This window comes from Streptomyces sp. STR69, from assembly GCF_024519455.1.
Lineage (GTDB): Bacteria > Actinomycetota > Actinomycetes > Streptomycetales > Streptomycetaceae > Streptomyces.
This window is the reverse complement of the sequence record NZ_JALJRY010000017.1, coordinates 1-55,846: the sequence shown is the minus strand read 5'-3', so window position 1 is coordinate 55,846 and position 55,846 is coordinate 1. Positions and strand designations below refer to the sequence as shown.

Sequence of the window (55,846 nt, the reverse complement as noted above, 5' to 3'; positions counted from 1 at the left end):
AGGGCGTACGCGGAGATCGATTCGCGAAGGTCTTCGTCTGGCTGTGACAGGACGGGCACAGGTACCGCAGGTTCTCCCTCCGGTTGTCCAACCGGTCTCCGTTGATGTGGTCGATCTCCAGAACGAGCCGCTTTCCCTGCCACACGTCACCGACACCGCAGGTCTCACAGATGTGCGGGACGCCAAGGTCGTCGAGTGCCCGCCGCAGTTGCACCGTCCAGCGGCCCGTCGGGTTCGCGTTCGTGCGGGGGATCAGTGGGCCCACTCGGGTGCTCAACAGCTTCTTCGTCGTGCGCGGTGCCCGGCGGCACCCGGGCCGTTGGGAGATCGCGTTTCAGGACGCCAATCCGGGGGCCGTGGCGGTCTGGCGGCTGGTCGGGGAGGACCTTGCCCCGGGGGAGTGGAACGAGGAGGGCAGGTCGGTTCCTGGGCGGGCCGACCTGCCTCCCGATGTGTGGGCGTCGTTCAGATACCCAGGTCCTTGATGATCTTCGCCACGTGGCCCGTGGCCCGGACGTTGTACAGCGCGTGCTCGACCTTGCCGGACTCGTCCACGATGATCGTGGAGCGGATCACGCCCAGGTAGGTCTTGCCGTAGTTCTTCTTCTCGCCGAAGGCCGCGTACGCGTCGAGGACCGTCTTGTCGGTGTCCGCGAGGAGGGTGATCTTGAGGTTCTCCTTCTCGCGGAACTTGGCGAGCTTCTCCGGCTGGTCGGGGGAGATGCCGATGACGTCGTACCCGGCGCCGGCCAGCACCTCCAGGTTGTCCGTGAAGTCGCAGGCCTGCTTGGTGCAGCCGGGCGTCAGGGCCGCCGGGTAGAAGTAGACGATGACCTTGCGGCCCTTGTGGTCGGCGAGGGACACCTCGTTGCCGTCGGCGTCGGGAAGCGTGAAGGCGGGGGCAACGTCCCCGGGCTGGAGTCGTTCACTCATCGCGCTAGCGTAACCGGGGGTGCTGACAGTGCACTCCGCGCGAGAGCTGACAGACTGTCCGGCACAAGTACCAGCAGACTTCGGAGGCCGTACGGTGGCGGACACGTCGAACACGCCGGACACCAGAACCCCGGCGCAGATCGAGGCGGACATCAATCGTCGCCGCGATGTCCTGGCCGACACGCTCGACGAGATCGGGGTGCGGGTGCACCCGAAGACCATCGTGGGCGACGCGAAGGCCAAGGTCGCGTCCAGCATCGATCACACCCTCGGGAAGGCGTACGTCGGCGTCAACCGCGTCGTGAGTGACATCAAGGGTCAGTTCGTGGACGACGAGGGAGCGCCGAGGGTGGAGCGCATCGTTCCCGTTGCCCTCGTCGCCGTCGGGGTCGTGGGGCTGTTCGTCCTCGGTTCCCGGCGCGGCAAGGGTCGTAAAGGCTGATTTCGCGGGGCACCCGGGGGCGTACCGACGGGTCGGAGGCAGGTAGGTTCGTGGGTGTGAGCGCCAAGAGAGACGAGCAGAGCACCCAGCACGACAAGCTGCCCATCCGGATGCTGCACGACCGTGTGCTCGTGCGGCAGGACAAGAGCGAGGGCGAGCGGCGTTCGGGCGGCGGGATCCTGATTCCGGCGACGGCCGCGGTCGGGCGGCGGCTGGCCTGGGCGGATGTCGTCGCGGTGGGTCAGAACGTACGGACCGTCGAGCCCGGCGACCGGGTTCTCTACGACCCGGAGGACCGCGCCGAGGTCGAGGTGCGCGGGATCGCCTACGTCCTCATGCGCGAGCGCGACCTGCACGCGGTGGCCGCGGACCGTTTCGAGGGCTCCGAGGACTCGACCGGCCTGTACCTGTAGTACGAAGCCTCCAGAAGCCCCGAAGGGGCTGGTGACCGTGGTCACCAGCCCCTTCTGCCGTGCGCCCCTGTTCAGCGGGCTCCGCTCACTCCTTTTTCCGTGCCGTGCTCTGCGGTCCCGCCGTCGTCCCCCCGGTCGTCGTGCCGCCGGTGGTGCCGTCGGTCGTGGTTCCCGTCGTGCCGCCGGTCGTCGTCGTGCCGTCCGTGGTCGTGCCCGTGGTGCCGCCGGTGGTGGTCGTGGAGCCGTCGGTCGTGGTGCCGGTGGTGCCGCCGGTTGTCGTGGTGCCGCCGTCGGTGGTGGTCGTGCCTCCGGTGGTGCCGCCGTCGGTCGTGCCTCCGTCGGTGGTGCCGCCCTGGGTCTGGCCCTGGTTGCCCTGGCCGCCGGTGGTGGTCGTGCCGCCGTTGTCCTGGCCGTCGGTCGTCGCGGGCTGCGAGGGCTGGATGCTCGGGGGTGCGACCGTCTCGGCGCCGTCCTGGAGCTGGAGGTCGAAGTCGCTCGCCTCGGTGCCCTTCAGGGCCGCCTTGGTGAACTGGGCCCAGATCTCGGCGGGCGCCCCGCCGCCGTTGACGCGGGCGAGGCCCATCACGCCGTAGAGCGGCTCGTGGGCGGCGGTGGTCGGGTTCTGGCCCATGACGGAGACGACGGTGGCGAGGTCGGGGGTGTAGCCCGCGAACCAGGCCGCCGTGTCCTTCTCCGCGGTGCCGGTCTTGCCGGCCGCCGGGCGGTCGGCGCCCTGCGCGGCGGTCGCGGTGCCGTTGTCGACGACGCTCTCCAGGACGTTGGTCGTGGTGTCGGCGGACTCGCGGCTCACCGCGCGGGTGGTCTTCTGCGCGGGCAGCTTGACCTGGTCCGTGCCGTCCTTGGTGATCTTCGAGATCATCGTGTACGTGTGCCGCTCACCGTGGTTGGCGAGGGTGGCGTACGCCTCCGCCATGTCGAGGACGCTCGCGGTGGACGGGCCGAGCGCGATGGACGGGGTGGCGGTCAGGTCGGGGGTGTCGGCGGGGATGCCGAGGTCGATGGCCGTCTTCTTGATCTTGGCGGGCCCTACGTCCACTGCCATCTGCGCGTACACCGAGTTGACGGACTTGTCGGTGGCCGTACGGACGGTGATGTCGCCGTAGGAGACGCCGTCCTCGTTCTCGGGGGCGTACGAGCCGCCGCTCCAGCCTTCCACGGGGCGCTTGTCGGTGCCGTCGTAGTAGGTGTTGGGGGTGATGGTCTGGCCGTCCTGGGTCTGCGAGTCGTTCTGGATCGCGGAGGCGAGGACGAACGGCTTGAAGGTGGAGCCGACTTGGAAGTCGCCGCGGGTGGCGCCGTTCGTGTACTGCTTGACGTAGTCGATGCCGCCGTACATGGCGACGATCTGCCCGGTCTTGGGGTCGACCGAAGCGCCGCCCGCGCGCACGTAGTTGTCGACCTTGCGGCTCTTCTTGTCGAGCTTGGACATGAGTTGGTCGTTGACGGCCTTCACGAAGGCGTCCTGCTTGCTCTTCTGCAGGGTGGTGGTGATGCGGTAGCCGCCGGCTTCGAGGGTGTCCGCGTCGATGATCTTGTTGGTGGCGAGGTAGTCCTTGATCGCGGTGACGATGTAACCCCGCTGCCCGGACATGCTCGTCGACGCCGTGGCCTCCTTCGGCATCGGGAACTTCATGCCGGTGCGCGCGGACTGGGTGAGCCAGCCCTTCTTGACCATGCCGTCGAGGACGTAGTTCCAACGGGCCACCGCGGCGGCCTTGTTCTCCGGATGCGCCACGACGTCGTACTCGCTCGGCGCGTTCAGCAGCGCGGCGAGGTAGGCGCCGCGGCCGGCGTCGAGGTCGATGGCGTCCTTGCCGTAGTAGGCCTGGGCGGCGGCCTGGATGCCGTAGGCGTTGCGGCCGAAGTAGCTGGTGTTGAGGTAGCCCTCGAGGATCTGGGACTTGGACTCCGTGCGGTCCAGCTTGATCGAGATGAAGAACTCCTTCACCTTGCGGGTGACGGTCTGTTCCTGGCCCAGGTAGTAGTTCTTGACGTACTGCTGGGTGATCGTGGAACCGGACTGGGTGCCCTTGCCGGTGGCGGTGTTCCAGGCGGCGCGGACCATCGCCTTCGGGTCGACGGCGGACTCGGAGAAGAAGTCCCGGTCCTCGGCGGCCAGTACGGCGTGCTGGGCGTTGGCGGAGACCTGGTCGAGTCCGACGTTCTCGCGGTTGACCTCGCCGTCGCGGGCGAGTTGGGTGCCGTCCGCGTAGAGGTACACGTTGGACTGCTTGGTGGCGAGCGCGTTGGCGGGCGGGATCTTGACCATCGAGTAGCCGAGGTAGAACGCGCCGATCAGCAGCGCCACGAGCGTGACGACCCCGGCGAGCGTCATCCGCCAGGTGGGGATGATCCTGCGCCATCCGGTGCGCTTGGGCCGCTTGGGCTTCTTGCCCCCGGACACCTCAGGCTCGTGAGCCGCTGCTTCCGGCTCCCTGGGTGCCCAGCCCTGCTGGGGCTGTTGCGGTTGCGGCTGGTCGCTCATGTCGTGCACGGACTCCTGTTTCGCGTCGTACCGTCCCGTACGGGCCCGCATGTTCCCATACGGTCGCGTATGTTCCTGTACGGCCTTGTGCGCTTCTGCGCCCCCAGACGAAGACTCTCGCACCATGCGTTCCGTTCCCGACCATCGGCACGCACTTGCCCGGAAAATGCGTGGCGTGCGTCACCACCTGCGCACTAGGCTCCTGCGCTTCGGTGTCAAGAGGTGGTGGAGGGCGGTTTCCGGTGGGTGCTGGGCGGTTGTACGCGGCCGTCGCGGCGGGGGGTTTCAGACGGTACGCGACGTATCGGGCGGCGACGCTCGCCGGGGTGTTCACCAACACCGTCTTCGGCGTGGTGCTCGTCTACACCTATCTGGCGCTGTGGGACGAGCGTCCGCATCTCGGGGGCTACGACCAGGCGCAGGCGGTGACCTATGTGTGGCTGGGGCAGTGTCTGTACGCGACGCTGGCGATCCAGGGCGGCGGGTTCGAGAAGGACCTGATGGAGCGCATCCGTACGGGTGACATCGCCGTCGACCTGTATCGTCCGGCCGATCTCCAACTGTGGTGGCTGGCAAGCGACTTCGGGCGGGCCATGTTCCAGATGCTGGGGCGGGGCGTGATCCCGTTCGTGTTCGGCTCACTGTTCTTCCCGATGGCGCTGCCCACGGACGTCACATCCTGGGCGGCTCTCCTGGTGGCGCTGCTGCTCGCGATCCTCGTCAGTTTCGGTATCCGCTATCTGGCGGCCCTGAGCGTGTTCTGGCTGATGGACGGCACGGGCATCAACCAGGCCATGATGATCCTGGGGATCTTCTGCTCGGGCATGGTGCTCCCGCTGAACGCCTTCCCGGGCGTGCTCGGCGACGTCGTACGGGCACTGCCGTGGGCGGCACAGATCCAGGTGCCGGCGGATGTGCTGATGGGGAAGACCGACCCGCTGGGGGCGTACGCCTTTCAGGCGACCTGGGCGGTGGTGCTGCTCACGGCGGGGCGGCTGATGCAGTCGGCGGCTACGCGGAGGGTGGTGGTGCAGGGTGGTTGAGACGACCCACCGGAGTGAGTACCGGACCGGGGAACTGCCGCGCTGGCGCGAGGGGTTGCGTGCCTACGGGTTGATCGCCGGGATGTGGATCCGGTCGAGCATGACCTACCGCGCGTCCTTCGTCATCACGGTCGTCGGCAACCTGCTGGTGACCGGCCTGGACTTCGTCACGATCCTGCTGATGTTCTCGCAGGTCGACTCGCTGGGCGGCTGGTCGCTGCCCGAAGTCGCCTTCCTGTACGGCCTGTCGGCGACCGCGTTCGGGATCTCCGACCTGGTGCTCGGCTCGATGGACGTGCTGGGTGCCCGCATCCGCGACGGCTCCTTCGACACCCTGCTCGTGCGCCCGGCGCCGGTGCTGGCCCAGATCGGAGCGGACCGGTTCGCGCTGCGCCGCCTGGGCCGGATCACGCAGGGCGGCCTGGTGCTGGGGTACGCGCTGCTCCACATCGACGTCAACTGGACTGCCGGGAAGCTGCTGTTGGTGCCGGTGATGCTGATCTGCGGGGCGGCGATCTTCGGGGCGCTGTTCGTGGCGGGCGCGGCCTTCCAGATCCTGGCGCAGGACGCGGCCGAGGTGCAGAACGCGTTCACGTACGGCGGCACCACACTGTTGCAGTATCCGCCGGCCGTGTTCGGCAAGGACTTCGTACGGGGCGTGACCTTCATGCTGCCGCTCGCCTTCGTCAACTGGGTGCCCGCCTCCTATGTGTTGGGGCGGCCGTATCCGCTGGATCTGCCGCCGGGCGCGGAGTTCGCGTCGCCGCTGGTGGCGCTCGCCTTCTGTGCGCTGGCCGGTCTGGCGTGGCGGGCGGGGCTCAAGTCGTACCGAAGCACCGGGAGTTGAGGGTGACAGAGCAGGCGTTCATCGAGCTGGACCGCGTCGAGAAGGTCTTCGACGTGCGCAAGAAGACCGGGTTCATGAAACGGGAGCGGCGCCAGGTGCGGGCCGTCGACTCGATCTCCTTCGCCGTGGCGCGCGGTGAGATGGTCGGCTACATCGGGCCGAACGGCGCCGGGAAGTCGACCACCATCAAGATGCTGACCGGCATCCTCACCCCGTCCGGGGGCCGGCTGCGGGTGGCCGGCATCGACCCGTCCCGTGAGCGCACCCGGCTCGCGCACCGCATCGGCGTGGTGTTCGGGCAGCGTACGACCCTGTGGTGGGACCTCCCGCTGATCGACTCGTACAAGCTGATGCACCGCATGTACCGCATCCCGGACGCCCGTTACGCCGAGAACCTCGACCGCTGTGTCGAACTCCTCGAACTGGGCGCCCTGTTGGACGTCCCCGTACGTCAGCTCTCGCTCGGCCAGCGGATGCGCGGCGACATCGCGGCGGCGCTGCTGCACGACCCCGAGGTGCTCTACCTCGACGAGCCGACCATCGGCCTCGATGTCATCTCCAAGGCCAAAGTGCGGGAGTTCCTGCGGGAGTTGAACGCCGAGCGGGGCACCACGGTCCTGCTCACCACCCATGACCTCCAGGACATCGAGCAGTTGTGCTCGCGCGTGATGGTCATCGACCACGGCCGTCTGATGTACGACGGTCCGCTCACCGGGCTGCACGAGGCGGGAGAGAGCGAGCGGACCCTTGTGGTGGACCTGGAGCGGGAGTTGCCGCCGATCGAGGTGCCGGACGCGCGGGTGGTGAAGGTGGAGGGCCCGCGGCAGTGGCTGACGTTCCCGGCGTCGGCGTCGGCGGCTCCGCTGGTGGCGCGGATCGCGGCGGAGTACCCGATGGTGGATCTGTCGGTGCGGGAGCCGGACATCGAGGCGGTCATCGCGAAGATGTACGCGGAGCAGGCGGAGAAGGCGGTCTCGTAGTCCCTCGTTGCCCCTCGTAGCCCTCCGTCGAACGGTCTCGTAGGCTGCGCTGTATGACCGACGACGCAGTCCCGGAGCTTCGCGCATCCGATGCCGACCGTGAGCGAGTCGCCGAGGTCCTGCGCGACGCCGTCGCCGAGGGCCGGCTCGACATGGAGGAGTTCGAGGAGCGTCTTGAGGCGACGTACAAGGCGCGGACGTACGCCGAACTGACCCCCATCACCCGCGACCTGCCGGCCCCCGGGGTCACCCCGCCGCCGGTGAGCATGGTCAAGGAGCCGGTGGAGAGCGGGAGTTGGGCCGGGCGGATCGTCGGCGGCGAAGGGTCCTCGACCGCTGCCGTGGCCATCATGTCCGGGTTCCAGCGCAAGGGCCGCTGGACGGTCCCCAAGCGGTTCACCGCCGTCGCCTTCTGGGGCGGCGGCGAGATCGACCTGCGCGAGGCGAACTTCGCGGACCGCGAGGTCGAGATCAACTGCATCGCGATCATGGGCGGTGCGCAGATCATCGTGCCGCCGGGCGTCGAGGTCGTCGTGCGCGGCATCGGCATCATGGGCGGCTTCGACCACAGCCAGGAGGGCGTGCCGGGCGACCCCGGCGCCCCGCGCGTGATCATCACGGGCTTCGCCTTCTGGGGCGGGGTCGGCGTGGAACGCAAGCTCCCCCGGGCCGAGCGTCAGCGGCTCAAGGAGGAGCGGCGCCGGCAGAAACTGGAGGGCGGTTCGTCGACGAAGGAGCTCTACGGCTCCCACCGAGACGCGCTGTCCGGCCTGGACGACGCCCATCGCGAGGCCATGGAGGAGCACCGCGACGCGATGCGCCGTCGGCACGAGGAACGGCGCGAACGGCACGAGGAGCGGCGGGAGCGGCACCGGGAGCGGCGGGAGCGCAGGCACCGCGACTGGGACTGATCTGGGACTGACGGGGACTGACGGGGACTGATCCGCCGGTTCACAACCGGGCGGGGACCGCGCCCTTGAGGTCGGCCAGGTCGATGGTGTCGGCCATCTTGCGGTAGCCCCGGTCACCGGGGTGGAGGTGATCGCCCGAGTCGTACTCGGAGGCGTATCTGCGCGGGTCGTACGGGTCGCGCAGCGCCTTGTCGAAGTCGACGACGGCGTCGTACACCGTGCCGCTCCTGATCTCCGCGTTGACCCGCTGCCGTACGGCGTCCCGGGCCGCCGAGTACCGGGGGTAGCCGCCGAAGGGCATCAGGGTCGCGCCGACGACCTTGACGCCGTGGGCGTGGGCCTGGCGGACCAGGGCGCGCAGACCGGCCAGGATCGCGTCGGAGTCGGCGTCGTGCAGGGTGTCGTTGACGCCGAGGTCGACGATGACGACCTTGACGTTCGGGCGGTCGAGCACATCACGGGCGAAGCGGGTCAGGCCGTCCTGGTTCTCGGCGGGCCGGCCGGCCTGGCTGGTGAGTATCTGGTTGCCGCTGATGCCCTCGTTGACGACGCTGTAGCGCGGCACGTCCTTTCGTCCGGCTGCCACGGCCGCGCTCAGCCGCTGCGAAAAGGCGTCCGGCCAGCGGCGGTTGGCGCTCTGGGTGGAGGTGGACCCGTCGGTTATCGAGTCGCCGAACGCGACGACCGTGCCGGTCGCGTCGCGACTCAGCACGTCCAGCGCGGTCAAGTAGCGCCACACCGAGGTCCGTTGGGTGTAAGGCGCGCCGCTCGGGTTCTCGACACGGTCGCCGTCGGCCAGGTACGAGGTCTGCCGGGCGTACGGGTGGAAGGTGACCGGGCCCGAACCGGCGGGGGCGTAGGTGGTGACCAACACGTCGGCGCCCTGCGGGACTTGGAGGCGTACGGCGTCGCTCAGGGCCTGCTGCCCGGCCGGGACGGTGACGGAGGTGGCGCCGCTGAAGGTCAGCCGGCGCATGGTGCCGGGGGCCGCGGCGGAACTGTTGTGGCCGGCCGCGAGGGCGATCGAGGCGTGGGTGAGAGTCAGCGGGGACCGGCCGTAGAGGTTGGAGAGGGTGATCCGGGCGCTCGTCCCGGCGGCGCTCGTGTGGACGATGTTGCGCACCGAGCGGCCCGCCATGCCCGTCGGCCCGGTGCCGGGCTCGCCGCCCACCGGGGCGGCGGACCAGGCGCCGACCCAGATACCGGTCGAGGCGGGGGCGGCGGAGTGGGCCCCGGCGGAGGTCGTCCCGGCGTCGCGGGTTCCGTCACCGGCGGAGACACCGACGTATATGCAGGCGGAAACGGCCACGATCAGGGTGATGATCGCGGACAGCAGGGCACGCTGCTTTGTGGGGGACACCCCCACGCCCCCAGTACGACGCTTGGTCACGCGGTGCGGATCTCCTCGGGTGAGTGGCAGGGCCCTGCCATTCTGCACTTTCGGGTGACGTCGGGAACTCCTGTTCTGTCCCGGGAGTCGGTCAGGAAGGGACAATATGCACGGTACCGGCGAACGGGTGGAGCGGATGGAACGTACGGAAGTGGCCGCTGAGGGCGACGGGTCGCCCTCCCGCCGCACGATGACCACGTTCAGCGCGGCCGACGAGGAGAAGCAGCGCGGCGTACGCCGGATGAAGCTGACGGCGCTGGCCCTGCTGCTCTTCGTGGCCGTCGTGTACGTCCTCGCCAAGTGGGCGTCGAACGCGGGCGCGGGCCCCTGGGCGGGCTATGTCGCCGCGGCGGCCGAGGCCGGCATGGTCGGCGCGATGGCCGACTGGTTCGCGGTCACCGCCCTCTTCCGCCACCCGCTCGGCCTGCCCATCCCGCACACCGCGATCATCCCCACCAAGAAGGACCAACTGGGCGTCTCCCTGGGCGAGTTCGTCGGCGAGAACTTCCTCTCCGAGGAGGTCGTACGGCAGCGTCTGCGCGCCGTCGGCATCGGCAGCCGGCTCGGCGCCTGGCTGGCCGTACCGGACCACGCCGACCGGGTGACGGCGGAGCTGTCGGCCGCACTCCGAGGAGCCCTCACCGTCCTGCGCGACTCCGACGTCCAGGCGGTCGTCGGCGAGGCGATCACCCGTCGCGCCGACGCCCAGGAGATCGCGCCCGGCATCGGTAAGATGCTGGAGAAGATCGTCGCCGACGGCGGTCACAAGCGGGTCGTCGACCTGATCGTCACCCGCGCGCACGACTGGCTCGTCCTGCACGACGAGCAGGTCATGGACGCCGTCGAGGGCGGCGCGCCCGGCTGGACCCCGAGATTCGTCGACAAGCGGATCGGCGAGCGCGTCTACAAGGAGCTGCTCCGCTTCGTCACCGAGATGCGCGACATGCCCTCCCACCCGGCCCGCGGCGCCCTGGACCGCTTCCTCGGCGACTTCGCCGCCGACCTCCAGTCCGACACGGACACCCGCGCCCGCGTGGAACGCCTCAAGGGCGAGGTCCTCGGCCGCGGTGAGGTCCAGGACCTGATCGCCAGCGCCTGGACGTCCGTACGCTCGATGATCGTGTCGGCCGCCGAGGACGAACGCAGTGAGCTACGGCTGCGGGTGCGGGCCTCGCTGCTGTCGCTCGGCGCGCGGATGGCGGTCGAACCGAAGCTCCAGGAGAAGGTCGACGGCTGGGTCGAGGGTGCCGCGGTGTACGTCGTCACCACCTACCGCAAGGAGATCACCTCCCTGATCACGGACACGGTGGCGGGCTGGGACGCGGAACACACGACCCGCAAGATCGAGGCGAACATCGGCCGCGACCTGCAGTTCATCCGGATCAACGGCACGGTGGTGGGGTCGTTGGCGGGACTGCTGATCTACACGGTGTCGCGGCTGGTGGGGGTGTAGGAGCGGGAGGACCTGACGCTCCCGGATCCGAGGCTGCCGAACCCGAGTTCGCCGGATCTGAGTACGCGTACTCTGTTGCGGCCCCGGCGCACCGGGGAACCCTCGTACGTATGACCGAGAAGCTGCTGAGCCCCCTGCGGACGCGCACCTGGCCGGAACGCTGGCTGATCCGCACCCTCGGCGCCGCCCTCGCGTCGGCGGCGTACTTCGTGTGCGTCGCCTGGACGGGGGCGTCCGTGCCGGGCGCGCTGGTCCTCGCGGTGCTTCTGCTGCTCCTGGCGGGCTACCTCGGCCGCCGCGACGACCCGGCCTGGCCGGTCCTGCTGGTGGCGGTGCCCCCGGCCGGCCTGATGTACGTCACCCACCCGCGCGGGTACACCAACTGGCCCGACGAGGCCGAGTGGCCCCAGCAGTGGGCGTTCGCGACGCTCGTGATCGGTGTGGGGGTGCTGGTGGCATCGGCGGTGGGCCGACGCTTCCGGCCGTGCGAGGAGGACTCGACGGAGGGCGTGCTGTCGGCCCACGGCTGCTGAACGGCCGTAGCGGACACGCTTCTTGGTGACAACGCGTCCGGGGTCACGCCTGCCGGTCGGCGACCACCCAGGACGCGAGGGCGACGGCGCCCGCGACGCCGAGGACGGCGGGCCAGGCGCCGACCTTCTTGGCCAGCGGGTGGGACCCGGCGAACGCGGCGACATAGGCGACGGTGAGCGCGCCCGCCGCCTTTCCGCCGGCCCGCTGCCGCCACTGCTGCGCGGCGGTGGCCCCGGCAACGACCAGTACGGCCCCGCCCAGTTGACGCTTCTTCGTCCAGCGGGCCACGCCGTACCCACCGACGAGCCCGCCCGCGGCGACCGCCGCGCTGGGGATGTTCGGGACCTTGGCCATGATGTGCCTCTCCGGTAGCAGGAAACCCTATTCGCGCGACAAGCTTAACCTGTCAAATGCCTGAGTGAATTCTCTGAATTCGGGCCGCATTGCTGTGGAACCTGAAACTTATTTTATCCACGTGACGGTCCATTGAGATTTCGGTAAGAACCTCGATAATGTTGTCAACAATCGCGCGAACGGCCGGTCGGCGCTCCGCTGACGAGCGGAATCTCTGGAATTACTGGAATCAAAGGAGTCGTTCGTGAGCAGAGACAGAACCCGTCTGGTACGCACGAGACGGACCTGGCGCGGCATAGCCGGAGCCGTTACCGCAATTGTGCTGGTCGGCGGCGGTTTCGCCGTGGCGAATGCCTCGACGGACACCCGGACCGGAAAGTCGGCCGCAGGCGTCAAGCGCCCGGTCGACAAGAAGGCGACCGGCACCGCAGCCGTGGTCAGCGCGGCCAACGAGTTCCTGAACACGCTGGACGCCGACCAGCAGGCCTCCACCCTGCTCGACCTCACGCAGGCCAACGCCACCGCGTGGTCGAACCTCCCGTGCGGCTCGTCCTGCCGTCCCGGCATCCAGCTCGGCTCCCTGACGGACACCCAACTGGCCGCCGCCATGAAGGTGTTGAAGCTCGCCACGGGCACCGGCAAGAACACCGGGTACGACCAGATCACGCAGATCATCAAGGCCGACGACGTGCTCAACTCGGCCCAGAGCACCAGCTCCGCGGGCCCGGCACCGTCGGACACCGCGTCGAGCACGGCCTCCGCGGACCCGTCCGCCACCGACACCGCCACGGCGACCCCGACCTCGACGGCCACCGACGCGCCGACCGACGTCCCGACCGGCACCCCGCCCTCCGGCGGCACCGGAGGCGGCGGCCTCGGCGGCTACGGCAGCGGCGTCTACTTCCTCGCCTTCCTCGGCACCCCCTCCGCCACCGGCACCTGGCAACTGCACTTCGGCGGCCATCACTTGGCCCTCAACCTCACCTACAAGAACGGCAAGGTGGCGGGCGCCAGCCCGTTCTTCGTCGGCGTCGAGCCCACCACCTGGACCGACGACGACGGCACCACGTACTCACCGCTCGCGACCATGCGCGACGGCCTGCTCGCCCTCACCGGCAGCCTCAGCACGGAGCAGCTGGCCACCGCCAAGCTGTCGGAGTCCTTCAGCGATGTACTCCTCGGCCCGGGCCAGGACGGCCAGTTCCCGGAGACGAAGGAGGGGATCAAGGTCAGTACGCTCTCCCCGAAGCAGAAGCAGCTGGTCCTCAAGGCCATCCACCCCTGGATCGCCAACGTGGACGACGCCACCGCGAAGAAGCTCATGAAGACGTACGAGCACGAGCTGAACCAGACCTACGTCGCCTACTCCGGCACCACCGCCCTCGACACCCAGGGCGACTACGTGCGCATCGACGGCCCCGGCGTCTGGGTCGAGTTCGTCTGCCAGAACGGTGTCGTGTACCGGGACCAGATCCACTACCACACCGTGTACCGCGACCACACCCGCGACTACGGCAGCGAGTTCACCTTCTCATGACCCGACCGCGAACTTGGCTGACCACAGCGCTTCGCCTGGTGGCCGGGATCGCGATCGTGGTACCGGCGGCGCTCCTGCTCGGAGCGTCGCCGGCCGCCGCGCACCCGATGCCGCACTCGGTGGTCCAGCTCGACGTGTACAAGGACTCCGTCACCGCCCAACTGGCCCTGCCGGTGGGCGACTTCACCACGGCCAGCGGCATCGACCTCAACACCGTCGCATCGTCCGCCCTCCCCACCAGGGCCAAGGCGATCCGCACCTACCTCGCCGCCCACATCCACCCGACCACCCTCAAGGGCCAGGCATGGCAGGTCACCATCGGCGCCCTGAGCCTCAGCCGCACCGAACAGACCTCCACCGGCCCCTACCGCGAGCTGGTCGCCAAGGCCGTACTCACCCCGCCCACCGGCGCCGACGTACGCCATTTCACCTTCGACTACGACGTGATCGTGCACCAAGTAGTCACCCACATAACCCTGGTGACGGTACGTCAGGACTGGGCGGCCGGCCGGGTCACCGGCGACGGCGCCACCCAGGTGGGCACCATCCGCCTCGACGTCCGACACATGAAGGTCCCACCACTGACGGTCGACCTGGGCAAGGGCAGCGCGTGGCGAGGCTTCGCAGCCATGCTCCAACTCGGCGCCAACCACATCCTCACCGGCACCGACCACCTCCTGTTCCTGCTCATCCTGCTGCTGCCCGCACCGCTGTTGGCGGCGGGAGGCCGCTGGAACGGCGGTCCGGCCGGCCCCCGCGCGGCGCTCACGCGCATCGGCCGCATCACCCTCGCCTTCACGGTCGGCCACTCGGTCGCACTCGCCGCCAGCGCCCTCACCCACCTCCAGATCCCCGGCCGACCGATAGAGGCGTTCATCGCGGCGAGCATCCTCGTGGGCGCGGTCCACGCGATCCGCCCGCTCTTCCCCGGCAAGGAAGCCCTCGTGGCCGGCGTCTTCGGCCTCGGCCACGGCATGGCGTTCTCCTTCGTCCTCGCCGAAATGCACCTGTCCACCGGCCAGTTGGCGTCCAGCCTCCTGGCCTTCAACCTGGGCATCGAACTGGTCCAACTCCTGCTGGTCTGCCTGGCGTTGCCGTCGCTGCTGGTACTGGCACGCCTCCGGGTACAGCCCGCACTTCGCGTGACGGGAGCCCTGGTCACGGCCACGGCGGCGATCGGCTGGCTGGCGGACCGCCTGGGCCTGCCCAACCCGGTGGCGAGGGCGGCGGACAGCGCGGGATCGCACACGACGGGGATGCTGACGGCGCTCGCGGTGGCGGCGGTCGCGGCGCTGGCGGCGGTCGGCTGGACGCGGGTCGTCCGCCAACGCGGGCGCGCGCTCCGGGAGTTGGAGACGGTGACGGAGCCCGCCGTATAGGGAAAAGTTTGCCGTCCCGGCATCTTTTCCCTTCCGGCAACTCGGAGTACGGTCCGGGGCGTGGCGGCAGAGACGGGTCCGACGGGTCTACGGGAGCGCAAGAAGGCGCAGACGCGCACCGCGTTGGCGAGTGCGGCGATGCGGCTGGCGCTGGAGCGCGGGGTGGAGAACGTCACCGCCGACGCGATAGCCGAGGCCGCGGACGTGTCGCCGCGCACCTTCCGCAACTACTTCTCCGGCAAGGAGGAGGCGATCGTGGCCGAGCTGGTCGACGGCATGGGCTACATCGCCGACGGACTGCGCAACCGTCCGCCCGGCGAACCGCTGTGGGAGTCGCTGCGCCATGCGCTGACGTTCTCCGCGTTCCTGCCGCCGGAGCAGTTGCAACAACTGGCCGTCAAGGTACGGATGGTCATGGCGAGCAAGGCCTTGCTGGGCTCGCAGCTGGCGATCTTCGAACGGCTCGGCGAGCAGCTCACCGCGGTCGTCGCCGAGCGCACCGGGACGGACGCGAGCCGCGATCTGTACCCGCGACTGACGGGTGTCGTAGCGGCGAACGCCCTGCGCCTGGCCGTCTTCATGTGGCTTGAGTGCGAAGGCGAGTCGGACCTCGCCGAGCTGACGACCGACGCGCTCGCGCAGCTGCGGGCGGGGCTTCCCGAGCCGTAGGGACAACAACGCAGTGAGGCATCAACTCTGAGGAGGCATCACTCATGAACGACGCGAGACAACGGCCGCGCACCCGAAGTCGCCGACATTCGGTGCTGGCTGTCGTGGCAAGCACGTGCCTGTTCTTAGGATTCTTAGGGGTTCTGGCGCCAACTGCCCAGGCCGAGGCGGCGGTTGGTCCGGCAGCGGTCACCGGCCCGGTCACCGGCGGCAAGGGCGCCGTAGTACTGCAAGGCACGACCTTCGACCTCGCGAGCGTGGGATACACCCAGTCGGAGTTCTTCCTCTCCGGCACGGCCACCTCCTACACGCCGACCGCGCCGCTGGGCTCGGACGGCCGCTGGAGCGTGACGCCCGCGAGCACCGCGCCGTACACGACTAGGATTGTCATGGACAGGCCATTAAACCCGGCCCGCTTCAACGGGACGGTCGTGGTGGAGTGGCTCAACGTCTCCGCCGGCCTGGACGTGGCCCCGGAGTGGATCTACACCCACAACGAACTCATCCGTGAGGGCTACGCCTGGATCGGTGTCTCCGCCCAGGCGACCGGCGTGGCCGCCACCAAGGCCGCCGACCCGGTCCGCTACGCGGCCCTGTCCCACCCCGGAGACAGCTACTCCTACGACATCTTCTCCCAGGCCGGACAGGCCGTACGGGACTCCGCGGCCACGATCCTCGGCGGCCTCCGCCCGCGCGCGGTGCTGGCCGAGGGCGAGTCCCAGTCGGCGTTCCGCCTCACCACGTACATCGACGCGGTCCAGCCCCTGGCGCACACGTACGACGGATTCCTCGTCCACAGCAGGGCCGGATTCGCGGCAGCGCTCTCGCAGGCACCCCAGGCGGACGTGCCCACCCCCGCGGTCGTCCGGTTCCGCACCGACACGGACGTCCCGGTGCTCACGGTGGAGACCGAGACCGACCTGATGCTCCTGGGCTATCTGACGGCCCGTCAACCAGACGCAGGGCGCCTGCGGTTCTGGGAGATCGCCGGCACCGCGCACGCCGACGACTACGTGGCGAACGTCGGCGCCGCGGACACGGGGGACGGGGCGGTGACCGCGGGGGAGTTGGATGCCATGCTCGACCCGCCGACCGGCACCCCCGGCTTCTCCTGCGCGGCCCCGATCAACACCGGCCAGGCGCACTACGTCATGGACGCCGCCCAACACGCCCTGCGCAGCTGGGTCTTGACCGGAATCCCACCGGCCAAGACCTCTCAGCTGCAGGTGACCACCAGCAGCGACGGCACACCCGAGTTCGTCCTGGACGCCAACGGCAACGCCACCGGCGGAGTCCGAACCCCCGCCGTGGACGCGCCGGTCGCGGCCCTGTCGGGCCTGGGCCAGACCGGATCGGCCCAGTTCTGCTTCCTCTTCGGCACGACAACTCCCTTCAGCAGCGCGAAACTTGCCGCCCTGTACCCCACGCACGCGGAGTTCGTCAGGCAGTGGGCCACACGAACGGCGGCTGCGGTCGCGGCAGGGACGATCCGGCCGGCCGATGCGGCGAAGCTCGTCGAGGCGGCGGTGAGGTCCGACATCGGAGGCTGAAGGAAGCCTGGCGGGTACGGCTCGGGGGCCGCACCCGCCCACTCGGTACTGGCTCAGCGTCGGTTGGTTATGCCAGTTGGCTACGAGGAGAGCCACTCCGTGGCGTTGAGGGCGAGGGCGGCGTTGGTGGCGCCGGTGTCGTTCCAGCCGTCGTAGAGCGTGTTGCCGGACTGACCGGTGCCGTCGTCGACCGGCGAACTGTCGCCCCAGAACGCGACCTTGCCACTCCCGAAGGTGCTGGTGGCGAAGAAGGCGCCGGTGTTGCCGGAGTAACCGCTGCGGTACAGCAGCCCCTTGGCGGCGGAGTTGTCGGCGGGCTTGATCGTGGCGGTCGTACCGTTGGCGATGAGGCTCTTGGTGACGGTACCGAAGGAGCCGTGCAGCACCGGGTTGCTGCTGTCGCTGATGGCGGCCGGGTAGCCGGAACTGATGTTGAGCGAGTCGATGGAGAACCCGAACGGGTCCGTCGAATCAACGCTGTTGTTCGTCATCAGGTCGTTGAGGATCTGGACCGCGTCGTACCCGTCGTTGTTCCGGTCGGACCCGGTGTGGTCGGAGATCATGAACAGCCCGCCACCGGCCTTCACGAAGTTCATGATGGCGGTCTTCTCGGCGGTCGTGAACTTGATGTTGGGCTCGGGCAGCACGAGCGTGTCGAAGTTCGACAGGTCGTTCGCCGACGATCCCCCGTAAGTCAGCGCGCTGGTGGCGGTCTTGAGGCTGTAGTCACCGGTCTGCTGCAGCGCGATGCCCCACGACGACAGCGCTCCCGTCCAGTCCTTGTCGGAGGAAGGAGAGGAGTCCTGGGCGAGCGGATCGGGCTTGCTGGTCGAGATGATCCAGTCGGCGTTGCCGGCTTCCTCGGCGTGCCCGTCGTCGAAGAGAACGCGGTGCGTGGTGGCCGCGGTGGCCGCTGCGGCGGGGGTGACGGTGGCGGCCTGGGCGACGGCGCCGGTGGCGAGCAGACCGAGGACGGTGAGGGCGGTGGTGAGCCTACGACGTGACGTGAACTTGCCAAGACTGGGCATCCGGTGAACCTCCGTGAAGTGGGGGGATTCCATGAGTGGGGGTGGAATGAAGTGGAGTGAACAGGGGGTGCGGGTGCTGCGGATGTAGCCGACTGGGGTGAACTGCGATCTGTGATCTGCGGTGAATCTCCGCGCGTAGAACGGTGGTTGAGTGATCACCGATCAACACAAGGGAGGACGGTACACACGCGATCGGGACCGGCGGGAGGGCCTCCCGCCGGTTCACGTAGATCTCTTACTCGGACGAGCCGAGCTGCTTACCGGACGTCGACGAAGTCGCCGGGCGCGGTCGCCGCGGCGGTGGTGGAGGTGCCGGCGAAGACGTACCGGTAATACCCGTCGACCGTGGCCTTGGTGGTGGTCTTCAGAACGCCGGTGCTGTTGGTCTTGACCGTCTTGAGGGTGGTGTAGGTGCTGCTGCCCTTCTTGCGGAACTGCAGCTTCGCAGGCTGGGACACGTACCCCGCGTACTTGCCCGTCGCCCAGTTCGCGCGGGCGAGCTTGCCCGTGACCGTGATGGTCTTGCCCTTCTTGACCGGCTCGGGAGTGGCATCGGCGGTCAGCGTGGAGGCCTTCTTGATCGAGGCGGTGGCGACATCGTCGTTGTAACTCGCGTTCGCGTACAGGTCCCAGGCACCCAGGAACAGCTTCCAGGTCCCGGCCACGCCGTTGTCCTTCATGTCGGTCGCGGGGTGGATGTTGAAGACGGCCTTGCAGGTGTACGTCCCCTGGGTAGCCGTCTCCGTGCAGGCGGGGTCGTCGTCCGTCCCGAGCCCACCGGTGATCCCGTCCGTGGTCGAACTGTCCGTCCCCTGCCACAGGAAGGCCTCGGTGAGAGCGATGCCGCTCGCGTTCGTGGCGGTGTACGTGACGGTGACGACCTTCGTACCGGTGGTACCGAGGACGATGTCCTTGCCCCCGTTGATGACGGCGTGCGAGAACTTGGTGTTGCCCAGGGAGTCTCTGGGCTGAACGGCCGCCGAGGCGAAGGAACTCAGCCCTGTCGCGGCCCCCTTACGCTCCGCCGCCTGAGCGGCAACCGGAAGAGCGAGCGCGGACAGAACGACAGCACCGGAGACAACACCGGCCGCAACGCGTATACGCATGAAACCCCCACGGGAACCCGAGAGGCCCGCCCAAGTCTTGCCTTGGCCGGGCCTGTTGATCTCTGCATCATATGAACCCAGGTCGGAAATGGTGAAGATCTCTTGTGCAATAAGTGCGTAACGGGACAGTGGGGGTTGGGGAGTTGGCGTCGGCTGGGGAGGTCGCATCGACGATCTCGGATCACCACTCAGAGCCTCACGAGCGCAATCCGGCCGGTCATCAGCACCTCGTGATTGGCGAACAGCGCGTCGAGCTCGAAACGCCGGTTGATGTGTGCCGTCCACTTCGCATGCGGCAGGTCCGTGTACGCCCTGACCATCCGCGCGCGACTCGCCTGGGTGATGATCCACCGGGCCTGGTCCTCACCCTTCGTACGCCCGCCGAGGTCGTGCGCCAACCGCCAGAGAGGGTCTGCGTCGTCTTCACCGCCTTCTCTTCCTTCTTCTCTGCCTACGGCGGTGACCAGCCCGATGTCTCCCAGCTCACGCTCGTCGCTGGACTGCGTGGTGTAGGCGACGGTGAGGCCTTCGAGGGGAAACACGGTCACGCGACTGGTCGCGGTCAGCACGGTCAGCGGCACGGTGCCAGTCCGTTCTGGTATGGGGGAGCGGACCGGGCGGCCCGGCCTGGGGATGCTGGGCCGCCCGCGGGGTTGGGAAAGGCTCAGCAGCAGGGCCCGTCGCCACAGCAGGCCGGCGGGTTGCACTCCGCGGCCGTACCCCACAGCCGTTCATCGACCTCGAAGCCCGCCGCCCGGATTTTCTCGACGACCTCGGTCATCAGCCCGCCGCTACGGGTCTTGCTGTTCGGCTGGTGATGCAGGAAGTAGCCGAACTGCTCCTGACACCAGTTGGCGTACCAGTCGGTGTGGAGGATGAGCGTGTGCCAGCCGGGATCGACCTGCTGGGACGGCGCCATGGAGACGCCTTCTCCCCTCGAACCCATGACGAAGACCAGCGCGAGTGCTTGGTCCACGACCCGGTCTGCGACGGCGGGTTCGAGGCCGTACTCGTCGGCACAGAACGCGGCGAGCGTGGTGAAGTCGGCGTCGGGGACGAGGGAGCGGCCGGTGCGGGTTCCGGCGGCGACGGTGGTGGTCATCGCTTGGCCCCTTTCCTGCGTGGCCCGTTGAGGGGCGGGGTCGGGCCTGGTGGCCTTTCGGGTCCGGGCGGCGTTGAGCGGATCACGAATTCACCTCACAGCTTGAGGATCTATGGGCGGGATTGATACGCGCGGGGTGGAAGTCGGTGAGAATTTGCAGTTATTGCTTGTGTCGTCCGGTCATACGCTCCGTGCGTCACCGCGTTGGCTCTTCTTCCATGCCGTTTTCCACGTCCGATGCAGATTTTGTGCCTCGGGGCACATCTGGTCAGGCTTGGTTCTGCAGAAATGGCAGGTCAGGCAGTGATCGGTGAGGGCGTTGAACGCCTTGGCGACGTCGCGATTCGCAGTGCAGTGTGAGCACCGGCACGGTGGCCATTCCGAAGTGACTGCGGGAACTGGAAGATTGCCGCCGAAGATGGCTCGTTCAGGGCTCCATGTCTTTCCAGAGTCGCGAGAAACGCGCAAGGTCATCAGAGGTGTCGGGAGATTCCGTGATGACGTCATCCATCCTCCCCGGTTCGGTGATGTCTCTATGATTCACCGGGTGAGCGGATGGTCCGAGCAATATTCTCGTTGTGGATTAAAGATCATCGGTAAGCGTCGGCCCACTGTTGCATCAAGTTCCTTGCCTCGCCGCCGAAGTGGGCACGCTGTTCGAAATGAGAGAACACGGCAAGATATTCGGATATGTCTCGGGGGTCTCGGAAGACCATGCGCCCAGTGAAATTTTCGACTGTTGCCAGCCGTGCATCATAGATCGTGAACGTGTTCATCGGTCCCCGCGCCATCTCGGTCCCGATCGGAAGGATGCCGATGCGAATGTTTGGCAGGTGGGACAGTGATACGAGACGATCAATCTGCACCGCTATGGCGGATTTCGGGACGGTCGCCCATCGCACCGCCTGCTCGGTCAGGAGGAAGGTGAAGGACTTTGCCGTGTCGTAGAGGATGGCTTGACGCTCCAGCTTGCGGGCCACAGTCTTTGACGAGTCACCCGGTGTGTGAGTCAGGCTGGCGCGAACATACTCAGGCGTAGCCAACAGGCCCGTAATCATCGCAGGAAGGAAGTATCTCAGCTCTGCTGCCTCTCCCTCCAAGGAGGCTAGCTCGGTCTGTCTTTTCTCCATGCCGCGGCGCCAGGAAGAGCGTTTGTCCTGCCACTCGGTATTCGCGATGCGCGCGAGAGCGGTGACTTCCTCGACTGTGCCGGGCGGTGCGCCGAGAGCCCGGAGGATACGCTCCACATCAATGAGCTTCGGCGTCTTCTTACCGGTCTCGAACTTACTGATCTGGCTCTGCGACATGTTGCAACGACGAGCGAGCCGGTCTCCAGTGAGACCGGCTCGTTTACGCAACTCGCGGAGTGTTGCTGCTAGATCAGTCCTTGATTGCCCCAGCTGTTCAGGCTCAAAGGTCACTCGAAGTCTCTCATATACTCGGAGAATGGTACCGAGTGAGCCAGCGAAATCCGCCTCCACTCTAGATACGGGGAAAGGTCGCCGGTGAACGTCTCACGGCTGATCTGTGTCCCGTCCGGCCGGAAGTTGAGAAACACTATGCGCTCCTCATCGAACAACCACCAATCCACTCCCGAAAGAGGAAGGCCGTAGTCTTCTTCTGTGACATCCAGGATACGGATGTCTTCACCTGCGGCTATATTTCCCGGTATTCCCCACGCAAACTGGTACCGCTGATATTCCGTCAACGGCCGCCGCACGACCCGCACTCGCCCAATGCTGCGCCCTGAGGCTACGTATCCATGTACTCGTTCGTGCCAGCGCACATTATGGTCAGCCGGCTTCGGCTCACCGCGAAGGAAACGAGCGACGTTCTCGGCCTCCCTGGGCATGGTGTAGGTCGGCTGAGCTTCGAATCGCCACGCCTCACGTTCGTACGTGTCGAATGTCCTCCGCCATTCGTCACCATCCAAGAGCACGTACAGCCTCCTTGAGTACCGACTCAGGGATCTCCACCAGGGCCTCACCCTCCGGTGGCCGGAAGGCGTCTGACACGTTGCCTTGGACCACGATGGACCCCTTTGCCGTGCGGTAGACGTTTGGGCAGTCGTCGTCATCGCAGTTGGTTCCGTTGCCCGATCCAGTGAGCCGAGTCAGTTGCTCGCGCGCCATGATGTCCCCTCTGTCCTGCCCGTCCGGCGATCTCTCTGAAGGACGCTACGGAGGACGTAGCGCCTCGTCCACGCCGACTCCGAAATATTCCCGACCTGGCATAAGCGATTGTTCGCGAGAGCCGAAGCGTCCGCAGGCGGCGCATGACCCTCCCCGTAACGACGGCTGGGCACTGGCTCAACAGCGCCCGGTACTCCGGCGGTTCGTGCCAGGATCCATCGGCATGGAGTTCTCCGAGGTGGTCCGTCGTAGGCGCATGATCCGTCACTACTCCGACAAGCCGCTGACCCCGGAGGTGACCGAGCGCATCCTCGCCTCCGCGCTACGAGCCCCCTCGGCCGGCTTCTCCCAGGGCTGGGCGTTCCTCGCCCTGACCGATCCGGCCGACCGCGCCCGTTTCTGGCCCTTCGTCCCCACCCGGGTCGAGAAGACCCCGACCATGCAGGACGCCCCGCTGGTCGTCGTCCCCCTGGCCCACAAAGCGGCATACCTGGAGCGCTACGCCGAACCCGACAAGGGTTGGGAGGACCGAGCCGAGGCCCGCTGGCCCGCGCCGTACTGGCACATTGACACGGGAATGGCCGCCCTGCTGATGCTCCTGACCGCGGTCGACGAAGGGCTTGGTGCCTGCTTCTTCGGGATCATGCCGGAGCATCTGGAGCCGTTCCGGGCGGAGTTCGGGGTACCGGACGAGTACGACCCGATCGGCGGGATCACGGTGGGGTACCGGGCTGAGGATGTTCCTGAGCAGGGCGCCCGGGTCGCGAAACGGCGGCGAGCCGCTGAGGACGTTATTCACCGGGGGCAGTGGGGGCGGCATCGCTGAGAGCGAATAACCAGCCTGCTCAGCGCGCTCTCAGCTCCTCCTGCCCCAACTCGTCTATCAGGCAATGCCAGGCGCGGGTTCGGATTACGAGGACAGGGCCATTTACGTCCTTGGAGTCCCGCACGAGCACCCCAGCCGAGGTGAAGGCTGCCTCTACGCACTCGGTCGCATTGGCGCCGCTGTACGACGACTTGAACCAGACGGGTTCGGACACAGGCTGCGGGCCGACAGACATTTACAGCTCCTTGCGGGCGCGATGGATCATCGTGGAGGAAGCCCCCATGTCCAACGCTTGTGCACGCAGATACTCGAACGCAAGTCTGTATCGGTTCAGTTCCTCGTCCTTCTCCAAGAAGAGCGAGCCCGTATGGAAGTCGACGTAGACCACGTCGAGGGTCAGCTCGATGCCGCCGATGATGACGAAGCTGCCCAGCGCGGCACCGTGGGCCCCTTGAGAGAAGGGCAGCACCTGAAGCGTGATGTGAGGCGACTCGTTGGCTTCGAGGAGCCGGTCGAGCTGCTCTCTCATGATCTGCGGCGATCCGACAACGCGGCGGATCACTGACTCATCGAGGATCGCCCAGAGCCGCGGGGGCTTCGGGCGGGTGAGGATCTCCTGCCGTTTCATGCGAATGTCGACCAGCCGCTCGATCTCGGCGGTCTCCAGGGGTACTTCGTTGGCCTTCTGTAGTGCGGTGCTGTAGGCGCGTGTCTGCAAGAGGCCGGGAACATAGACACAGGCGAAGTGATTCTCGTGCACGGCCTCGTCTTCGAGCGTGAGCAGCAGGTTCATGCTCTCCGGGATGGAGTCAGCGAACGAGTTCCACCAGCCCTGCTGCTTGGCGTCCTTCGCGAGCGCGACAACGGCCTTGCGCTCGGCCTCAGTTGCTCCGTACTCGCGGCACAGCGCGTCAACGACGAGCCATTTCACAGGCCCGGCTTGGGTCTCGTACCTGCTGACCGTCGCCTTGGATACGCCGACGAGTACACCCGCTTCTTCCAGAGTCATTCCCTTGCGGGCGCGCAACTTGCGCATCATCGCGCCTAGTTGGCGGCGGCGGGTGGTGGTCCGTTCGGACATTCGGCTCCTTCGCCATGTGCCGGGAGGTGGGCCCGGAGATCCCCATCAGGCTAGGCAGCAGGGGAGCGGACCCACCATCAGATTCACTCGATGGATTCTCGTGAGAAGTTACACAGTGAGAGTTCTCTGTGCCATGCTCGCTCGCAGACCGCTACGCAGTGCAGCCGTACGGACACGGCAGGCGCAGCACGAGCGTGGCTGGGAGGGAGGAGTGGCCATGCCTGGCTACGAAGTTGCTGAACCCCGACTCCGCTGTGTTCTGCCTTTCGAGGCGGCGCCGGCTGAAGTGCGACTGCTTCGGAGAGCCGCCGTCCGCCAGCTGAGCCGGTGGGGCATGCCTGTCGCTGCTGACGAAGCAGAACTGCTGGTCACTGAGCTGGCAACGAACGTCGTCAAGCATGTCGGCCAAGGTGCATCGGCGACCCTGATCCTTGAGTGGAGGGACGAACGGCTGCGACTTGAGGTCCACGACAGGAGCAGTTCGGTGCCCTCGTTGAAGTCAGCGGGCTGTGACGAGGAATGTGGCCGTGGCCTGCACCTGCTCGCGGCCCTGGCGATGGACTGGGGCACGGTTCTGACGGCAGCGGGCAAGGCGGTCTGGTGCGAGATCCCGTTCAACTCGGGACGTTCGTGCCGACGCGTTGAGCGCGCTGTCGAAGCACTTGAGGGCTATCAGGCGGGCGGCGAAAGTGCTGCGCGGCAAGGGAAGGGGCAGGGGATTGGCCTCGAGGAGTCGGCAATTGAGTTGATCGCTGACCTGCTTCACTGGTCCGCCGCGTGCGGCCATGATCCGGACGACTTCCTCGACCGTGCCCAGATGCACTACGAAGCAGAACTGGACGCGGCCTAGTGGGCGGCTGCCTGAAGGTTCTTCTGTATCTGCTCACGAAGGGCAGTCGGTGTGCGCCAGGATTCTCCGGGACGGCTCCTGTGGCACATGCGGTGGCAATTGGCACACAGGCACGCGAGGTCGTCGAGCTTGGTCTCCCGTGTTCCGGAGACGTGGAGGGGAGTGACGTGGTGCACCTCGATGTAGCCCTCGCCCAGAGCTCCGTAGATGCGGCCGAAATCGAAGTCGCATGCCTCGCACTGGAGCCGCCGACCGCGACGCAGTGTCTCCTTGACCTTCAGCGCGCGGAGCTTCGGGTCTCGCTCACGAGCAAGTGCCCGACGGACGAGGAGCCTTCCCTCGATGGCCGTGGCGCCGGACTCGTCGACCTCGTCGGGCTGGGGAGGGATGAGCTGCAGTTCGCCCGAGCCCATGCCGACCTCAATGGCTTCGGCGGCCTGGAGCATCTCAGCTTCGCGGTCACAGAAGGCCTCGACCATGAGCTCGGTGCGCCGTCCGCCACGAGTGGCCTTGCCCGAGTACAGCTTGTGGTTCGTCGCGAAGTCCGAGGTCTTGCGGCTGACGCTGTCAGGCGACCTGAAGCCGGGAAGGGCGAGTGCTTCCGGAGTGTGGATGGGCAGCGCGCGGAGGAGTTCCGACAGCTCCTGCACCTCGCGATCGTTGGTCCGCAGTTCGCGCCAGCCGTTCTTCACGACGAGCGCTCCGGCCAGCACAAGTTCGTCCTCAGCCCATGGCGGCGTCTGCATGACCAATATCGTACGAGCGTTCGGCATGCCGGAGGGTGCGTTCAGCGAACCGCGGGGCGTGTTGCACACTTGGTGCCGTCTCGTTGTCAGTGGGGTCTGTCACCCTCAGTGATGGTGGATCGCAAGATGTGTCTGCCGCTGCACGACTGTAAGGAGGGGACATGACCCGCACGAACGAACCCGAGGGCTCCGTGGAGCAGTCTGAGGAGCCCAAGGAGCCCGAGTTCACCTCAATCGAGATCTGCGCTGGAGCGGGCGGACAAGCCATCGGGCTGCACCAGGCCGGGTTCGGCCACCTCGCCCTTGTGGAGATTGACCCGCATGCGGCTGCCACGCTGGAGAAGAACGTCGCATCTCACCCAAAGTGGGGCTGGGAGAAGGAGAACTGTGACGTCCTGCCCCCGACGGATGTGAACGACTTCAAGCAGGACAGGCACCTGGCCAAAAGTGCGGAGGTGCTTCAGCGCCGCGGACTTGATCTCTTGGCGGGCGGCGTTCCGTGCCCTCCGTTCTCGCATGCGGGCAAGCAACTCGGCAAGGACGACGAGCGTGACCTGTTTCCTCGGATGCTGGCCCTCGTCGAGGAGTTGAAGCCTCGGGCCGTCATGATCGAGAACGTGCGCGGAATCATGGACCCCAAGTTCGATGACTACCGTGACTTGATCCAGGCGAAGCTGCAGAGCGGTTGGTATCGGGGCGAAGACGGTGAAATGGTCTGGGATGAGGGGATGGGCTACACGGTAGGCGAGTGGGACATCTTGGAGGCTAGCGATTTCGGAGTCCCGCAGCTTCGCCCCCGCGCCATCCTGGTTGCCTTCCGCAATGACATCCTGAAGGACCTCAAATACGAGTGGCCTGCCGCAACTCACGAGGATCACGTCAGCGTCGCTGAGGCGCTCGAAGATTCAATGAGGGCGCGCTATGAGCCGTACTTCACCGGCGCCCAGGCAAAAGTGGCTCGCAAGAAGTTCGACGCCTGGCTCGATACCGCGCAGGAGCGCCACAAGGTGCTTGCAGAGAAGGGCGGCGGCATCGCCCCCACCCTGGTCGGCGGATCAAAGAAGCACGGGGGAGCGGACCTTGGCCCCAGCCGTGCCAAGGCCGCGTGGGGTCAACTCGGGGTCGATGGCTTGGGAGTTGCCAATGATCCCGATACCTGCAGGGAGAAGGGCACCCAAAAGCGTGACCTCTTCGGCGAGAACGGGCCCATGCTCACGGTGCAGCAGGCTGCGATCATCCAGGGCTTCCCGCCTGAGTGGCAGTTCTCCGGTGGGAAGACGGCGCAGTACAGGCAGGTAGGCAATGCCTTCCCGCCTCCTGTTGCCAGGGCAGTTGGCAAATCGATCGCTGACGTCCTGCGAGCTGCCCGTGAGCGCGACAACAAGAAGGCGTGATCACTCCTTCTGCTTGGGCTTCGGAGTTGTTCGAGGGCGGCGCTTTGCGACCTCCGCAGCGATCAGGGCGGCGCACTCTGCCGAAGCCTCGTGCTCCCAGAACCGGAGCACCGTCCACCCCGCCTCTTTGAGGTGCTGGTTGGTGTCACGATCTCTGGCCATGTTCCGGGCGACTTTGTCTGACCAGTAGCCGGGATTCGTCTTCGGGGGCACGTAGTGCTCCGGGCATCCGTGCCAGTAACAGCCATCGATGAAGACAGCGACCTTCGCCGGACGGAAGACCATGTCTGCCGTCCGGCGAAGGCCGGGCAGCGGCCTGGCCGCTACCCGATAGCGAAGCCCTTGAGCGTGGACAAGCCGTCGGATCAGACGCTCAGGGGTGGTGTCCCGGCTGCGAATGGCCTGCATGTTCCGGCGGCGCGCTGCGGACGACGCCCACGAACCGCTTGGCGGCTCCCATGGCTCTCCGGACACTGAACGATTTCCTTGTCTCGGCTACAGAATGTCGCCGCTGTTCTTAAGGTCATTCACCAGGGCATCCAGGCCGTTCAGCCCGAGTGCACGTGCCCGGGAGACTCCCTCTTGCTTGAGTGCAGCCAAGTCCGGCCATTGAGTCAGCGGCGAGCTTCCAGCCGGGAGTTCGTTGACTGCCATCCAGGATCCGACCCAGTCAGGGCAGACGTGATAGGTGCGATCCTCGATACTCTCTCGCGCTACGCCTGCGGCGCGGGGGAATTCGGCAGTTGCCATGGCGTAGGGGACGTCGGGTCGGTAACGAGTGAGTGGCACCATTTGGGCGGCCTCTGTGCCGCGGTCGGAACGCCATGTCCACTTCGAGGACAGAGCCGCAACGAGCCGTCCCCCGCTGTCGATGATGAGAATGTCGCTCTTACGGTCTCCCACGTCCCGGCGCATGTGCAGTCCTCGGATGTGGGTCAGGGGAACCTCATGCCGAACCTGCCAGCCCTCCGGAAGGCTGCACTGGATGAAGTGGATCAGGAGATCACGGAAGAGGGTTCCTCTTGAGTTCCTGTCCAGCGCAACAGGCCTCTCGACGTTAACGTTTCGCTCAGTTACGGCCTGCATCCAGAGGGCCAGGACGGCGAGTTCGCCGGCGATGCGTCGTCGTTGTCTGTGGCCCGTGGCTGTGTCGGGAACTTTGTCGTCCAGACGATGCGTGCGTACGGCAGGTGCCCAGCGGACCGGGCCATGCGCGGAGCCGCCGTCAGCCAGGAAAGTTCCCTCGGAGTCGTAAACAGAAAAGCCGGATTCAGTCAGCCAGGCCGGATTCCATCCCAGTTCAAGACGTTCGCAGGCTGCTGCCAGATTCTCGTTCTTCTCTATCTCAATTCCCGCCTGGGAAGCGCAGTTTGACTCGTTCCAGCACAACCCCAAGAATACCGCGCTAAGCGCCGCAGGGTCTCCGAGGTGCTGTTCGACGAGTGCCTTCTTGGCAGGTTGAAGCGGCATGAACTTCTTTCAGTCTTCGACTGTGATGGGCAGTTCGACGGAATGCCAAGCTATGCAACTGCAGTGTGCGATGGCAAGTCCGGGGCTGTTTCCACTGGATCATCTTGCGTTGCGACAGTCCAGTCCCGGTCGGCCAGAGTTACCCGGGGCTGATCGTGATGATGTTCACGTGCCTGAACCACCCGCACGCTCACGAACTCCCCTTCGCGGGGCGTCACGATACCGAGTTGCTCCGCTACGGCGCGGTGACTGTCGTAGTCACCCATGATGAGAATTCCTTCAGGTTGGAGCGCTGAGCGAGAACCGCCATTACCCCGGACCCTCTTCATGTAGTCTTTCTGCTGAGCCACGGTGCGCACTACATTGCGTCCTATGCGGCGTTGCTGTGCACGCCGGAAGAGCTCGTTGAGGCGCTGCTGTCCGGACTTTGATGCAAAGACTGCGCCACGGTCTTGTGAATCCATGTGCAGCAGTACATTTTCCGGGAGTTCGGCGTCGCGCCAGAGCCAGAGAATTTTGTTGCGGTGTTCGGATTTTACGGTGAGCTTGGCGTCGCGGTTGCTGCCTTGGTTCAGCCACTCGCCGCGTACGCGGAAGAGGCCTGCACTCCATCGGCTCGTGTAGTCATCTGCCCAGACGAGCAAGCAGAGATGCCCCATGGCCTCCGGAGGGATCATCCAACCACCGAATCGCTGGGAGTATTTGCAGTCGACCTCGATTCCGGCGATCTGGTAGTCCATGACCTCACCGTCCGCGAACCTGAACTCGCGTTGCAGGTTGATCTCGACCAGCGTCCCGGCGTGAGTCCGCTCGGTTTTGAGAAGGTCAGCCCAGTCGTAGCGCCCAGTTATCTCGCCGTTAAGGAGCTGGTCGATGGTGTCCCGTAGGACCGTGGCGAATCGTTCTCCGAACGGATCTTCGGCCACCAATTCGGCATGAACGGCGCGGAGTTCAGAATCATGCTTCAGTTCCTCGATCAACGCGAGATTCTGTGCACCGTTAAAATCGATAGGCAGCAAGAGACCCCCCTTGAAACGAACTAACTTCAGTATTGGGTATGTTGAAGAAACCCGGTATCTGCGGGGAACCGAGTTTGAAGTAGTGGTCCGTTCCCGTCCGGCTTTTCCCTCAAGCACATCAGCTCGATGTCGTTCAGCGTCAGGCCTGCGCTTTCACTGGCCCTCGCCGTGACACTCCCCATAAGCCCGCCCCGACCCACACCAACAAGAAGCCCCCCGCTGCGGCGGCCAAACCACAGCCCGCCCCCTCGCCGCCAGCGTCGTCGCATACTGCGGCAACAAGTCAACGTCCCCCGGAGAAGCCCCCTCGGACGCAGCGAACGCCTCATAAGAAGGCACGGTCCCCGTAACGATCCCAAGGTTCGGCGTACCGCTCGCCGCCAGCTCCCGCAGCGATCCCTCTATCGTCGCCAGGTGCTCCTCGTGCGACGGGTACTCCTCCGCCAGCGAGGCATACGAGCCGACCAGTTCCGCCAACTCCCCCTCCGGCCAGTGCAGTACGGCCACCGGGAACGGGCGGGACAACGCCTCCCGGAACGCCCCCAGCTCCGCCCGCAGCCGCGAGATCTCGGCTTCCAGTTCCGCCGGGTTGTCGGAGCCCAGTGACCACACCCGCTTCGGGTCGTGCAGCTCGTCCAGAGATACCGACGACGAGTGCAACGTGTCCGCCAGCGTGTCCCACTCGTCGTGCGACACGCCCAGCATCCGCCGTACCCGGTGTCGGCCGAACAGCAACGGGTGGGTGGAGTACGGGGGTTCAGGGACGTCCGTCAGTAGCAGAGCCACCCCCTCCGTGAACGTCTCCTGCGCCGCCTCCAGCTCGTCGTGGGACTCCAGGGACTCCGCGACGATCACCCAGGGGGCGGGATCGCGCGGGGACGCTGTCCGTACGCCGTCGATGATCGCCCTGGCCTCGGCCTCGTGGCCGTACTCCCAGAGGTTCGAGGCTTTTAGGGCTCGTACCAGGTGAGGAGTTTCCAGGTCGTCCGGCGACGACAGCAGGCGGTCGTAGAGCGCGGTGGCGGCGGGGCGGTCGCCGGCCAGTTCCAGGTGGGCCGCGGCCTGGATGAGCAGGGCCTCGGCGTCCTCGGGGTAGCGGGCGGCCGTCCGCTCCAGGCGGGCCGCTTCGGCGGGGTGGTCGACGTTCTCGGCGGGCGTGTCGGGGCGCATGAACGACACGGTACTGCCGATGCCGACACAGATGGAGGCAAGGGGAGAGATATGCCCAGGTCGGCCGGTGAGAGAGGCGTGAGACTGGCGTGGGGAGGTCGCGCCGTGGGGAACACCGGGTGGCTTGCCGGTTTCCGTCGGCTTTACGGGCGACTCCCCTCTACGACCCCTCCTGTCGCCGTGGCCCACGCCGCCCACCCCATGACCGCCACCCCCACCCCCACAATCCCCGCCCCCACGAACAACGGAGCCGAATACCCCCACCCCGCACTGATCACCAAGCCTCCCAGCCACGCCCCCACCGCATTCCCGACGTTCGACGCGGAGACGTTCGCGCTGGCCGCCAACGGCACGCCCCCCGCCGCGTCCGTCACCCTCGTGATCATCCCGGGGACCGTCGCGAACCCGAACGCACCCAGGAGGAACACCAGGATCACCGACGCCGGGCGGCTGCTCGCCAGCAACCCGAACGCCGTCAGCGTGGCCGCCAGCCCGGTCAGGGACACGAGCAGCGTCACGTCCCTGTTGTGGTCCGCGCCCCGGCCGCCCGCGATGTTGCCTACGACCAAGCCCGTGCCGTAGACGACCAGGAGCCAGGCGACGTCTGTCGTGGAGAAGCCCGTGACCTCGGTGAACGTGTACGCGAGGTAGCTGAACGCGCCGAACATGCCGCCGTAGCCGAGGGCCGTGGCCGTCAGGGTCAGCCATACCTGGGTCGAGCGGAAGGAGCGGAGTTGGGCCCGCAGGCCGCCTGCCCCTCCGCTCACCCGCCCCGCCCAGCCCGGTACCAGCATCGCGATCGCCGCCAGCGCCACCGCCCCCGTCGCCGTGATCGCCCAGAACGTCGCCCGCCAGCCCCAGCGTTCGCCGACGAGGGCGCCGAAGGGGACGCCCAGGACGTTCGCCACCGTCAGGCCGGCGAACATCATCGCGACCGCCCGCGAGGCCCGTTCCGGTGGGACCAGGCGGCGGGCGACCAGGGAGCCGATGCCGAAGAACGTGCCGTGGCAGAGGGCCGCCACCACACGGCCCAGGAGCATGGTCGGGTAGTTCGGGGCGATCGCGCAGAGCAGGTTGCCCGCGACGAACAGGGCTACCAGGCCTACCAGGACCGGTTTTCTTGGGAGTCCTGCCGTCGCTGCCGTCACCCCTATCGCGCCTACCGCGACCGTCAGCGCGTAGCCGGAGATCAGCCAACCCGCCGCAGCCGTCGACACGTCCAGGCTCCGGCTGACCTGCGGCAGCAGCCCGGCGATCACGAACTCGGTCAGACCGATTCCGAAACCGCCGAGCGCCAGCGCGAGCAGGCCCAACTGCCCATCCCTGTAACGGAGTTCAGATCCCCCGGTCAGATCACCACCCCGTCGATCTGCAACGTCTGCACCGCCCCCGCCGCGAACGTCGCGCTCACCGTCTTGCCGCTCAGGTACGTGTCCGAGTGGGAGGTGTACAAGTCGCCCCCGCCGCCCGTCACCGTGTTCCAGCGCGGGACCAGGCCGCTCGTACCCCCCGCCACCGTCGTGAACTTGGAGAGGTCGAAGGTCAAAGTCGTCGACGACGAGCCTGTGTTGGCGGCGACGATCACCAACCGCTTCGCCGACGCGTCGTAGCCCGCCGCCGCGTAGCTCACGCCTGTGTCCAGGATCGTCATGCCGGGGCGGATGTGGCGGCTGAACTGGGCCATCACGTAGTACTTCGTCTGCACCGCGCCGGCCGTGAGCGTGCTCTGGTCGTACGCGATCATCGCCCAGCCGGACGACGGGTCCATGACCTGCCAGTAGGTCCACGCCGTCGGGTGCAGCCAGCGGAAGTCGTAGAGCAGGTTGCTCGCCATGGTCAAGCCCGTGGCGTCGCTGTCGCCCGTCTCCGAGTTCCAGAGGGCCTTGCCCGCCGTGGTCACAACGTCCGTGTACAGCAAGTCCCTACGGCCGCCCGAGCCCTGGTAGCCGTGGACGTTGACGCGGTTCACGTACCCCTTCGTCGTGGACGAGAAGGCGCTCCACGTCGTGCGCGCGAGGTCGTAGCTCGTCTCGTCCGACGCCGAGATCTTCGTGCTCGTGAGGCCGCGGCTGTCCAACTCGCTCCGGACGTACGGCAGTACTGCCGCCTGGACCGTCGAGTCCATGTGGCAGCCCTCCTGTGTGCCGGTCGCCGTCCACCAGCTCGACGAGGGCTCGTTGAAGGCCTCGACCGTCGCGAAGTTCACGCCCCAGTTGTTCTTCGCATACAGGGCCACGGCCGCCAAGTGGGAGGCGTGCTGGCGGTAGTTCCAGGACTGGAGGTTGTTGCCGCCGCCCGAGGCGCCCGACGGGTTGTGGTTCAGGCACATCCACCACATGGGGGAGTTGGCGAAGAGCTCGGTCGTGGCTCCCCGTGCCGTCGCCTTCACCAGCATCGCGCGCTGGGTCGCGTCCGCCGTCCACTTCCACGCCGAGGATGTGGGGTCCTCGTTGTTCCAGTCCTGCCAGTAACCCTCGATCTGCTTGAACGCGGGGATGTTCGCGGAGGCGACCATCGACGCGCCGCTCACCGAATTCCAGCTGCACGCGCCGAGGTTGTAGCGGGCGATGTTCAGACCCAGGCCGGGGAGCGAAGTGCCGTTGTACGTCGTCGACTTGGTGGTGAAGAAGATGTCGGCGAAGTCGTCGCGGGCGCCGAAGACGTTCGCCCACCAGGCGAGCGAGGTGCCCCAGCCCTCCCAAGTGCCGTACTTCGTCGCCGGGTTGACCGCGATTGTCGCGTCGGCCCGTGCGGTACCGGTCGCCAGGGCGGTGCCGAGGAGGCCACCGCCCGCCGCGGCCAGCAGGGTTCTGCGTCGGATCATCTCTACTCCCGATTCGCTCGAACGCCGGTCGTCCCACCGGCGTCGGCCATCCCCCCGGCTCGTGCCACCAGGAAGCATCGGGTGTGTTGTGTGGGGTTGTCGAGAGTTGTGACACCCCTTTCTAAAACCCGTGTACGAAGGATCGAACGGGCGCCTCCGCTGTCAACCGGAGTCGTGAGTCTGGTGAGTTGGAGAACCCGCCCTTATCGTGCGGCCCATGCGGGTCCCCGTCGTGCAGCAGCACCGCCGTCGACGCCGTGCGCTGCGCCGACGCGTCCTGTGGACCGGCGGCGAGTTCCTCGTCACCGCCGGGGTCGTCCTTCTCCTCCTCGTCGTCCAGCAGTTGTGGTGGACCAACCGGGAGGCCCGCCGGGGCGCGGAGCATCAAGTGCAGGCGCTGGAAAGGCAATGGGCCACGCAGACGCCGGGGTCGGGGTCGGGACCGGGGGCCACATCGACACCGGCCGACACGGATGCCGCCGACGGCAGTTCACCGCACCGGACCACAACCAACGCCACCGGATCCGGATCCGGAGGATCCACGACCACCCCTCGCCGCTCCCAGGCCTACGCCATCCTCACCATCCCCCGCCTCCACCTCCGCGTCCCGATCGCGGAAGGCGTCAGCAAGCGGAACGTGCTGAACAAGGGGTACGTCGGCCACTATCCCGGTACCCAACAGCCGGGCCAGGCAGGGAACTTCGCGCTCGCCGGGCATCGCAACACCCACGGCGAACCCTTCCGGTATCTCCCGCGACTGCGGCTCAAGGACACCGTCCAGGTCGAGACCGGCACGGCCGTCTTCACCTACACGGTCGACAAGGTCCTGCCGCAGACCTCCGCCGCCGACTCCGGCGTCATCCGGCCGATCCCGCGCTCGACCGTCAAGCCGTCCTACGGCTACAGCGCCCCGGGCCACTACATCACCCTCACCACCTGCACCCCGGAGTTCACCTCCCGGTATCGCATGGCGGTGTGGGGCACGCTCACGTCCACGCGACTCCGGTGAGGGCCCGGTGAGGGCCCGATGAGGGCTCACACCCGCTCCCGCAGCACCACCACGCTCACCGCCGCCAGCATCGCGAGTCCCGCCGACACCACCATCGCGATGTCCGCGCCGCGGGCGAGACCGCTCCCCGCCGACGTGGCGATCGCGATCGTCAGCGCGACACCCGCGCACGAGCCGATGTAGCGGAAGGTCTGCTGCGCGCCTGAGCCCATCGCGGCCCGGGCCGCCGGTACGGACTCCACGGACAGCAGTGGCAGCGCGGCGTTCAGCAGGCCGCTGCCCACCCCGGCGATCACCAGGCCCGGCAGCAACCGGGTCCAGGAACCGGAGTCGAGGGCTCCGAGCATGGTCAGGACGCCGGCCGCGTGGAGCACGAATCCCAGGGCGAGTTGGTGCCGGGAGGAGACGCGGCCCGCGAGGCGGCGGGCCTGGAGGGCGACCGTGAAGGACAGGCCCGACCAGAGGAGGAACAGCCATGCCGTGTCCATCGCCGACAGGCCCAGCGTCTGCTGCAGCAGCGCCGGCAGGAAGCTGAACAGGCCGATCACCGCGAAGCCCGTGAACAGGCCGCCCGCCGAGGAGGCCAGGAAGGGGCGGTGACGCAGCAGGCTGAGGTCGATCATCGGGGTCGTGCCCCGGCGCTCGACGACTGCGAAGACGCCGACGAGGAGTACGGCCGCCAGCAACAGCAGGCCCACCGGGGCGCGCAGCCAGCCGTCGCGGCCGAGCGTGAGTGCGGCGACGAGGGCGACCAGGGCCAGGCCGAAGGTGACCGCTCCGGCCAGGTCGGGGCGTCCGCCTCGGGGCGCGCGGGACTCGGACAGCGTTCGGACGCCGATCGCGGCCACGGCCAGGGCGGCGGCGCCGAGGACGGCGTAGGCCCCCCGCCAGTCGGGCATCGCGCCGGTGACCAGTGGGCCGAGGGCTATGCCGCCGCTGACGAACGCGCCCCACACGCCGGTCGCGTGCAGTCGGCCGCGCGGGGTCGGGAAGGCGTGCACGATCAGGCCCAGGCTGCTGGCCAGCAGTGCCGCGCTGGAGGCGCCCTGCGCGATGCGGGTCAGGGTGAACAGCAGGGTCGAGGAGGTGAGCGCGGAGAGCGCTGTGGTGATGCCCAGCGCGAAGGTGCCGGCCAGGAAGATCCGACGGCGGCCGTAGTCGTCGGCGAGGCTGCCGGCGACCAGGAGCAGCGCGGCGAGGCCGAGCGGGGTGCCGTTCAGCAGCCAGGCCTGGGCGGAGAGCGGGGTGTGCAGGGCGGCGGCGATGTCGGGGAGCGTGACCATCGGCGCGGTGTACGTCATCAGCGCCACGGCGGTGGCCGCGCTGGTCAGGGCGAGGGTGGCGCGAGGGCGGGGCGCGCCGTCCTCGGTGACCTCGGGCTTTTCCGGAACCTCGGCAAGGGTTCGCTCGGTAAGGGTTCGTTCACTGAACCTAGTCATGTGGAGTACCGTAACACCGTAGGTTCGTTCATTGAACCTTGAGTCGCAAAATGACTAAGGTGGTCGGCATGGCACTGGGCAAGGACTACGCGACGCAGGAGTGCTCGATCGCCCGGGCACTGGAGGTGGTCGGCGAGCGCTGGACGCTGCTCGTCATCCGCGACGCCCTCTACGGCGTCCGGCGCTACAACGACTTCCTCGCCCACCTCGGCATCCCGCGCGCGGTCCTCGCCGCCCGCCTGCAGGCGCTCACCGCCGAGGGCATCCTCGAAAAGCGCCGCTACCAGGAGTCGCCCCCGCGCGACGAGTACGTCCCCACGGACCGCGCGCTCGCCCTCTGGCCGACGGTGCGCTCGCTCGGCCGCTGGGGTCGCGAGCAGTTCGACGAACCCCAGCTGCGCTACTTCCGGCACGCGGACTGCGGCACCGAACTCGGCTGGTACGGCGAGTGCCCGCGCTGCGCGGTCGTCGTCCCCGTCGGTGACGTCCTCGTGGAGCCGGGCCCCGGACTCGACCCGAACCCGGCGGACCCGATCAGCCGCGCCCTCCTCAAGCCACGGCGACTGCTCCAGCCGTTCGAGAGCGACCCGGCAGCGGGGCAGTAGGGGTCGGTGTTCACGGTCCAGTCCGTGAACCGGGTATTGCGGACTGGACCTTGAGCTTGGAGGATCGACCAGTCATCCGATGGCTGCACCCATCGGTCGACGGCGCCCGCGCGATCGATGGAGATGGTGAAGATGAAGCTGCTGCGAGTCGGTACGGCAGGGGCAGAGCGGCCCGCGCTGCTCGACGCCGAGGGGATCCTGCGGGACCTGTCGGGCATCGTCCCGGACATCGACGGACCGCTGCTCGCCGACAGCGCCGCGCTCGGCCGGATCCGCGCGGCGGCCGACGCGGGCTCGCTGCCCGCGCTGGACGCCGACGGGCTGCGGGTCGGGCCGCCGCTGGCGCGGATCGGCAAGGTCGTGTGCATCGGGCTGAACTACCACGACCACGCCCGCGAGACCGGCGCCGAGCCGCCCGCCGAGCCGGTGGTCTTCTTCAAGGCGGCGGACACGGTCGTCGGGCCCTACGACACCGTGCTCGTCCCGCGCAGGTCGGTGAAGACCGACTGGGAGGTCGAACTCGCCGTCGTCATCGGCCGTACGGCCCGCTACCTGGACTCCCACGAGGAGGCGCTCGCGCATGTCGCGGGGTACGCGGTCGCGCACGACGTGTCCGAGCGGGAGTTCCAGATCGAGCGGGGCGGGACCTGGGACAAGGGCAAGAACTGCGAGACGTTCAACCCGCTGGGGCCGTGGCTGGTGACCTCCGACGAGGTGCCGGATCCGCAGGCGCTCTCGCTGAAGTTGTGGGTCAACGGGGAGTTGAAGCAGGACGGCACGACCGCCGAGCAGATCTTCCCGGTCGCCGAAGTGGTGCGCTACGTAAGCCAGTTCATGACCCTGTACCCGGGTGATGTCATCAACACCGGTACGCCGGCGGGGGTCGCTCTCGGGCAGCCCGAGCCGAAGCCGTTCCTGCGGGCCGGGGACGTCGTGGAGCTGGAGATCTCCGGACTCGGGCGGCAGCGGCAGGAGTTGAAGGACGCCTGACGAACAACAGGGAACCATTGTGATGTGAATCACCGGAACGCCCGTCGCCTGTAGGACAGTTCCGAGTATGACGTACACCCCCACGGCCGCGGGTCCGGCGCTCGACACGGCACCGGACCCGCGGCCCGCCCATGCGGCGAGGCCACCGCTGCGGCCCGACATCCAGGGGCTGCGCGGCGTCGCCGTCACGCTCGTCGTGCTGGCGCACTCCGGAGTCCGGCACGTCGCCGGCGGCTATGTCGGGGTCGACGTCTTCTTCGTGATCTCCGGATTCCTCATCACCTCGGGCCTGTTGCGCGAGACGGAGCGCTCCGGTTCGCTCTCCCTGCGGCGCTTCTACGCCCGGCGTGCCGTGCGCATACTCCCGCTGGCGACCCTGGTGTCGCTGGCCACCATCGTGGGCTGCCGGCTCTTCGCCTCGAAGATCCGCTACGCCGAGTTCATGCACGACGCGACGGCGGGCGCGCTGTACTTCGTGAACGTCGACCTCGCGCGGTCGGGCACCGACTACCTTCGGGAGGGCAGCTCGCCGTCGCCCTTCCAGCACCTCTGGTCGCTGTCCGTGGAGGAGCAGTTCTACCTCCTGTGGCCCGTACTCCTGCTCGTCAGCTGGAAGTTGATCCGGCGCCCGTGGCTGCGGGTCCTGCCGCTCGGCGCGTTGTGCCTGGTGTCGTACGTCCTGGGTGTCCGGGCGACCGAGTCCTCGCCGTCCTGGGCGTACTTCGGTCCGCACACCCGGCTGTGGGAACTGGGCGTCGGAGCCCTGCTGGCCTTCGGCGCCGGGTCACTTGACCGTATTCCGCGCCAACTGGCCGCCGCCGGTGTGTGGTTGGGGCTGGCCGGCATCGTCGCGGCGGCGACGCTGTACGACGCCGACACCCCGTTCCCCGGCCATTTCGCGCTGCTGCCCGTGCTCGGCGCCGCCCTGGTGACAGCGGGCGGCTGCCGCGCCGCCGCCCCTTCCGCCGCCTCCCGGCTGGTCGGGGTGCGTCCCCTGGCCCGGCTGGGCGACCTGTCGTACGGCTGGTACCTCTGGCACTGGCCGCTGCTGGTGATCGGCCCCATGGCCCTGGAACGGGCGGCCGGGCCCCGGACGAACCTCGCGCTGTGCGCGGTGGCCCTGGCGCTGGCATGGGTGAGCCTGCGGCTGGTGGAGAACCCGATCCGGTTCAGCGGCGCGCTGCGTCAACGACCCATGGTGGCCGTGGCGTTGGGCCTCGCTCTGTCCGCGACGGTCGTGTCCGTCTCCGTCGTCTCGACGTCCTTCCCGCCACCGATCGGCTCCACCGCCCGCGTGCCCGGACTGGCCGAGGCCCTGACGAAGGCACCGGACCCCCAGGCCCGGCTCGCCGGCCTCCTCGCCGGCTCGGCGACCGCGCTGCCGCGCAACCTGTCACCGGAACTCACCGCCATCAAGGCGAAGCGCTCGGCCGTCTACCGCGACAGCTGCCACCTCAACTACGTCGTCACCCGCTCGCCCGCCTGCGTCTACGGGGACCCTTCGTCCACCAAGGTCGTCGTCCTCTACGGCGACTCCCATGCCGCCCAGTGGTTCCCGGCGTTGGAGAAGCTGAGCCGCCAACACGGCTGGAAACTCGTGTCGTTGACGAAGTCGTCCTGCAAGACGGCCGACATCACGATCATCAACAACCATGGCCCGTACACCTCGTGCGACACCTGGCGGAAGGACGCGCTGGAGCGGATCGCCGACCTGCACCCGATGCTGGTCGTGGCCTCCTCCTCCGAGGTGGCCGCGCCGTTCAAGCCGATGACGGACCCGCCGGCCGAGTGGACGGCGGGCTACGGACGCGTCTACGACCGCCTGACCCGCACCGCGGACCATGTGGCCGTCCTGCTCGACACCCCCTGGCCGCAGGGCGACCCCGTCGAATGCGCGTCGACTCATCCCCTGCGGCTGGAGAAGTGCGAGCCGGACCAGCGGGACGCGACCAAGAACCGCACCCTCCGGGAGGCCAACCGCCAGGGCGCACTCCGGGCCGGCGCCACCGTGATCGACCCGAAGCCCTGGCTCTGCCCCTCGTCGGGCCGCTGCCCCGTGGCCGTCGGCGACACCTTCGTCTACCGCGACGAGAGCCACATGGCGGAGACGTACGCCGAGGCGCTGACTCCGGTGCTGGGCCAGGAACTGCGGAAGCTGGGGGTGTGAGGGCCACGCCGGCGCGGACTCACGCTCCGGATCAACTCCGGTCGTCGTCCAGGAACTGCTCCAGCGCCGCCACCACGAACCGGTGGTCCTGCAGTTGCGGCAGCCCGCTCACCGTCACCGTGCCGATCACGCCGACGCCCTCGACCCTGATCGGGAACGAGCCGCCGTGGGCCGCGTACTCGTCGGGGTCGAGGCGGGAGGAGTCCTCGAAGGTGCTGCCCTTGGCGCGGAAGCGGGTGCCGACCAGGTAGGAGGCGGCGCCGAAGCGCTCGACCACCTTGCGCTTGCGGTCGATCCACGCGTCGTTGTCGGGGGTCGACCCCGGCAGCGCCGCGTGGAAGAGCTGCTGGCCGGCGCGACGGATGTCGATGGCGACCGGGGCCTGGCTCTCGCGGGCGAGTTCCACGAGGAGGGAACCCAACGCCCAGGCGTCGTCGTGGGTGAAGTGCCGGAACACCAACCGGCGTTCCTGCGCCTCGAGTTCCTCCACCGTCGGGGTGATCTCCGGGGCGATCCGCTGGGTGATCGCGGGCTTGTTCTGGGTCACAGGGTCACCGTCACTCCGTCGCGGGCGCTGCGGCGCGCGGCTTCCAGTACGTCGAGGGCGGCAGCCGCCTCCAGGGCGGTCACCGGGTTGGGGGCGCCGTCGCGGAGGGCGGCGGCGACGGCCGCGTAGTACGCGGGGTAGTCACCGGGGAGGGTGGGTTCGGGGCGGCCACCGCCGGTGAGCGGGGACTCGCCGGAACCGACCCGGCCGTAGAGGGAGTCGGGTTCCTCGCCCCAGCCGTCCGTCGCGCCCGGGCGCTTGCCGTCCCTCAGGTCCGCCTCCTGAGGGTCGAGGCCGTACTTGACGTAGCCCGCCTTGGAGCCCAGCACCCGGAAGCGCGGGCCGAGTTGGGCGGTGGTCGCGGAGACGTAGAGATGCGAGCGGACGCCGTTCGCGTGGGTCAGCGCGATGAACGTGTCGTCGTCCGTCTCCGCGCCCGGCCTGCGGATGTCCGACTCGGCGTACACGGAGGCCGCGGGCCCGAAGAGGGTCAGGGCCTGGTCGACGACGTGGCTGCCGAGGTCGTAGAGGAGACCTCCGATCTCTGCCGGGTCGCCGGACTCGCGCCAGCCGCCCTTGGGCTGCGGGCGCCAGCGCTCGAAACGGGACTCGAAGCGCCATACGTCGCCCAGCTCGCCCTCGGCCAGGAGCTTGCGGAGGGTCAGGAAGTCGTTGTCCCAGCGGCGGTTCTGGAAGACGGAGAGGAGCAGGCCGTGCTGCTCGGCGAGGGCCGCCAGCTCGCGGGCCTCGGCGGCGGTGCCGGCGATCGGCTTGTCCACGACGACCGGCAGACCGGCCTTCAGGGCGCTCGTCGCGAGCGCGACATGCGTCTTGTTCGGCGACGCGATGACGATCAGGTCCAACTCGGCGGCGCGGTCCAGGAGTTCGTCGGGTGACGCGGCGATGCGGACATCGGGGAACTCGGCGCGGGCCTGGTCCTGCCGCTCCGGGTTCGAGGTGACGACCGTGTCGAGGGCGAGGCCCTCGGTGGCGGCGATCAGCGGGGCGTGGAAGACGGAGCCCGCGAGGCCGTAGCCGACGAGGCCGACGCGGAGAGGTGTGCGAGTGGTGCGTCCAGTCATGCCCTCCACTTTCGCAACGCTGTTGCCAAAGTGCAAGTGGTGGGGACAATGGGGGAGTGAACAGTGTGCGGGGCGGGACCGGAAGCGGCACGACCACGGCGGCGGGCGCGAATCTGCTTGCCGTGCGCAGCCACAACACCGCGCTGGTGCTCGACCTGCTGCGGACCGCCGGTCCGGACGGGATCAGCCGTCTGGAACTCGCCGACCGCACCGGGCTCACCCCTCAGGCCGTCAGCAAGATCACGGCCCGGCTGCGGGAGCGCGGGCTGGTCACGGAGGCCGGGCGCCGGGCCTCCACCGGCGGCAAACCGCGCACGGTGCTGCGGCTGGTCCCGGAGGCCGGTCGCGCGGTCGGTGTGCATCTGGACCGGGACGAACTGCGGGTGGTCCTCGTCGATCTCACCGGGACGGTGGTCGGGGAGCGGAGCGCTCCGCTGGACCTGGGGGCGGGCGCCGGGGTGGTCGTGGAGGCGGTGGCCCGGGAGGTCGAGGGGCTGGTGGGGGAGGTGGTCGAAGGTCCCGCGCCCATCTCTCTTTCTGCCGACGGTCATCTGCTCGGTGTGGGCGTGGCCCTGCCCGGTCCCCTCGACCACATCCACGGCGTTCTGCATCGCGTCACCGGATTTCCCGAGTGGGACGGGTTTCCGCTGCGGGACGCGCTCGGCGCGCGGCTCGGGGTGCCGGTCGTCGTCGACAAGGACACGAACGCCGCCGCGCTCGGGCTGGCCGTCGGCGGGGAGGGCGGGGCCTTCGCCTATCTGCATCTCGGTACGGGACTCGGCGCCGGGCTGGTGATCGGCGGGGGTGTGCACCGGGGGGCGCGGACCGGGGCCGGGGAGTTCGGGCACCAGGTCATCCAGCTGGACGGGCCGCCCTGCGGCTGCGGCGACCGGGGCTGCATCGAGGCCCTGTGCCTGGCCGCCGTGGCGCGCGGGGACATGGGCGAGGCGGCGCGGGTGCTGGGCGCGGGCGCCGCGAACCTCGTGGGTCTGCTCGACATCGACCTCGTGCTGCTGGGCGGCCGTACCGTCGCCGCCGACCCGGAACCCTTCGTGCGCGGAGTCGCCGCCGTCCTCGACGAGCGCGCCCGGCGCGAGGGCGCGGGCGAGGCCGCCGTACCGGTGCGGATCGCCTCCGGCGGAGCACGGGGCGTGGCGGAGGGGGCGGCGCAGTTGCTGCTCGGACCGCTGTTCGGACGGGCGGACGGGTAGGCCGTCCGGCTGTCCGGCGGGGGGTGTCCGAAAAAGTGTGTCACTTTCTCCGGGAACTGTGACACTTCCGCCGAACAGGGGTCCCGTCGCGCCCGTTCGAGGCACTCCTCCGGCCGCGTCACCCTCCATCGGCCCTCATCTCCGGCACGCTCATGTGCTTATGCGACTGCCCCTGAGACCGTGCACCCCGCTGCGCACATCCCTGTCCCTCTGCCTCGCGGCAGCCGCCCCCCTCCTCGTCATCGCCCCACCGGCCCACGCGGTGGACACCACCCCCGGCTGCGCCGCCCCCGGCGCCCGCGACTTCCCCCTCACCACGCGCATCCACGACGGCCCCGACACCTACGAGGCCGGCGGTGGCTACGGCACCTGGTACCTCGACCTCACCAACACCACCGCCCGCCGCTGCACCGCGATCCACCCGGTCGTCGTCCTCGTCGACCAGCGGCGCGCCCTGAAGCCGTCCCAGCCCAGACTCGACTTCTACGACGGCACCGGCCCGCGCCCGCACCCCGTCCGCTTCGCCACGACCGACGAGGCCGAACTCGTCGGCGCCTTCGACGACGGCTTCCCGGGCTTCACCGTCGACCACGGCAAGACCCTCACGGTCAAGGTGCGCCTCGCGCTCGCCCCGGACACCGGACCGAACGAGATCACCGCCAACGCGGCCGTCGTACAACGCCATGCCGACGACGGCGACTGGGTCGGCCAGTCGAACGACTACCGCTTCGACGTCGAAGCGGCCACGGTGTCCAGCACGCCCACCCCCGCCACAACGGCTCCCTCCGCCGCGACCCCGCCCGGCCAGGACCTCTCGTTCACCGACGAACTCGCCCGCACCGGAATCGGCACCGCCCACCTCGTCCTCGCCGCCACCTCCGTCCTCCTCGTCACCGCCGGCGCCCTGCTGCTGGCCCGGAGCCGCCGATAACGCGCGCCCGCCGCCGACGACAACGCGCGCCCCGCTTCTGCGACGATCTCCGCGTGGACTACCCGAACGACCAGGCCCCCGGCGCCCCCGTCCGCTCCGGCATCCCGGAGCACGGCCGCATCCCCAAGTACTACGCGGTGAAGGCCCAAATCGCCGCGCTCGTCGACGAGTTGGGGGAGGGCGCGCTGATCCCCACCGAGCGCGACCTCACCGAGCGGTACGAGGTCGCCCGCGAGACCGTCCGGCAGGCGCTGCGCGAACTCCTGCTGGAGGGCAGACTGCGCCGGCAGGGCCGGGGCACGGTCGTCGCGGGACCCAAACTGGAGCAGCCGCTGTCCCTGGCCAGCTACACCGAGGGCGTACGACGGCAGGGGCGCACCCCGGGCCGTAGCCTCGTCACCCTCGACCGCTTCCCCTGCCCCGACGCGCTCGCCGCCGAGACCGGACTGACCCGCGGCGAACCCGTCTGGCACTTGGAGCGCGTCCTGCTCGCCGACGAGGAGCGGGTCGGCCTCGAAAGCACCTACGTCTCCGTCGCCCGACTCCCGCACCTGGACACGGACTTCGAGCCCGGCTCCTCCTTCTACGGCTACCTCGACGCCCGCGGCATCCGCTTCGGCGACGCCGACGAACGCATCGAGACCGTGCTCGCCACCCCGCGCGAGGCCCTGCTCATCGGCACCCCGCCCGCCCTGCCGATGCTGCTGATCCACCGTGTGTCGCGGGACTCGGAGGGGCAGCCGCTGGAACGGGTGCGGGGCCTGTACCGGGGCGACCGCTTCTCGTTCGTCACCAAGCTAACGAATCAATAACGGGTCTAGCCCAAACGGCACGGCTGGTTCACGCTCTAGGCGTGAGAGTCACAGTCGTCGGAGGCGGCGTGGTCGGCACCATGCACGCCTGGCAAGCAGTGGAACGCGGCCACGAGGTCGTACAGATCGAGCGCGAGGCAGAGGCGCGCGGCGCGTCCCTGCGCAACTTCGGGCAGATCTGGGTGAGCGGCCGGGCGGGCGGTGAGGAGCTCGAAACCGCCTTGCGGGCAAGGGAGTTGTGGGAGGAGATCGGCGCTCGCGTGCCCGGGCTCGGCTTCCGGGCCAACGGCTCGCTGACCCCGGTCCGGAGCGCGCGTGAACTCGCCCTCGCCGAGGCCGCCGTGGCCCGCGAGGACTCCGCCGCCCGCGGCTACGAACTCCTCACCCCCGCCGAGGCCCGCGCCGTCAACCCCGCCCTGCGCGGCGACTTCACCGCTGCCCTGTACTGCGAGCGGGACGCGGCCGTCGAACCCCGCACCGCCCAACTCGCCCTGCGCGCCGAGCTGTCGAAGTCCCCGCACTACACCTTCCTGCCGGGACGCGAGGTCCGCGAGGTCGTCCGCGAGCACGCGGTACGCGACGACCACGGGGACGTGCACCCCGCCGACGTCGTGATCCTGTGCACGGGCGCCTGGCTCGGCGGACTCGTCCGCGAACTCGCCGGACCCGAACTCCCCGTCCGCCGCGTCCGGTTGCAGATGATGCAGACCGACCCGCTCGGCGAACCGCTCACCACCTCGGTCGCCGACGCGGACAGCTTCCGCTACTACCCGGCCTATCGCGGTCCGGCCCTGGACCAACTCGACGCCGAGCAACCGCAGTTGCCGACGGCCGCCGCGCACGCCATGCAACTCCTCATGGTGCAGCGCGCCGACGGCGGACTGACCATCGGCGACACCCACGAGTACGAGCACCCCTTCGCCTTCGACACCACGGAGGACCCCTACGACCACCTCACCGAGGTCGTCGAGTCGTTCCTCGGCCGCCCCCTCCCGAAGATCCGCCGCCGCTGGGCCGGCGTGTACGCGCAGTGCACCGACCCCGCCCGGGTCGTCCACCGCCAACAGGTGCGCGACGGCGTGTGGTTGGTCACCGGTCCGGGTGGACGTGGCATGACCTGCTCCCCGGCGATCGCCGAAACCACCGCGAACGAACTGGACTGGTGAGCCCCTCATGGCCTCTGTGACCCCTGTGACCCCTGTGACGCACGACATCCGCCTCGTCGTCCTCGACATGGCCGGCACCACCGTCGCCGACGACGGCCTCGTCGAGCAGGCCTTCACAGCCGCCGCCCGCCACCTCGGCGAAGAGCCCGCGACCATGCTCGACTACGTCCGCGCCACCATGGGCGAGTCCAAGATCTCCGTCTTCCGGCACCTGTTCGGCGAGGAAGCGAAGGCCCAACAGGCCAACAGGGCCTTCGAGTCGGCCTATGCCGACCTCGTCGACGGCGGCCGGGTCACCGCCCTCCCCGGCGCCCGCGAGACCATCGAGACCCTCAAGTCCCAAGACCGCACAGTGGTGTTGACGACCGGCTTCGCCCGCACCACCCAGGACGCGATCCTGGCCGCCCTCGGCTGGCAGGACCTCGCGCACCTCACGCTGTGCCCCGCCGACGCCGGGGGTCGGGGACGGCCGTACCCGGACATGGTCCTCACCGCGTTCCTGCGGACGGGCGCCGCAGACGCCGTAGGACAGCTGGCCGTCGTCGGCGACACCTCGTACGACATGCTCAGCGGCGTCCGTGCCGGGGCGGGTGTGGTCGCCGGTGTGCTCACAGGGGCACACCGGCGCGACGCGCTGAGCGGCGCGGGCGCGACGCACGTCCTCGGCTCGGTGGCCGAACTGCCCGCGCTGCTCGCGGAGTTGACGCCTCAGCCTCAGCCTCAGCCTCAGACCAGGTCGACGATGTCCGCGATGGAGTCGACGACCTTCGTGGGGCGGTAGGGATAGCGGTCGAGGTCGGCCCTGGTCGTCAGACCGGTCAGCACCAGGAAAGTCGTCATGCCGGCTTCCAGCCCGGCCAGCACATCGGTGTCCATGCGGTCGCCGATCATGGCGCTCGTCTCCGAGTGCGCGCCGATGGTGTTCAGCGCGCTGCGCATCATCAGGGGGTTCGGCTTGCCGACGAAGTACGGCTCCTTGCCGGTGGCCTTGGTGATCAGCGCGGCGACCGAACCGGTCGCGGGGAGCGCGCCCTCGGGGGAGGGGCCGGTGTTGTCGGGGTTGGTGGCGATGAACCGGGCCCCGTCGTTGATCAGCCGGATCGCCTTGGTCAGCGCCTCGAAGGAGTAGGTCCGGGTCTCGCCGAGGATCACGAAGTCGGGGTCCGAGTCGGTCAGCACGTAGCCGGCGTCGTGCAGCGCCGTCGTCAGTCCGGCCTCGCCGATGACGTAGGCGGTGCCGCCGGGGTGCTGGTTGTCCAGGAAGGCGGCGGTGGCCAGGGCCGAGGTCCAGATGTTCTCCACCGGCACTTCGAGCCCGATCCGGTTCAGCCGCGCGTGCAGGTCGCGCGCGGTGTAGATCGAGTTGTTGGTGAGAACCAGGAACGGACGCCCGGTCTCCCGCAGCTTCTTGATGAACGCGTCCGCGCCGGGCACCGGGACGCCCTCGTGCATCAGCACCCCGTCCATGTCGGTGAGCCACGATTCGATGGGCTTGCGCTCTGTCATGGCGACCATGCTATGCACTCCGGGTGTCACCTCCCCCATACGGAGCAATCGGGCCCCGCCAGGGATGCGCGACCAGGTGACGAGGAGGAGTCTCCAGATATCTGGAGGTTCACGATGGGCTCACTGAAGGTCACTCTCTGTGTGGGCGCGGCGGTCCTCGCGGTGCTCACCCCGACGGCGTACGCGGCGGACGGAGGCACTGTCTCGGTGACCCCCGCGTCCCCCGCCCCCGGCGCCGAGGTCGCGCTCAGGATCAGCGGCTGCTCCGGTACGACGGGCTCGGCGGCGTCGGACGCGTTCGTCGCCGACGCGAAACTCGTCGGCGCGGCCGGCACCCTCGCCGGCGAGACCCGGGTCCGCTCCACGCTGGAACCGGGCAGCTACGACGTGAAGATCACCTGCGGCAGCGTGACGGTGAAGGGCGCGATCAAGGTCGTGGCGAATGAATCCGGATCCCCCTCCGCGCAGCCCCCCGCCTCACCCGTCGCCCCCGTCCACGCGGGCGGTGGCGGCACCGCGCACCTCGCCGCCGTGAACGCCCGCGCGGCCGGTCCCGGTACCGCGCACGCGGTGGTCGGGCTGCTGCTGGCCGGTGTCGCCGCGACGGCCGTGGCGCTGCGCAGCGCCCGCCGGAGCCGTAGGCCCGGTCGGACGGACTGACCGGCCGTGTTCGAGTGCGACCGGCCCGCCGAGCACGAGCGCTCCACCGGCACCGGACGGCTGCTGACCGGGGTGGCCTGGGCCGTGCTGCTGCTCGGGTTGTGGCTGTGGGGCCAGGACCTGACCGACATACGGCAGGGCATATCCGCGCCGACCACCGGCGACGTGGCCGCGGTCGGACGGCCTCCCGAGGCCGAACTGCCGCCCGCCGCAAAGCCGTTGGGCAACGCCCTGCCGCAACGCATCGACATCCCCGCCCTGGCCGTACAGGCGCCGGTCGTGACCCGCGGCCTCGACGCGCAGGGCGCCATCGACCCACCGTCGTTCGACCAGGCCGGTGTGGTCGGCTGGTACGGCGGCGGGGTGCGGCCGGGCGCCGCCGGCACCGCGCTGATGGTCGGGCACGTCGACACCGAGACCCGGCCCGCCGTCTTCTACAAGCTCAGCACACTGCGCCCGGGCCGCACCATCCGCGTCGTCCGCGACGACGGCAAGGTCGCCGAGTTCACGGTCGACGACGTACGCGTGCTGACCCGCGCCCACTTCGACGCCCAACAGGCCTACGGCACACGGCAGTCGGGCCGCGCCGAGCTGCGACTCATCACCTGCGGCGGCACCTTCGACCGCGCCGACCGCAGCTACACGGCGAACGTGGTCGTGTCCGCCTACCTCACCGGAACCGGGGTGTGACAACCGAGCCCGGCCGACGACCTGCTTCCCCCCTGAAGCCGCCGACCGGGCTGGTCCTCAACCGCACGCGCACGGGTTGCGGGAGTAACCCGGCGAACGGCGCGGGAGGTCTGTGAAACCAGTGGTGGAGGTTGTGGATCGGCCAGGGGCCAGGGCCGTTGGGAACGACTCTAGAACGAATGAGCGCCCGGGCCTAGAGGGCGAATGACGCCATGTCCCGATGTGGTAGCTCCCTGTCATATGCACAGGTGGTTCACGGTGCTACGGAGACCTCAACTCGGCGTCGTCCACGCCCCGTTCGATCACCTGCCGCGCAACCTGGTCCAGCGGCAGCCGGCGCCGCCGCGCGTACCCGCGCAGCGCGACGAACGCCTCGTCGGTACCGACCTGCCAGCGCTCCGCGAGCATCCCCTTGGCCTGCTCGATCCGCACCCGGCTCGACAACGCCTCCTGCAACTGCCCGGCCAGGGAACGGTATTGGGCATACACGCGATGGTTCTGCAGTCCCAGACCCGCCGCATCGGCCAGCGCCTGAGCCACCGCTAATTCCCAACGGCCGCCGTCCGGGCCGCCGTTGGGCAGCGTCGGCACGAACACGTTGAGAGCGCCGAGCAGCGTGTCCCGGCGGCGCACCGGCACCGCGAAGGTCGCCACGATGCCGTGCCGCAGCGCCCGCTCGGTGAACTCCGGCCACCGGGCGGCGGCATGGGCCACCCCGATCGACACCGGCGGCACGGCACGCCCGGAGCCGTAGCTCTCCAGACAGGGCCCGCCACCGTGCTGGGCCGCCAGCAGATCGAGCGCCACCTCCTCCCGATGACTGCTCCCGGCCAGCGACACCGCTTCCCCGCCGTTGATCAGCATCACCCCGGCCGTCCACGCGGACAGCAACTCCACGCAGTGGTCGGACAGCCGACGCAGATAGTCCGCGAGGTCGAAGGTCTCGGTGAGGGTGTCGGCCGCCTCCACCAGCGCCGCGGCGAGCCGGCCCTCCCGGTTCGTTCGGTGCATGACGGCCACCTTCCCCCTGCCCTTGGGCCGGGCGCCTACCCAGCGCGGTGGGGCTGTAACAACCGGCCGACAACATCCCGGGCGTTCTCGTGGGCGGCACGCCACGTATGTCACGATTGAGCCTTGGATCGGTACAGCCAAGGGGGAGTTGGATGTACGGCAGCCAGGGGACCCCGGTCCCCTTCGGCACACGGGCGTCGGCACTGGTCCTGGGGGCGGCACTGCTCCTCGCGGGCTGTTCCTCGGGGGGCGGGGACAAGAAACCCGACGCGGGAGCGAAGATCACCCAACAGCCCGGCGGCGCCGACCCGATCTGGGTCAACCCGGACACCAACGCGGCCCGGCAGCTGGCCGCCTACACCAAGGCGGGCAAGACCGCCGACGCCGAACAGATCCGGAAGATCGCCGAACAGCCGACCGGCGAGTGGATCGGCCCGGAGAACCCGAAGGCGGAGGCGCAGGGCTTCACCGAGGCCGCCGACAAGGCCGGCCGCACCGCGCTCCTCGTCCTCTACAACATCCCGCACCGCGACTGCGGCCAGTACTCCCAGGGCGGCGCGGGCGACGGCGACGCCTACCGCGCCTGGATCGACGCGGTGGCCCAGGGCATCGCCGACCGCTCCGCCACGGTGATCCTCGAACCGGACGCCCTGCTCCACCTGGTGGACGGCTGCACACCCGCCCAGTTCCAGGACGAGCGCTACGACCTCCTGAACTACGCCATCACCGAGCTCAAGTCCCTCAAGCACACGAAGGTCTACCTCGACGCCGGAAACGCGGGCTGGGGCCACCCCGACGAGATCTACCAGCCCCTCCAGCGAGCGGGCATCGCAAAGGCCGACGGCTTCGCGGTGAACGTCTCCAACTTCTACTCCACCGAGGACTCCGTCAGCTACGGCAAACAACTCTCGGCCAAGACCGGCAACAAACACTTCGTCATCGACACCAGCCGAAACGGCAACGGACCGTATACGGCGGGCGACGAGGACGAGAACTGGTGCAACCCGCCGGGCAGGTCCCTGGGCGAAACCCCGACCACCAAGACCGCCGACCCCCTGGTGGACGCCTACTTGTGGATCAAACGCCCGGGGGAGTCGGACGGCGAGTGCAAGGGCGGGCCGAAGGCGGGCGAATGGTGGCCAACCTACGCCTTGAAACTGGCCAAGGCCTCAACCCCCTAGGGGCGCGGGGAACTGCGCGACCAGCCCCCACACACCCGCACCCAACCGACAACCCTCTACGGCACTTTGACCCAGACCGCCTTGCTCGGCGTCCCCAAATCATCATCCACGAACAGCATGTACCACCCCGACTGCACCAAGTTCCTGTCCTTCGGCACAGTCACCGTGATCTTGTTCCCGGTCGTCTTGAAGTCCAGCGCGATGGACCGCTGATCCACATCAGTGACATGCGTGGACGCACTGGGCCGAATCAACCGCACCTTCTTGATGGAAGAAGCGTGCTGCGAGGTGAACGTCCCCGACGCCCCCCGCGCGATCGACTCCGGCCCCCCGGAAATATCCGGCCGGGAATCCCGGTACAGATACGGCGGCGTGTAGATCTCGATCCGCTGCTCGAAAACCCCCGGCTTCGTGTTCGCCTTGTCCGCGTACAACGAGTTGGACCCGAAGAACATCACCCGCCCGTCCGGCAGCAGGATCGACCCGGAGTGGTAGTTCCGCCCCACCAGCGGATCGGCGACCTTCTCGAACGTGTTCGTGTCCGGGTGGTACAGCCGAGCCTGAAGGATGTTGGAGTCACTGCGCCCCCGGTAGTCCTCGGAACCACCCGACACCAGCACGGTGTCATCGGGCAGGATCGACGTCTGCGGATACCGCGTCCCCTCCTCCAGCGAGGGCCCGTCCACGAACTTCGGAGCGGCGTCCTTCAGATCGACCAGCCGGGTCTTGTTGGTCGACAGCTTCGACTCACCGACACCCCCACCCCCGATCACCATGTACTTCTCGTCCTGCGCCGGAGCGAGCAGCACGGTCGCCGAGGTCTCCATCATGTTCGGATCACTGAGCCCGGGAATCTTCGTGAACTGATTGGTGTCGACGTCCCAGATCCCGGGATCACGCCCCACGTCGGCCGGCCCGTACCCCGCGTTCGACCCCGAGTAGAACAGCTTCCCGTTCTCCATCAGGAACAGCGCCGGATACGTGGGGAACTGCCGCTTCGTCTTCGTGTACGTCCACTTCTTCGTCGCCGGATCGAAGATCTCGTTCTTCCCCGGCACCAACTGCCCGATGTCGTCGAGCCCGGAGACGCTGAGCACCTTTCCGTCCGACAGCGTCGTCAGCGTCGGATACCAGCGCGCCTCGTTCATCGGATCGACCTTGATGTACTTCTCGGCGACCGGATCGAACTCGTACGCGTTCTTGATCCCCTCGAAGTCCCGCTTGTCGAGCCCGAACTTGTTCCCGATGCCGTACGTGTTGCGCTCGTCGGCGCCGGTCAGCCCCTGGATGCGGTAGTTGTCCTGGGTGCCGGTCTCGTACCGGGTGCCCTCCTTGGGCGCCTCGACGACGACCCGGGCGTAACCGGGGTTGTTCCGCAGGAACTTGCCGGTCTTCTTGTCGAACACCTTGATCGCGCGCGGGACGATGACGGAGTCCGTGGAGACGAAGGACTTGCCGTTCGCCTTGCCGGTGAACTTCGTGCCCTGGGGCAGTGTCATCGGTTTGTCGGGGTTCTCGTTGTAGAGAATCATCACGCCCCCGGCCTTCTTCACATCCCCCTTCAGCTTCTCGTACTTCTGGGTGCCGCCCGCGATCAGCAGGTTGCCGTTGGCGAGTTGGGTGTGCCCGGTGCAGAACAGGTCGGCCGGGGTGGGCACCTTCTTGATGGTGCCCTTGACCGGATCCCAGATCCGGGTGTCGAACTTCTTCGCGTTGAAGTTGTCCTGGTTGTTGCCCGACCCGGCGATGAGCAGCACCTTGCCGGTGCGCAGCAGCGCCGCGTGGATGGTGTCCTGCCGGTACTTCTTGGGGAACTGGATGATGTCCCAGTGCCCGTTGTCGGCTTTGTACTCGGGCTTGTTGATGACGTACTGGTGGTATCTCTCGGTGCCGAATCTGTACAGCCAGGGCCCGTTCATCCCGGCCAGGGCGATGACGACCACCGTGCTGATCGCGAGTCGACGGGCACGGCGCCGGCCGGCTTCCTTCATTCCTTACGTCCCCCCGGTCCACCGAGCGCGATCTGCATCGTCTGCTCGCTGCCGCCGCTGTTGGTGGCCGAGGCCGCCCAACTGGGCTTCTGCTGAGGCACATGCGAGGCCGGTATCGGCGGTGCCGGCGGGACGGTGTCCCGAGGTTCGGCCGGGAGCGCGGGCGGCTGCTTCTTCTCCTGGCGCAGCATGTACCGCCAGGCCAGGATCGGTGACGCGGTGATCAGCAGGGCGAACGTGGCCCAGGTGATCATCGCCGGATGGGAGTGCCCGTTCTCGAACCCGGCCATCAGCGAGCCGCCGAAGATCAGGATGAAGAACCAGTGCACCCGGAACGTCCCGAACAGCGTGTCGGGACTGGCCGAGTCGCCCTTGGGCGTCACCACGAACTTGCTCTTCCTGCGCAGCACGGCGTCGAACAGCGAGCGCGCGTATATCGGCGCCGACAGCGCGGACATCACCATGCCGGCGACCCCGCCCGACCCCTCCGGTTCGTGCGGGGAGACGTTGTGCCGCCGGTTCCAGATGTAGAGGCCGATCTGCAGCGCGGACGCGTTGCCGTAGAGCATCAGCCACATCGTCGGGTCGATGTTCACACCCGAGGCGCCCAGGCCGAGGAACAGGGCGCAACTCAGCGCGGCCAGTATCCAGTTGAGGGCCGACATCGGGTAGAAGATGATCATCATGGTGTAGTTGAAGAGCTTGCCCGGAGGCATCGAGAAGAAGCCCTTCCAGTACTGCTTGAGGATCGTCTCGTACGTCCCTCGGGACCACCGCAGCTGCTGCGTGAAGAAGTCCGTCCAGGCGCTGGGTCCTTCACCGACCGCGAGCACGTCCGGCGTGTAGACCGACTTCCACTTCTTCCCGGTGGCCGGGTTCTTGGCCCGGTGCATCTCGAAGCCGGTGGCCATGTCCTCGGTGATCGAGTCGTACAGCCCGCCGATCTGCTGAAGTGCCTTGATCCGTACGGCGTTCGAGGTGCCGACGAACATCGGCGAGCCGTAGCGGTTGCCGGCCCGCTGGATCAGGGCGTGGAAGAGGAACTGCTGCGACTCGGCGGCCTTGGTGACCGGTGTGTCGTAATTGCCGTACACCTGGGGGCCGATGACGAAGCCGACGTCCGGGTCGCGGAAGAAACCGAGCATCCGCTCCAGGTAGTTGGGCAGCGGCACGTGGTCGGTGTCGACGGAGGCGAAGTAGTCGTACTCGTCGCCGTGCGCCTCGAGCCAGGCGTTGTAGTTGCCGTGCTTGGTCTTCGCGCGGTTGGGCCCCTTGGGCCGGTTCCACTTCTCGATTCCCTTGCGGGTGAAGTGGTGGACGCCGAGCCGCCCGCACACCGCCTTGACCTCGGGGTCGTCGCCCTCGTCCAGCAGCCACACATGCAGAAGCCCCCGGTGGCGCAGCCGTACGGCCGCCTCCAAGGTCTTGGTGACCATCTCCAGGGGCTCCTTGCCGGGCACGAACGTCGTGATGAACGCGACTCTCGTGCCGGTCTCGGGCACCACCGGGATCGGGTCGCGGGCGACCAGCGTGGCGTGCGCGTTGGACAGCACGTTCATGCAGCGGAAGAACTCGATCAGACCGATCGCGACCAGCATCACGATGTCCAGCGCGGGCAGGAAGTCGTAGGCGGGATAGTCGCGTTGGGTCCAGTGCTTGGGCTGCATCAGCCAGCCCAGCAGGATCAGGGACAGCAGCGGCGCCGCACTCAGCATGAGCGCGGCGCGGACGCGGTGCGTCTCCTGCGACAGCAGCGACCGGTACTGGACCTTGTACGGCCGGTCCGGGGCGGGCTGGGTGAGGGGTCCCGCAAGGCGGCTGTAGTGCTCGTAGTCGTATCTCGGAAGTGTCTTCTTGATCCGGCCGAAGCTGCCGGTCCGGTGTCCCGGGACTCTGAGTTCGGTGGTTTGTGACGGGTCGAAGCCCTGCCGGGCGCCCGTCGGCGTCGACGTCATGAGTCATCCCCCCACACGCGGAAGCGCGCGTGTCTGTTTGTCTCGGCCGCCCGTCAGGGTCCCCCTCGACCCGCGACGGGCGTGTCAGTGGTGGTCACAGTCACCACACAGTCCGCTCACAGAGACATGCGACTGCGACCGTCCGGTTGCGCGATGCCCCCTCCGACATCTGTTCCAGGGCGGGGCCCCTCCTCCCCGCGAAACCGCGCAACCGGTTCCGTACCCCCTCAACTGCCGTGTACCGACAGCATCTTCAAAACCAGGGTTCTACGGTGTTCATCTTGATCGCAAGAGACGAAACGCGGTGTTTACCGGTCATACGCGTTCATTGGGGCGCGTGTGGGGATCAGGTGGAGTCGTTGTGGACAGTCGTGTGCGCACGTTGTCGAAGTGCTCCCTTATGGCCTTCTCGGCGCGCTTCGCATCCCCGGACCGGACCGCGTCGAGGATCTCCCGGTGCTGGCGGCAGGTGACCCCGGGGTCCTGCGGGCCGGTCGCGAGATCGGTGTGGACGCGGTGGAAGGCGTCCCAGAAGGCTTCCAGGACCTCGCTCAGCAGCGCGTTGTCCAGTCCCCGGTAGAGGGTGGCGTGAAAGGCGCGGTCGGTGGCCGCGAGCCCGACCCCCTCGGCGGCCTCCCGCTCCATCTGCCGTACCAGCGCGTCGAGTTCGACGAGATCCCGCTCCGGCAGGCGACCCGCGAGCCGGGCGACGAGCCCCGACTCGACCGCCTCCCGCAGTTCGAGCAGCTGCAGCAGACTGTCCTCACCCCGGTAGTGCCCGACGACGGTACGGAACGCGAGGCCCTCGACCATCGGCGCGAGCGACATCGGGCCGACGTACGTCCCGAAGCCGTGCCGGATCTCGACGATCCCCATCGCCTGCAGGGCCTTGAGCGCCTCGCGCACCGAGTTCCGGCTCGCGCCGAGGAACACCATCAGTTCCGGCTCGGTCGGCAGTGGCGCCCCCGAGGGCAGCCGACGGTCGAGGATGAGCTTCTTGATCCGCTCCTGGAGGTCACGGGCTGCCATGGCGAGAGGGTATCCGGCCAAACGGGGGGAGAGCTGTGTTCCGCCCGCACGGATGTTCCGGCCCCTGCGGCGGCCTCCGCCCACGCAAAAGGCCCCCCGCACCGCGGAGGGCCTTGCTGTCTGTGCGCCGCCAGGGACTCGAACCCCGGACCCGCTGATTAAGAGTCAGCTGCTC

Annotated in this window: 54 protein-coding genes and 3 pseudogenes (1 of these 57 cut by a window edge); 28 read left to right on the top strand and 29 right to left on the bottom strand. The window is 68.3% G+C overall.

Annotated elements, in window-relative coordinates; genetic code table 11:
* A pseudogene (locus tag OC490_RS29370) lies at positions 1–217 on the bottom strand (HNH endonuclease); its annotated part reaches 23 nt to the left of the window's first position; the annotation flags it as partial.
* 4 nt (positions 218–221) lie between these two features.
* On the opposite strand from OC490_RS29370, the pseudogene OC490_RS29365 reads away from it, so the two are divergent.
* Positions 222–485 (top strand): annotated as a pseudogene (locus OC490_RS29365) (GNAT family N-acetyltransferase); the annotation flags it as partial.
* Here the strand turns inward: OC490_RS29365 and bcp are convergent.
* On the bottom strand, positions 466–933 hold the full coding sequence (bcp, locus tag OC490_RS29360) for a thioredoxin-dependent thiol peroxidase (RefSeq protein ID WP_262061035.1): 468 nt from the start codon (positions 931–933) through the stop codon (positions 466–468). The pseudogene OC490_RS29365 and the gene bcp overlap by 20 nt on opposite strands.
* A gap of 94 nt (positions 934–1,027) precedes the next feature.
* Here bcp and OC490_RS29355 point away from each other — a divergent pair, with 94 nt between their 5' ends.
* Positions 1,028–1,375: a DUF3618 domain-containing protein gene (locus tag OC490_RS29355; RefSeq protein ID WP_262061034.1), complete on the top strand. Its 348-nt coding sequence runs from the start codon at positions 1,028–1,030 to the stop codon at positions 1,373–1,375.
* A 56-nt stretch (positions 1,376–1,431) separates the two neighbouring features.
* Complete coding sequence (locus OC490_RS29350) at positions 1,432–1,788, top strand: GroES family chaperonin (protein WP_026178110.1); 357 nt, start codon at positions 1,432–1,434, stop codon at positions 1,786–1,788.
* An 85-nt stretch (positions 1,789–1,873) separates the two neighbouring features.
* Here OC490_RS29350 and OC490_RS29345 read toward each other — a convergent pair whose 3' ends face one another.
* Positions 1,874–4,294, bottom strand: coding sequence for a transglycosylase domain-containing protein (locus tag OC490_RS29345; RefSeq protein ID WP_262061033.1), 2,421 nt, complete (start codon positions 4,292–4,294; stop codon positions 1,874–1,876).
* A gap of 242 nt (positions 4,295–4,536) precedes the next feature.
* On the opposite strand from OC490_RS29345, the gene OC490_RS29340 reads away from it, so the two are divergent.
* The 4 genes from OC490_RS29340 to OC490_RS29325 all read left to right on the top strand — a co-directional run bounded on the left by OC490_RS29340 (position 4,537) and on the right by OC490_RS29325 (position 8,075).
* Positions 4,537–5,337, top strand: a complete 801-nt coding sequence (locus tag OC490_RS29340) for an ABC transporter permease (RefSeq protein WP_262061032.1) — start codon at positions 4,537–4,539, stop codon at positions 5,335–5,337.
* Positions 5,338–5,419: 82 nt separating this feature from the next.
* Complete coding sequence (locus tag OC490_RS29335; protein ID WP_262061162.1) at positions 5,420–6,184, top strand: ABC transporter permease; 765 nt, start codon at positions 5,420–5,422, stop codon at positions 6,182–6,184.
* Positions 6,185–6,186: 2 nt separating this feature from the next.
* Positions 6,187–7,164 (top strand): ATP-binding cassette domain-containing protein, encoded by a 978-nt coding sequence (locus OC490_RS29330; protein ID WP_262061031.1) that lies wholly within the window; start codon positions 6,187–6,189, stop codon positions 7,162–7,164.
* A 53-nt stretch (positions 7,165–7,217) separates the two neighbouring features.
* Positions 7,218–8,075, top strand: a complete 858-nt coding sequence (locus OC490_RS29325) for a DUF1707 domain-containing protein (protein WP_262061030.1) — start codon at positions 7,218–7,220, stop codon at positions 8,073–8,075.
* A 40-nt stretch (positions 8,076–8,115) separates the two neighbouring features.
* Here OC490_RS29325 and OC490_RS29320 read toward each other — a convergent pair whose 3' ends face one another.
* Entirely contained in the window at positions 8,116–9,465 is a 1,350-nt protein-coding gene (locus tag OC490_RS29320) for an SGNH/GDSL hydrolase family protein (RefSeq protein WP_262061029.1), read from the bottom strand.
* A gap of 106 nt (positions 9,466–9,571) precedes the next feature.
* Between OC490_RS29320 and OC490_RS29315 the strand changes: the two genes are divergently transcribed.
* The gene (locus OC490_RS29315; RefSeq protein ID WP_262061028.1) at positions 9,572–10,918 is read left to right on the top strand and encodes a DUF445 domain-containing protein; all 1,347 of its coding nucleotides are present in this window, start codon (positions 9,572–9,574) and stop codon (positions 10,916–10,918) included.
* A 110-nt stretch (positions 10,919–11,028) separates the two neighbouring features.
* Complete coding sequence (locus OC490_RS29310) at positions 11,029–11,451, top strand: hypothetical protein (protein WP_262061027.1); 423 nt, start codon at positions 11,029–11,031, stop codon at positions 11,449–11,451.
* Positions 11,452–11,494: 43 nt separating this feature from the next.
* Here the strand turns inward: OC490_RS29310 and OC490_RS29305 are convergent, their stop codons facing one another.
* Positions 11,495–11,806 (bottom strand): hypothetical protein, encoded by a 312-nt coding sequence (locus tag OC490_RS29305; protein ID WP_262061026.1) that lies wholly within the window; start codon positions 11,804–11,806, stop codon positions 11,495–11,497.
* A gap of 244 nt (positions 11,807–12,050) precedes the next feature.
* On the opposite strand from OC490_RS29305, the gene OC490_RS29300 reads away from it, so the two are divergent.
* The 4 genes from OC490_RS29300 (at position 12,051) to OC490_RS29285 (ending at position 16,941) form a co-directional block, all read left to right on the top strand.
* On the top strand, positions 12,051–13,343 hold the full coding sequence (locus tag OC490_RS29300; protein WP_262061025.1) for a DUF3500 domain-containing protein: 1,293 nt from the start codon (positions 12,051–12,053) through the stop codon (positions 13,341–13,343).
* Positions 13,340–14,722: a HupE/UreJ family protein gene (locus OC490_RS29295; protein ID WP_262061024.1), complete on the top strand. Its 1,383-nt coding sequence runs from the start codon at positions 13,340–13,342 to the stop codon at positions 14,720–14,722. Before OC490_RS29300 ends, OC490_RS29295 begins: the two co-directional genes overlap by 4 nt.
* Positions 14,723–14,782: 60 nt before the next feature.
* Positions 14,783–15,391, top strand: coding sequence for a TetR/AcrR family transcriptional regulator (locus tag OC490_RS29290; RefSeq protein WP_262061023.1), 609 nt, complete (start codon positions 14,783–14,785; stop codon positions 15,389–15,391).
* 104 nt (positions 15,392–15,495) lie between these two features.
* Positions 15,496–16,941 (top strand): alpha/beta hydrolase domain-containing protein, encoded by a 1,446-nt coding sequence (locus OC490_RS29285; RefSeq protein WP_262061022.1) that lies wholly within the window; start codon positions 15,496–15,498, stop codon positions 16,939–16,941.
* A gap of 86 nt (positions 16,942–17,027) precedes the next feature.
* Here OC490_RS29285 and OC490_RS29280 read toward each other — a convergent pair.
* The 7 genes and pseudogenes from OC490_RS29280 to OC490_RS29250 form a co-directional block, all read right to left on the bottom strand.
* A pseudogene (locus OC490_RS29280) lies at positions 17,028–17,969 on the bottom strand (hydrolase); the annotation flags it as partial.
* A 257-nt stretch (positions 17,970–18,226) separates the two neighbouring features.
* Positions 18,227–19,075, bottom strand: coding sequence for a hypothetical protein (locus tag OC490_RS29275; RefSeq protein ID WP_262061021.1), 849 nt, complete (start codon positions 19,073–19,075; stop codon positions 18,227–18,229).
* A 188-nt stretch (positions 19,076–19,263) separates the two neighbouring features.
* Positions 19,264–19,656, bottom strand: a complete 393-nt coding sequence (locus tag OC490_RS29270) for a hypothetical protein (RefSeq protein ID WP_262061020.1) — start codon at positions 19,654–19,656, stop codon at positions 19,264–19,266.
* 83 nt (positions 19,657–19,739) lie between these two features.
* On the bottom strand, positions 19,740–20,177 hold the full coding sequence (locus tag OC490_RS29265) for a hypothetical protein (RefSeq protein ID WP_262061019.1): 438 nt from the start codon (positions 20,175–20,177) through the stop codon (positions 19,740–19,742).
* Positions 20,178–20,767: 590 nt separating this feature from the next.
* Positions 20,768–21,598, bottom strand: a complete 831-nt coding sequence (locus OC490_RS29260; RefSeq protein WP_262061018.1) for a helix-turn-helix domain-containing protein — start codon at positions 21,596–21,598, stop codon at positions 20,768–20,770.
* Entirely contained in the window at positions 21,595–22,116 is a 522-nt protein-coding gene (locus OC490_RS29255; protein WP_262061017.1) for a DUF6879 family protein, read from the bottom strand. The genes OC490_RS29260 and OC490_RS29255 overlap by 4 nt, the downstream gene beginning before the upstream one ends.
* Entirely contained in the window at positions 22,100–22,309 is a 210-nt protein-coding gene (locus tag OC490_RS29250) for a hypothetical protein (protein WP_262061016.1), read from the bottom strand. The genes OC490_RS29255 and OC490_RS29250 overlap by 17 nt, the downstream gene beginning before the upstream one ends.
* Before the next feature lie 223 nt (positions 22,310–22,532).
* Here OC490_RS29250 and OC490_RS29245 point away from each other — a divergent pair, with 223 nt between their 5' ends.
* Entirely contained in the window at positions 22,533–23,135 is a 603-nt protein-coding gene (locus OC490_RS29245; RefSeq protein WP_262061015.1) for a nitroreductase family protein, read from the top strand.
* Between the two features lie 19 nt (positions 23,136–23,154).
* Here OC490_RS29245 and OC490_RS29240 read toward each other — a convergent pair whose 3' ends face one another.
* Complete coding sequence (locus tag OC490_RS29240) at positions 23,155–23,370, bottom strand: DUF397 domain-containing protein (protein ID WP_262061014.1); 216 nt, start codon at positions 23,368–23,370, stop codon at positions 23,155–23,157.
* Positions 23,371–24,216 (bottom strand): helix-turn-helix domain-containing protein, encoded by an 846-nt coding sequence (locus OC490_RS29235; protein ID WP_262061013.1) that lies wholly within the window; start codon positions 24,214–24,216, stop codon positions 23,371–23,373.
* A gap of 217 nt (positions 24,217–24,433) precedes the next feature.
* On the opposite strand from OC490_RS29235, the gene OC490_RS29230 reads away from it, so the two are divergent.
* Positions 24,434–25,066 carry an ATP-binding protein gene (locus tag OC490_RS29230; RefSeq protein ID WP_262061012.1) on the top strand — a complete coding sequence of 211 codons (633 nt, stop codon included), beginning with the start codon at positions 24,434–24,436 and terminating at the stop codon, positions 25,064–25,066.
* Here the strand turns inward: OC490_RS29230 and OC490_RS29225 are convergent.
* Positions 25,063–25,812 carry an HNH endonuclease gene (locus tag OC490_RS29225; RefSeq protein WP_262061011.1) on the bottom strand — a complete coding sequence of 250 codons (750 nt, stop codon included), beginning with the start codon at positions 25,810–25,812 and terminating at the stop codon, positions 25,063–25,065. The genes OC490_RS29230 and OC490_RS29225 overlap by 4 nt on opposite strands.
* Before the next feature lie 161 nt (positions 25,813–25,973).
* On the opposite strand from OC490_RS29225, the gene OC490_RS29220 reads away from it, so the two are divergent.
* Positions 25,974–27,206 (top strand): DNA cytosine methyltransferase, encoded by a 1,233-nt coding sequence (locus OC490_RS29220; protein ID WP_262061010.1) that lies wholly within the window; start codon positions 25,974–25,976, stop codon positions 27,204–27,206.
* On the opposite strand, the gene OC490_RS29215 is transcribed toward OC490_RS29220, so the two are convergent.
* The 6 genes from OC490_RS29215 to OC490_RS29190 form a co-directional block, all read right to left on the bottom strand.
* On the bottom strand, positions 27,207–27,680 hold the full coding sequence (locus tag OC490_RS29215) for a very short patch repair endonuclease (RefSeq protein ID WP_262061009.1): 474 nt from the start codon (positions 27,678–27,680) through the stop codon (positions 27,207–27,209). It lies immediately after the preceding gene.
* 21 nt (positions 27,681–27,701) lie between these two features.
* Positions 27,702–28,676, bottom strand: coding sequence for a hypothetical protein (locus tag OC490_RS29210; protein ID WP_262061008.1), 975 nt, complete (start codon positions 28,674–28,676; stop codon positions 27,702–27,704).
* A 50-nt stretch (positions 28,677–28,726) separates the two neighbouring features.
* Positions 28,727–29,656 (bottom strand): NaeI family type II restriction endonuclease, encoded by a 930-nt coding sequence (locus OC490_RS29205; RefSeq protein ID WP_410099107.1) that lies wholly within the window; start codon positions 29,654–29,656, stop codon positions 28,727–28,729.
* A gap of 192 nt (positions 29,657–29,848) precedes the next feature.
* Positions 29,849–30,865 (bottom strand): SEC-C domain-containing protein, encoded by a 1,017-nt coding sequence (locus tag OC490_RS29200; protein ID WP_262061007.1) that lies wholly within the window; start codon positions 30,863–30,865, stop codon positions 29,849–29,851.
* A 143-nt stretch (positions 30,866–31,008) separates the two neighbouring features.
* Positions 31,009–32,178 carry an MFS transporter gene (locus OC490_RS29195; RefSeq protein ID WP_262061006.1) on the bottom strand — a complete coding sequence of 390 codons (1,170 nt, stop codon included), beginning with the start codon at positions 32,176–32,178 and terminating at the stop codon, positions 31,009–31,011.
* A gap of 35 nt (positions 32,179–32,213) precedes the next feature.
* Complete coding sequence (locus tag OC490_RS29190; RefSeq protein ID WP_262061005.1) at positions 32,214–33,689, bottom strand: beta-1,6-galactanase; 1,476 nt, start codon at positions 33,687–33,689, stop codon at positions 32,214–32,216.
* Between the two features lie 217 nt (positions 33,690–33,906).
* Between OC490_RS29190 and OC490_RS29185 the strand changes: the two genes are divergently transcribed.
* Positions 33,907–34,698, top strand: coding sequence for a class E sortase (locus OC490_RS29185; protein WP_262061004.1), 792 nt, complete (start codon positions 33,907–33,909; stop codon positions 34,696–34,698).
* A 26-nt stretch (positions 34,699–34,724) separates the two neighbouring features.
* Here OC490_RS29185 and OC490_RS29180 read toward each other — a convergent pair whose 3' ends face one another.
* Complete coding sequence (locus OC490_RS29180) at positions 34,725–36,137, bottom strand: MFS transporter (RefSeq protein WP_262061003.1); 1,413 nt, start codon at positions 36,135–36,137, stop codon at positions 34,725–34,727.
* Positions 36,138–36,205: 68 nt separating this feature from the next.
* Here OC490_RS29180 and OC490_RS29175 point away from each other — a divergent pair, with 68 nt between their 5' ends.
* From OC490_RS29175 to OC490_RS29165, 3 genes are all read left to right on the top strand, one after another.
* Positions 36,206–36,742, top strand: a complete 537-nt coding sequence (locus OC490_RS29175) for a winged helix-turn-helix transcriptional regulator (RefSeq protein WP_262061160.1) — start codon at positions 36,206–36,208, stop codon at positions 36,740–36,742.
* A 132-nt stretch (positions 36,743–36,874) separates the two neighbouring features.
* On the top strand, positions 36,875–37,732 hold the full coding sequence (locus OC490_RS29170; RefSeq protein WP_262061002.1) for a fumarylacetoacetate hydrolase family protein: 858 nt from the start codon (positions 36,875–36,877) through the stop codon (positions 37,730–37,732).
* Between the two features lie 67 nt (positions 37,733–37,799).
* On the top strand, positions 37,800–39,899 hold the full coding sequence (locus tag OC490_RS29165; protein ID WP_262061001.1) for an acyltransferase family protein: 2,100 nt from the start codon (positions 37,800–37,802) through the stop codon (positions 39,897–39,899).
* 31 nt (positions 39,900–39,930) lie between these two features.
* Here the strand turns inward: OC490_RS29165 and OC490_RS29160 are convergent, their stop codons facing one another.
* Both OC490_RS29160 and OC490_RS29155 read right to left on the bottom strand, forming a co-directional pair.
* Entirely contained in the window at positions 39,931–40,446 is a 516-nt protein-coding gene (locus OC490_RS29160) for a heme-degrading domain-containing protein (protein WP_262061000.1), read from the bottom strand.
* Positions 40,443–41,528, bottom strand: coding sequence for a Gfo/Idh/MocA family oxidoreductase (locus OC490_RS29155; RefSeq protein ID WP_262060999.1), 1,086 nt, complete (start codon positions 41,526–41,528; stop codon positions 40,443–40,445). The genes OC490_RS29160 and OC490_RS29155 overlap by 4 nt, the downstream gene beginning before the upstream one ends.
* A 65-nt stretch (positions 41,529–41,593) precedes the next feature.
* On the opposite strand from OC490_RS29155, the gene OC490_RS29150 reads away from it, so the two are divergent.
* From OC490_RS29150 to OC490_RS29130, 5 genes are all read left to right on the top strand, one after another.
* Complete coding sequence (locus OC490_RS29150) at positions 41,594–42,739, top strand: ROK family protein (RefSeq protein ID WP_410099141.1); 1,146 nt, start codon at positions 41,594–41,596, stop codon at positions 42,737–42,739.
* A gap of 160 nt (positions 42,740–42,899) precedes the next feature.
* Positions 42,900–43,670, top strand: coding sequence for a hypothetical protein (locus OC490_RS29145; RefSeq protein ID WP_262060997.1), 771 nt, complete (start codon positions 42,900–42,902; stop codon positions 43,668–43,670).
* A gap of 53 nt (positions 43,671–43,723) precedes the next feature.
* Positions 43,724–44,482 (top strand): GntR family transcriptional regulator, encoded by a 759-nt coding sequence (locus OC490_RS29140; protein WP_262060996.1) that lies wholly within the window; start codon positions 43,724–43,726, stop codon positions 44,480–44,482.
* Between the two features lie 41 nt (positions 44,483–44,523).
* Positions 44,524–45,648 (top strand): TIGR03364 family FAD-dependent oxidoreductase, encoded by a 1,125-nt coding sequence (locus OC490_RS29135; RefSeq protein ID WP_262060995.1) that lies wholly within the window; start codon positions 44,524–44,526, stop codon positions 45,646–45,648.
* Between the two features lie 7 nt (positions 45,649–45,655).
* On the top strand, positions 45,656–46,429 hold the full coding sequence (locus tag OC490_RS29130; RefSeq protein WP_262060994.1) for a phosphonatase-like hydrolase: 774 nt from the start codon (positions 45,656–45,658) through the stop codon (positions 46,427–46,429).
* Here OC490_RS29130 and OC490_RS29125 read toward each other — a convergent pair.
* A complete protein-coding gene (locus OC490_RS29125; RefSeq protein ID WP_200717370.1) occupies positions 46,375–47,154 on the bottom strand; it encodes an HAD-IIA family hydrolase in 780 nt (259 codons plus the stop codon). The two genes, OC490_RS29130 and OC490_RS29125, sit on opposite strands and share 55 nt — an antisense overlap.
* Positions 47,155–47,268: 114 nt before the next feature.
* Between OC490_RS29125 and OC490_RS29120 the strand changes: the two genes are divergently transcribed.
* Together OC490_RS29120 and OC490_RS29115 are read left to right on the top strand one after the other, a co-directional pair.
* Entirely contained in the window at positions 47,269–47,814 is a 546-nt protein-coding gene (locus OC490_RS29120; RefSeq protein WP_262060993.1) for a hypothetical protein, read from the top strand.
* 6 nt (positions 47,815–47,820) lie between these two features.
* Complete coding sequence (locus tag OC490_RS29115) at positions 47,821–48,504, top strand: class F sortase (protein ID WP_262060992.1); 684 nt, start codon at positions 47,821–47,823, stop codon at positions 48,502–48,504.
* Between the two features lie 261 nt (positions 48,505–48,765).
* On the opposite strand, the gene OC490_RS29110 is transcribed toward OC490_RS29115, so the two are convergent.
* The gene (locus OC490_RS29110; protein ID WP_262060991.1) at positions 48,766–49,515 is read right to left on the bottom strand and encodes a GAF and ANTAR domain-containing protein; all 750 of its coding nucleotides are present in this window, start codon (positions 49,513–49,515) and stop codon (positions 48,766–48,768) included.
* A 152-nt stretch (positions 49,516–49,667) separates the two neighbouring features.
* On the opposite strand from OC490_RS29110, the gene OC490_RS29105 reads away from it, so the two are divergent.
* Positions 49,668–50,696, top strand: a complete 1,029-nt coding sequence (locus tag OC490_RS29105) for a glycoside hydrolase family 6 protein (RefSeq protein ID WP_262060990.1) — start codon at positions 49,668–49,670, stop codon at positions 50,694–50,696.
* A gap of 56 nt (positions 50,697–50,752) precedes the next feature.
* Here the strand turns inward: OC490_RS29105 and OC490_RS29100 are convergent, their stop codons facing one another.
* The 3 genes from OC490_RS29100 to OC490_RS29090 all read right to left on the bottom strand — a co-directional run bounded on the left by OC490_RS29100 (position 50,753) and on the right by OC490_RS29090 (position 55,671).
* Complete coding sequence (locus OC490_RS29100; protein ID WP_262060989.1) at positions 50,753–52,687, bottom strand: kelch motif-containing protein; 1,935 nt, start codon at positions 52,685–52,687, stop codon at positions 50,753–50,755.
* Positions 52,684–54,642, bottom strand: a complete 1,959-nt coding sequence (locus OC490_RS29095) for a glycosyltransferase family 2 protein (RefSeq protein ID WP_262060988.1) — start codon at positions 54,640–54,642, stop codon at positions 52,684–52,686. The genes OC490_RS29100 and OC490_RS29095 overlap by 4 nt, the downstream gene beginning before the upstream one ends.
* A gap of 315 nt (positions 54,643–54,957) precedes the next feature.
* The gene (locus tag OC490_RS29090; RefSeq protein WP_262060987.1) at positions 54,958–55,671 is read right to left on the bottom strand and encodes a FadR/GntR family transcriptional regulator; all 714 of its coding nucleotides are present in this window, start codon (positions 55,669–55,671) and stop codon (positions 54,958–54,960) included.
* Positions 55,672–55,846: the final 175 nt, after the last annotated feature.

What these genes read in the sequence shown, in the direction of transcription:
- OC490_RS29175 (WP_262061160.1), top strand. Translation starts at nt 36,206, where the DNA reads ATGGCACTGGGCAAGGACTACGCGACGCAGGAGTGCTCGATCGCCCGG.
- OC490_RS29315 (WP_262061028.1), top strand. Translation starts at nt 9,572, where the DNA reads ATGCACGGTACCGGCGAACGGGTGGAGCGGATGGAACGTACGGAAGTG.
- OC490_RS29185 (WP_262061004.1), top strand. Translation starts at nt 33,907, where the DNA reads ATGCGGGTCCCCGTCGTGCAGCAGCACCGCCGTCGACGCCGTGCGCTG.
- OC490_RS29220 (WP_262061010.1), top strand. Translation starts at nt 25,974, where the DNA reads ATGACCCGCACGAACGAACCCGAGGGCTCCGTGGAGCAGTCTGAGGAG.
- OC490_RS29250 (WP_262061016.1), bottom strand. Translation starts at nt 22,309, where the DNA reads ATGGCGCGCGAGCAACTGACTCGGCTCACTGGATCGGGCAACGGAACC.
- bcp (WP_262061035.1), bottom strand. Translation starts at nt 933, where the DNA reads ATGAGTGAACGACTCCAGCCCGGGGACGTTGCCCCCGCCTTCACGCTT.
- OC490_RS29165 (WP_262061001.1), top strand. Translation starts at nt 37,800, where the DNA reads ATGACGTACACCCCCACGGCCGCGGGTCCGGCGCTCGACACGGCACCG.
- OC490_RS29310 (WP_262061027.1), top strand. Translation starts at nt 11,029, where the DNA reads ATGACCGAGAAGCTGCTGAGCCCCCTGCGGACGCGCACCTGGCCGGAA.
- OC490_RS29190 (WP_262061005.1), bottom strand. Translation starts at nt 33,689, where the DNA reads ATGATCCGACGCAGAACCCTGCTGGCCGCGGCGGGCGGTGGCCTCCTC.
- OC490_RS29170 (WP_262061002.1), top strand. Translation starts at nt 36,875, where the DNA reads ATGAAGCTGCTGCGAGTCGGTACGGCAGGGGCAGAGCGGCCCGCGCTG.
- OC490_RS29325 (WP_262061030.1), top strand. Translation starts at nt 7,218, where the DNA reads ATGACCGACGACGCAGTCCCGGAGCTTCGCGCATCCGATGCCGACCGT.
- OC490_RS29230 (WP_262061012.1), top strand. Translation starts at nt 24,434, where the DNA reads ATGCCTGGCTACGAAGTTGCTGAACCCCGACTCCGCTGTGTTCTGCCT.
- OC490_RS29105 (WP_262060990.1), top strand. Translation starts at nt 49,668, where the DNA reads ATGTACGGCAGCCAGGGGACCCCGGTCCCCTTCGGCACACGGGCGTCG.
- OC490_RS29130 (WP_262060994.1), top strand. Translation starts at nt 45,656, where the DNA reads ATGGCCTCTGTGACCCCTGTGACCCCTGTGACGCACGACATCCGCCTC.
- OC490_RS29335 (WP_262061162.1), top strand. Translation starts at nt 5,420, where the DNA reads ATGTGGATCCGGTCGAGCATGACCTACCGCGCGTCCTTCGTCATCACG.
- OC490_RS29265 (WP_262061019.1), bottom strand. Translation starts at nt 20,177, where the DNA reads ATGACCACCACCGTCGCCGCCGGAACCCGCACCGGCCGCTCCCTCGTC.
- OC490_RS29240 (WP_262061014.1), bottom strand. Translation starts at nt 23,370, where the DNA reads ATGTCTGTCGGCCCGCAGCCTGTGTCCGAACCCGTCTGGTTCAAGTCG.
- OC490_RS29305 (WP_262061026.1), bottom strand. Translation starts at nt 11,806, where the DNA reads ATGGCCAAGGTCCCGAACATCCCCAGCGCGGCGGTCGCCGCGGGCGGG.
- OC490_RS29125 (WP_200717370.1), bottom strand. Translation starts at nt 47,154, where the DNA reads ATGACAGAGCGCAAGCCCATCGAATCGTGGCTCACCGACATGGACGGG.
- OC490_RS29155 (WP_262060999.1), bottom strand. Translation starts at nt 41,528, where the DNA reads ATGACTGGACGCACCACTCGCACACCTCTCCGCGTCGGCCTCGTCGGC.
- OC490_RS29245 (WP_262061015.1), top strand. Translation starts at nt 22,533, where the DNA reads ATGGAGTTCTCCGAGGTGGTCCGTCGTAGGCGCATGATCCGTCACTAC.
- OC490_RS29295 (WP_262061024.1), top strand. Translation starts at nt 13,340, where the DNA reads ATGACCCGACCGCGAACTTGGCTGACCACAGCGCTTCGCCTGGTGGCC.
- OC490_RS29235 (WP_262061013.1), bottom strand. Translation starts at nt 24,216, where the DNA reads ATGTCCGAACGGACCACCACCCGCCGCCGCCAACTAGGCGCGATGATG.
- OC490_RS29090 (WP_262060987.1), bottom strand. Translation starts at nt 55,671, where the DNA reads ATGGCAGCCCGTGACCTCCAGGAGCGGATCAAGAAGCTCATCCTCGAC.
- OC490_RS29145 (WP_262060997.1), top strand. Translation starts at nt 42,900, where the DNA reads ATGCGACTGCCCCTGAGACCGTGCACCCCGCTGCGCACATCCCTGTCC.
- OC490_RS29225 (WP_262061011.1), bottom strand. Translation starts at nt 25,812, where the DNA reads ATGCAGACGCCGCCATGGGCTGAGGACGAACTTGTGCTGGCCGGAGCG.
- OC490_RS29120 (WP_262060993.1), top strand. Translation starts at nt 47,269, where the DNA reads ATGGGCTCACTGAAGGTCACTCTCTGTGTGGGCGCGGCGGTCCTCGCG.
- OC490_RS29180 (WP_262061003.1), bottom strand. Translation starts at nt 36,137, where the DNA reads ATGACTAGGTTCAGTGAACGAACCCTTACCGAGCGAACCCTTGCCGAG.
- OC490_RS29095 (WP_262060988.1), bottom strand. Translation starts at nt 54,642, where the DNA reads ATGACGTCGACGCCGACGGGCGCCCGGCAGGGCTTCGACCCGTCACAA.
- OC490_RS29200 (WP_262061007.1), bottom strand. Translation starts at nt 30,865, where the DNA reads ATGCGCCCCGACACGCCCGCCGAGAACGTCGACCACCCCGCCGAAGCG.
- OC490_RS29275 (WP_262061021.1), bottom strand. Translation starts at nt 19,075, where the DNA reads ATGCGTATACGCGTTGCGGCCGGTGTTGTCTCCGGTGCTGTCGTTCTG.
- OC490_RS29345 (WP_262061033.1), bottom strand. Translation starts at nt 4,294, where the DNA reads ATGAGCGACCAGCCGCAACCGCAACAGCCCCAGCAGGGCTGGGCACCC.
- OC490_RS29110 (WP_262060991.1), bottom strand. Translation starts at nt 49,515, where the DNA reads ATGCACCGAACGAACCGGGAGGGCCGGCTCGCCGCGGCGCTGGTGGAG.
- OC490_RS29100 (WP_262060989.1), bottom strand. Translation starts at nt 52,687, where the DNA reads ATGAAGGAAGCCGGCCGGCGCCGTGCCCGTCGACTCGCGATCAGCACG.
- OC490_RS29210 (WP_262061008.1), bottom strand. Translation starts at nt 28,676, where the DNA reads ATGCCGCTTCAACCTGCCAAGAAGGCACTCGTCGAACAGCACCTCGGA.